The following is a 57,671-nucleotide window of genomic DNA, read 5'->3' on the forward strand; positions in this document are numbered from 1 at the left end:
CAGGATGTCCTGCAGCGCTCCACCGAGGTCCCGGTCGTCATCGACTTCTGGGCCGAGTGGTGCGAGCCGTGCAAGCAGCTCTCCCCGGTGCTGGAGAAGCTGGCCGCGGAGTACGCGGGCCGATTCGTTCTGGCCAAGATCGACGTCGATACCAACCAGGCGCTGTTCCAGCAGTTCGGCGTGCAGGGCATTCCGGCGGTCTTCGCGGTGGTCGCCGGACAGGCGCTGCCGCTCTTCCAGGGCGCGGCCCCGGAGTCGCAGATCCGCCAGGTGCTCGACCAGTTGATCCAGGCCGCCGAGCAGCGCTTCGGCATCGTCGGTGCCCCGATCGAGCCCGGCGCGGAGGGTGAGGCCGAGGCCGAGGTCCCCGAGCGCCCCGCCGGTCCGCACGACAGCGCGCTCGCCGCGGCCCACGAGGCGCTGGACGCCGGTGATCTGGGCGGAGCGGTCCAGGCGTACCGGAATGTCCTCTCGGACGACCCGGCCAACACCGAGGCGAAGCTCGGACTCGCCCAGGCGGAACTGCTGGAGCGGGTGCAGGGTCTGGACCTGCAGGCGGTGCGCAAGGCGGCGGCCGACCGCCCGGACGACGTCGACGCCCAGGTGGCCGCGGCCGACCTGGACCTGGTGGGCGGTCATGTCGAGGACGCCTTCGGCCGGCTGGTGGAGACGGTGAAGCGCTCGGCCGGTGACGAACGCGAGAAGGCCCGGCTGCGGTTGCTGGAGCTCTTCGAGGTGATCGGCGGCGACGATCCGCGCGTGACCACTGCCCGGGGGGCGCTGGCTCGCGTACTCTTCTGACCGGTCGTCACCAGTGGTGACGCCGTGATCACAGCGGTCGCGCTTTACCAAAACTTGGTAATCGCGGCCGCTGTTACTTGCAGTAAGGGAACCGCGGGCGCTTGTCCGTGTATGTAGCTATTCCTCCTCCGGTATCGGACGCATACCCCGCGACGCTATGTGGCTGGCCGAGACCCATCGGCCATGCTTCGGTTATCTCGCCGTTACTCACTAGTAACGAGCCCCTTGTGTCGCGGCTTGTAATGCACCACGATCGGCCACGCTCGGTCCATTCCCGTCACCCGGCAACCAGCCGGTGTCATGGGGTTCCTGGGTCCCCACCGAGCGGCCGGCGGCAGATGGCGCCGGCCTTGGACAGGGGGGTCTCTGCCACCGGCAGGGCCTGTCCAGCAGGTTGCGCGGGAGCGTGGCCAGTGGTTGTCGCTCGGGGGTGATCGCCGGTGTTTTCGGACGCAGTTCGCGCCCGGAGGGCGGCGCTCTCCTTCCCGAGGACGTAGCACTTCTCCCATCCCAGACGGGGCCGGCCCACTGGCCCCGGCCGGAGATGTACGTCCGAGAAGGAGGAAACTCATGGAGTCCCAGGCTCGTGGCGGGACCAGATGGAAGCGGTTCGCCGTTGTCATGGTCCCGAGCGTCGCTGCCACCGCAGCGATCGGCGTGGCCCTGTCGCAGGGTGCGCTCGCGGCGTCGTTCCAGGTGTCCGGCCAGCAGTTCAAGGTGTCTGCTGAGCGGCTCGAAGGCAAAGGCTTCATCCAGTACGGGGCCTACGACGAGCAGGTCGGCGGGAAGAACCAGCCCGTCGCGGTCTCCGCGTTCAAGCACGCAGAGATCAACAAGATGTGCCAGTCCGTGGTCACCCCGGACATCCCGCTCGTCGGTACGGTCACGCTGCAGCTGAACGCCGGTGCCAAGGATCCGGTCACGGCCGAGAACCTGTACATCGACGTTGCTCAGCTGGACGCGGACGCGACCTTCCGGGACATCAACATCGGTGTCGCGGCGGGGGCCAGCAACAAGGGCCCGGGCATCAACAAGGATGACCACGCCAGCCGCGGTGGCTTCGCTCAGGAGGCCGACTCGGCGACCCTGACCGACGTCAAGCAGACCGCGTGGGCCACCAGCGCCGGAACCTTCAAGCTGAGCGGGCTCAGCATGAAGATCCACAAGGGTGTCAAGGAGTGCTACTAAGCACTCGCCGGGCGGGCGGGGGCGGTTTCGTCCCCCGCCCGCCCCCCACCACTCATTTCGTACAACGCCGGTCCCAGGGAGCTGTTTTCCATGAGCGCCGAGTCACCAGGGCAGCGTGACCGAATCAAATACTGGCGGCTTCGCTTTCGTGGTTGGCGCGGCAGCCGGCCGTTCTGGGCGGGCCTGCTGACGATGCTGGGCGGAGTGCCGATCGCCTATCTCCCGTACGCACACCTCAAGGTGGGCCAGCTGACCGTGCGGATGGCCACCACCGCCGGCGCGGGCTCGCTGATCATCGGCGTCCTGCTGATCACCCTCGGACTCACCATGTGGTACCACCACATCGTCCGGGTGTTCGCGGGCGTCGCCACCATCCTGTTGGCCCTGGTCTCGATTCCGGTGTCCAACCTCGGCGGCTTCATGATCGGCTTCCTGCTGTCGCTGGTCGGCGGTGGCTTGTCCCTCGCCTGGGCGCCGGGCGCCCCCGCCGTGGAGGCGGACAAGTCCGGTGCCACGTCCGACGGTCCCTTCACGGTCCCGAGCGGAAACACCGTCGAGGTCGCCGACGGGAGGCACCGTGCGTAGCGACGAGGTCCCCTTCGGCGAGGCCGGAGGCGATGCGGCTCGTGTGAGAACGGGGCCGCGCCACGCGGCCCCCAGGAAGTCGCTGCTCACCAAGCTGCAGATTCCTGCGAGCAAGGCCCTGGCCCTGGCGGCGATGCCCACGGCGGTGTTCGTCGGCATGGGGCTCACCCCGAAGCTCGCCCAGGCCGACGAGATGCCCAGCAATCCTTTCGCGTCCGGTCCCTGTGTGACCCGTTCCGACGAGGCACAGGACGAGAAGAAGGACGAGAAGGAGAAGGAGCCGTCGGACAAGGAGTCGGCGAAGCCGGGTGCCGGGCCGTCGGCCGGGCCGAGCGCGAAGCCGTCGACCGAACCCTCCCCGGCGCCGTCCTCCGGTGGCGACTCCGCGGAGGAGCCGTCCACCGGTACGGACGAGCCGGCCGGCGAGGAGCAGGAGCCCTCGGCCGAGCCGACGCCGGAGGAGACCAAGAACCCGCTGGACCCGCTGGGTGTCGGCGACAAGATCAAGGACCTCTTCGACGGGGACGACGACGAGGAGGAGCCCTCGCCGACCGCGAGCAGCTCCGCGTCGGACGAGCCGGACGCCACCGGCACGGCCGCCCCCGAGGAGTCCGAGAAGCCCGCGGAGAAGCCGGCCGCGGACGCCGTCGAGGACACGACGGACAAGACCGAGAGCGCGATCCGCGAGGCCGCCGGCGAGGCCGGGGCCAAGGTCGAGGACGTCTCCGAGAAGGCCAAGGAGTCCGCCGAGGGCGTCAAGGAGTCCGTCAAGGGCGAGGAGTCCGGCACGGAGGACGGCACGGAGGACGGCAAGAAGCCGTTCCCCTGCCCGACTCACGACGCCAAGGCGCTGGCCGACGCCGATCTGGAGGAGGGCGCCCCGCTCCTGCCGGACGAGCCGTGGCAGCTGGAGAGCTCCAAGCTCACCCTGCGGGGCCTGGACTACAAGGGCATCGTCGAGGTCAAGACCTACAGCGGCAAGGTCAAGAAGGTCCTGAAGTTCACCGCTGAGGAGACCGACATCGACGACCTGCACCAGCTCGTGGAAGGGCCTCAGGGCACCACGAGTCACGTCCAGGCGCGCAAGGGCTCCAAGTCGACCATCCGCGACGGAACGGTCACCATGTACACCGAGGAGTTGAAGGGCAAGCTGTTCGGGCTGATCCCCGTCACCTTCAGCCCGGACACTCCGCCTCCGCTGAACGTCCCCCTCGCCGTCTTCACCGATGTGCATGTGCGGCAGGCGGGCCAGTTCGGCGGCACGCTCACCGTGCCGGGTATGCACCTGTTCAATTCGGCGGGCTGAGACCGCCGGGACGGACCGGAACCGCCGGGACGGACCGGAACCTCCGGGACGGGCTGAGCTTCCGGGAGCCGCAACAACAGTGGGGCACCCCTTCGGCGAAGGGGTGCCCCACTGCGTTGTCCTGCCGACGTGCCCGTCCGCGGCCCGGGGCGGCTCGCGTCCGTGCCGTGTGCCGTGCGCTGTACGTCGGCGTACCGCTCCGTGCGCTGTCCCCCGGAACACCGCCCCGTGTGCCGTGTGCCGGCGAACCGCTCCGTTCGCTGCCGGTGTTCGCCCTCGTGAGCCGCAACCCGGCTCCGTTACCGCCTCCCCGTCGGCGCCCGGACGGGCTCCGTACCGGTGCCGACGGGCTGCGGATCCGCGCGGCCGCCCGCGAACACGCCGGTGGGCGGCACCCCCCGGATGCCGCCCACCGCCGGTCCGTGCCGGGTCAGGCCTTCTGGCCGCCCAGGTGGTGCACCCGCACCATGTTGGTGGTGCCGGGGACGCCGGGCGGGGAGCCCGCCGTGATGATCATGGTGTCGCCCTCGGCGTAGCGGCCCAGCTTCAGCAGCTCGGCGTCGACCAGGTCGACCATGGAGTCGGTGTTCTCCACATACGGCACCACGAACGACTCCACGCCCCAGCTCAGGGTGAGCTGGTTGCGGGTCGAGGCGTCGGTGGTGAAGGCGAGGATCGGCTGCTGGGCGCGGTAGCGGCTCAGCCGGCGCGCGGTGTCACCGGACTGGGTGAAGGCGACCAGCGACTTGGCGCCCAGGAAGTCGGCGATCTCGCAGGCCGCACGGGCCACCGAACCGCCCTGGGTCCGCGGCTTCTTGCCCGGCACCAGCGGCTGGAGACCGCGGGAGAGCAGCTCCTCCTCGGCCGCCGCCACGATCCGGGACATCGTCTTGACCGTCTCGATCGGGTACTTGCCGACCGACGACTCCGCCGACAGCATCACCGCGTCCGCGCCGTCCAGGATCGCGTTCGCCACGTCGGAGGCCTCGGCGCGGGTCGGGCGCGAGGAGTTGATCATCGACTCCATCATCTGGGTCGCGACGATCACCGGCTTGGCGTTCCGGCGTCCCAGCTCGATGAGCCGCTTCTGCACCATGGGCACCCGCTCCAGCGGGTACTCGACGGCGAGGTCACCGCGGGCGACCATGACGCCGTCGAAGGCCATCACGATCTCCTGCATGTTGTCGACCGCCTGCGGCTTCTCCACCTTGGCGATGACCGGGACGCGGCGGCCCACCTCGTCCATGATCCGGTGCACGTCGCGCACGTCGGAGGCGTCGCGGACGAAGGACAGCGCCACCATGTCGCAGCCGAGGGCCAGGGCGAAGCGCAGGTCCTCGACGTCCTTCTCGGACAGCGCGGGGACGTTCACCGCCACGCCGGGGAGGTTGATGCCCTTGTGGTCGGAGACCACACCGCCCTCGATGACGATGGTGCGCACCTGCGGGCCGTCGACCTCGACGACCTGGAGCGCGACCGCGCCGTCGTTGATGAGGATCGTCTCGCCCTTCGAGACGTCCCCGGGCAGCCCCTTGTAGGTGGTGCCGCAGATGCTCTTGTCGCCCGGCACGTCCTCGGTGGTGATGACGAACTCGTCACCGCGCACCAGCTCGACCGGGCCCTCGGCGAAGGTCTCCAGCCGGATCTTCGGGCCCTGGAGGTCGACGAGCACGCCCACCGCGCGGCCGGTCTCCTCGGAGGCCTTGCGGACGCGGTGGTACCGCTCCTCGTGCTCCGGGTGGCTTCCGTGGCTCATGTTGAAGCGGGCCACGTTCATACCGGCCTCGATCAGCGCCTTCAACTGATCGAAGGAGTCGACGGCGGGGCCCAGAGTGCAGACGATTTTGGAACGGCGCATGGGGCGATCCTATCGGTTTGTTTCGGAGCGGAATATAGGTGCTGGGCGAAGATCCGAGGATCAAGCCTGGACCAGGGCGTATGCCTGAGAGGCGATCTCCATCTCCTCGTCGGTGGGCACCACGGCGACCGCGACGCGGCTCTCGGCGGCCGAGATCAGCCGGGCCGACGGGCTGCGGACGGCGTTGCGCACCGCGTCCACCTCGACACCCAGCGCCGTCAGACCCCGCAGCGCCGCCTCGCGCACCGCCGCGGAGTTCTCACCCACGCCCGCGGTGAACGCGATGGCGTCCACCCGGCCGAGTACCGCGGTGTACGCGCCGACATACTTGCGCAGCCGGTGCACATAGACGTCGAAGGCGAGCTGCGCCGTGACGTCGCCCTCGCCCATCCTGCGGCCGATCTCCCGCATGTCGTTGTCGCCGCAGAGGCCGAGCAGGCCGCTCCGCTTGTTCAGCAGGTCGTCGATCTCGTCCGTGGACAGGCCGCCCACCCGCGACAGGTGGAAGATCACCGCCGGGTCGATGTCGCCCGAGCGGGTGCCCATGACCAGGCCCTCCAGCGGGGTGAGGCCCATGGAGGTGTCCACGCAGGTGCCGCCGCGGACCGCGGAGGCGCTGGCGCCGTTGCCCAGGTGCAGCACGATGACGTTCACCTCGGAGGGGTCCTTGCCCAGCAGCTCGGCCGTGGCCCGCGAGACGTAGGCGTGCGAGGTGCCGTGGAAGCCGTAGCGGCGGACGCCGTGCTCGTCGGCGGTGGCGGTGTCGATCGCGTAGCGGGCCGCGTACTCCGGGAGCGTGGAGTGGAAGGCCGTGTCGAAGACGGCGACCTGCGGCAGGTCCGGCCGGAGCTCGCGGGCCACCTTGATGCCGGTGATGTTGGCCGGGTTGTGCAGCGGGGCGAGCGGGACGAGCTCCTCGATCGCCGTCACCACCTCGTCGGTGATCAGGGTCGGCTCGGTGAACCGGATGCCGCCGTGCACCACCCGGTGCCCCACCGCCGCCAGCTCGGGGGAGTCCAGCCCGAGCCCCTGGGCGGCCAGCTCGTCGGCGACCTGCTTGAGCGCCGCGGCGTGGTCGGCCACCGGGCCGTCGCCGATCCGCTCCACGAGGCCGGACGCCAGCCGGGTGCCGCCGGCCATGTCGAGCAGCTGGTACTTGACCGACGAGGAGCCGGAGTTGAGGACGAGGACACGGGTGCCTGGGGTGCGGTTCACGCGGTCTGAGCCTTCTGTGTACGGGCCTTCTGGTTCTGGGCCTGGATGGACGTGATGGCAACGGTGTTGACGATGTCCGAGACCAAGGCGCCGCGGGAGAGGTCGTTGACCGGCTTGCGCAGGCCCTGGAGGACCGGGCCGACCGCGACGGCGCCCGCCGAGCGCTGGACCGCCTTGTAGGTGTTGTTGCCGGTGTTCAGGTCGGGGAAGACCAGCACGGTGGCCTGGCCCGCGACCTGGGAGCCGGGCAGCTTGGTCGCGGCGACGGCGGCGTCGACCGCGGCGTCGTACTGGATCGGGCCCTCGACCGGCAGGTCGGGGCGGCGCTCCCGGACGATCTCGGTGGCCTTGCGCACCTTGTCGACGTCGGCGCCGCTGCCGGAGCTGCCGGTGGAGTAGGAGAGCATCGCGATCCGCGGCTCGACCCCGAACTGGGCGGCCGTGGCCGCCGACTGGATGGCGATGTCGGCGAGCTGCTCGGCGTCGGGGTCGGGGTTGACCGCGCAGTCGCCGTAGACGAGCACCCGGTCCGCCAGGCACATGAAGAAGACCGAGGAGACGATCGCCGCGTCCGGGGCGGTCTTGATGATCTCGAAGGCCGGGCGGATGGTGGCGGCCGTGGAGTGCGCCGCGCCGGAGACCATGCCGTCGGCCAGGCCCTCCTGGACCATCAGGGTGCCGAAGTAGGAGACGTCGGCGACGATGTCGTGCGCCAGCTCGTAGCCGACGCCCTTGTGCGCGCGGGCCGTCGCGTACAGCTCGGCGAACCGTTCCCGCAGCGGGGAGGTCTGCGGGTCGATGAGCTGTGCGTCGGCCAGGTCGATGCCCAGCTCGGCCGCCCGCTTGCGGATCGCCTCCTCGTCGCCGAGCAGGGTCAGGTCGCAGACGTCGCGCCGCAGCAGGACGTCGGCCGCCCGCAGCACCCGCTCCTCGGTGCCCTCGGGCAGGACGACCCGGCGCCGGTCGGCGCGGGACCGCTCGATCAGGTCGTGCTCGAACATCATCGGCGTGACCCGGGCCGAGCGGGCCACGGAGATACGGTTCGTCAGCGCCACCGTGTCCACATGGCGCTCGAAGAGGCCCAGCGCGGTCTCGGCCTTGCGCGGCGAGGCGGCGTTGAGCTTGCTCTGCACCGCGAACAGCTCACCGGCGGTGGGGAAGCTGCCGCCCGGCACCGAGACCACCGGGGTGCCGGGGGCCAGTCGGGAGGCGAGCGCCATGATGTCCGGCCCGGGCCGCTCGTCGAGGGTGAGCAGCACACCCGCGATCGACGGGGCGTTGGCGGAGTGGGCCGCGAGCGAGCCGATGATCAGGTCCGTGCGGTCCCCGGGGGTGACCACCAGGCAGCCCTCGGTCAGGGCGTTGAGGAAGTTCGGCAGCATCGCGCCGCCGAAGACGAAGTCCCGGGCGTCCCGGGCGAGTCCGGCCGCGTCGCCGAGCAGCACCTCGGCGTCGAGGGCGTGGACGATCTGCTGCACGGTGGGCGCGGACAGCGAGGCGTCCTCGGGGAGCGCGTAGCAGGGGACCGGCAGCCGCGCGGTCAGCCGTTCCGCGACGGCCGTGCGGTCCGCGGGGGCGACCCGGTTGACGATCATGGCCGAGATCTCGCAGCCGAGCGCGTGGTAGGCGGCGTACGCGTTGCGCACCTCCGCCCGCACCGACTCGGCGGGCTGGTTCTGGCCGCCGACCACCGGTATCACCGAGGCCCCGAACTCGTTCGCCAGCCGCGCGTTGAGGTTGAGCTCGGCGGGCAGGCTGGTGGCCGCGAAGTCGGTGCCCAGGACCAGGACGAACTCGTACTCGCGGGCCACACGGTGGAAGCGCTCCACGAGTTGGGAGACCAGCTCGTCGGTGCCCTTCTCGGCCTGGAGCGCCCCGGCCTCGCCGTACCGCATGCCGTACACGGTGTCCGCGGGCTGGCTCAGCCGGTAGCGGGCGCGGAGCAGGTCGAAGAGCCGGTCGGGGCCGTCGTCGTGCAGCAGCGGGCGGAACACCCCCACGCGGTCGACATGGCGGGTCAGGAGTTCCATGACCCCCAGCTCGACGACCTGGCGGCCGTCTCCCCGGTCGATCCCGGTCACGTACACGCTGCGCGTCACGTGTGCTCTCCGATCTGATTCTCGTGTCCGGCCCGCAGAGTGCGGGTCTGCGGGGCCGCGGAACGCCTGATCTGCGAACCACAGGGTGCCTGGCCTGCGAAAATGACAAACGGAATGGGCCTGTCCTCTTGACAATACCTGTCGCGATGGGTAAGGCGCTCGTCCGGGTCCGGGGGGCGCGGGCACCGTGTGTGGCGTGGAACAATCGAACTGGCCCAGATCTATCACTCCGGCCCCGGCAGAGGGACCCCACCAGCCAGGAGACACAGCACGATGCGCATCGGAGTTCTCACCGCAGGCGGCGACTGTCCCGGGCTGAACGCCGTGATCCGGTCGGTCGTGCACCGGGCCGTGGCGGAGCACGAGGACGAGGTCATCGGCTTCGAGGACGGATTCAAGGGCCTGCTCGAACGGCGCTACCGCAAGCTGGATCTCGACGCGGTCAGCGGCATCCTCGCCCGCGGCGGCACCATCCTGGGCTCGGCCCGGCTGGAGCGCGCCCGGCTCAGCGAGGCCACGGACAACGCCGAGGAGCTCTGCCGGGAGCTCGGGCTGGACGCGCTGATCCCGATCGGCGGCGAGGGCACCCTCACCGCCGCGCGGATGCTCGCCGACGCCGGGATGCCGGTGGTCGGCGTGCCGAAGACCATCGACAACGACATCTCCTCCACCGACCGCACCTTCGGGTTCGACACCGCGGTCGGGGTCGCCACCGAGGCCATCGACCGGCTGAAGACCACCGCCGAGTCGCACCAGCGCGTGATGGTCGTCGAGGTCATGGGCCGGCACGCGGGCTGGATCGCGCTGGAGTCCGGCATGGCGGGCGGCGCGCACGGAATCTGCCTGCCGGAGCGCCGGTTCGCGGTCGACGACCTCTGCGGGATGGTGGAGGAGCGCTTCGCGCGCGGCAAGAAGTTCGCGGTCATCTGCGTCGCCGAGGGCGCGCACCCGGCCGAGGGCTCGATGCCGTACGAGAAGGGCGCCATCGACCAGTACGGGCACGAGCGCTTCGCCGGGATCGGCAACCGGCTCGCCGCCGAACTGGAGCGCCGCCTCGGCACGGAGGCGAAGCCGGTCATCCTCGGCCACGTCCAGCGCGGCGGCACCCCCACCGCCTACGACCGGGTCCTCGCCACCCGGTTCGGCTGGCACGCCGTCGAGGCCGCCCACCGCGGCGAGTTCGGCATGATGACCGCGCTGCGCGGCACCGACATCGGCCTGGTGCCGCTGGCGCAGGCGGTCACCGAGCTGAAGACCGTCCCGGCGGACCGGATGGCGGAGGCCGAGTCGGTCTTCTGAGCGGGGCGCTCTGCCGCGCGGGGGCTTCTTCTGAGCCGGGCCTTCCGGGGCCGGGCCGCTTCCAGACGTTCGGCGTAGTCGGCGGCGAAGATTCCAGGGAGCGCCTTGTCCAGTGTTCCCGCGATCTTGTGGATCGGGGCCCAGGTGGCCGGATCGTCGACCAGGCGGCTGAGATCTGTCATCTGTACTCGCTCCAGCCAGTCCGAGAGGACCAGGGCCTCGTCGGGGGTGAGCTTGATCGTGATGTCGCTCTTCTCCATGACCGGAATCTGATTAGTCGTGCTTGGGCCAGATCGGGCCCTGGTCGGTCCAGATGACGCCCTTGTTGCGGCACAGGCAGAAGGGGTGGCCGATCGGGTCGGTGTAGACCTGCCAGCCGTAGCCGTTGGGGCCGATGAAGTCCTGCCTTAGCGTCGCGCCGAGGTCGAGGACGCGGCGCTGCTCGGACTTGATCTCGTCCACTTCGAAGTCGAGGTGGAACTGCTTGGGGTGCTCGCTGTCGGGCCACTGCGGAGCGCGATAGTCGTCCACCCGGATGAATGCCAGCTCGATCTCGCCGAACTGGATGCCAGCCCAGTCCTCGGAGCTGCCTTCCTTGATCGGACGGCCCGTCACCTCGGAGTAGAAGGCCGCCAGCTTCATCGTGTCCGGGCAGTCGATAATGAAATCGGTGAGTCGCAGCATCCCGCGATCTTGTCACGAGCTCACACCCGACTTCGAGACAGGCCCGTCGCGATCTCGATAGAGGCAGAACCTCTGATAGAGGGGGTCCTGGGTTCCGAGGGTGGTGTAGATCCGCGCGAATCGTCGGCTCAGCTCGGCGGTTGTTGCCAGGTAGAGCTCTTTGGGGTCGAGGGCGGTTGTGGGCGGGTCGAGGATCAGGTGCGTCAGCATCACGATCTCGGGGAACGCCGCGAGGTGGCTGCGGTCCCCAGCCGAGATCTTCTTGCTGACGGCGAGAGCTTCGACTCGGTCGAGGTGATCGGTCCACTCCTTCCCAAGGTCGATCGGCATTCCGGAGGCGGACCAGTCCTCGATGATCTTCCGCGCCATGTCGAGGGCTCGTCTGGTCTGCCGGTGACGGCGGGCGAGCTGGTCGAGTCGACGCTGGGCCTCGAAGTCCTGGGCCGGGCGAGCTGCAAGGAGATCCCCAGCAGCGAGCAGGCGGAGGAGAACGTGTCGGAGACGAACACCTTGCCGTGGTCGATCACGATGGTGTCCGGGACGATGACCGGCTTGGCCGCGGCCTTCTCCAACCGCGCGTCCACCGCCATGAGCCGCTGGTGCGGCAGGATCGAGTCCGACATCGCCAGGATCTGGCTCCAGCCCGGCCGCATCGGCTCGGGAACCAGCATCCTCGCCAGCAGCACCGCGCATCCACGCCTTTCGTGCCCGTGGGCCTGAGCAGGGCCGCGCAGATCGTGCGCGTCGTGACATCGACCGCGATCGTCAGTTCCGGGCGGGCCACGACTCCGTCGTCCAGCACCGCCATCACGTCCAGCCGCGTGGAGTCGATCTGCACGATCTCCCCGGGGCGGGCGGCCATGGACGGGGTGAACGGCCCCACGGGCCGAAGAGCCCGCTGACGGCGGACTGTGGCCGACCCGAAGGACTCGTTGTTCTTGGCGAGGCTGTTCACCAGCCGGTAGAAGGTCGCCCTGGTGGGCAGGAGCTTCACCGCTTCCTCGCCGTGCTTCGCGGCGAGGATCTGCTCGGCCTGCAGCATGAGCCGCTTGCGGTCGCCCGTCGAAAGGTCCGTCTGCCCGGCCAGTGCCTCGGTGACCGCCTCGACAACGCGCTCGTCGGTCCTTCCGGTGCCGGGGACCGGGGCCGGTGGCTTCCCGGACCGGCCGTCCACCAGTCCCCACAACCCCTCGGCCTCGTAGCGCTGCCGCATCCGCAGACCGACGCGCCTTGGTCCGTGACAGCGTCAGGGAGCGGCTCCGTGCGCGCCGTGCGGGCGCTGTCCGGCGTGCACAGGTTCAGCCGGCTCGCACGGTGCGCCCGTGCGCCCTGCCGTGCTCCTCGATCCAGCGCCACGATGGACGCCCGCACACGACCGAAGGGGCTGTTTTGGGGAAGCACGAGAAGCCGCCGCCGGACCCGGGCCAGGGCAATCCGCCGCCGGGCAACAGCGATGGGCAGGTGCCACCGCCCCCGCCTGGAGACGGAAAGCACAAGAAGTGACCATGGGGCATGAGCTGCGCGCCGCGCTGGATGCCGTCATGGACCAGCGCGGCGCCTGGCCCGACCGGTCCCCGTGGATTCGGCACGCTGTCGCCGCAGTACCCCGGGAGCAGTTCGCGCCGGGTCGGCTCTGGCGCTGGGACGGCCAGGCCTACATCCCCATCGACCGCACCGCTGACCCCGACGCGTGGGAGGCCGAGGTGTACGGCTCGCCCGACACGGCGGCCGTCACTCAGGTCGCCGGGGGCGTGCCGTCCTCCAGCCTGTCCTGTCAGTCCGTGGTCGTCGACATGCTGGACTCCTTGCTGCTGGAGCCCGGTCACCGGGTGCTGGAGCTGGGTGCCGGCACCGGCTGGAACGCAGCGCTCCTGAGCCGACGGGCCGGGCGGGGGCGGGTGGTCAGTGTCGAGGTGGACCCGGAGTTGGCGACGGCCGCGGCCGAGCGGCTGAAGCTCTCCGGCGCCGAGGTGGAGGTGCAGGTCGGCGACGGCACGGCGGGCTGGCTGCCGGGAGCCCCGTACGACCGGGTGATGGCCACCTACGGGGTCGACCGCGTTCCCTGGCCGTGGGTGGAGCAGACCCGGCGCGGCGGGCGGCTCGTCGTCCCGTGGGGGCGGCTGGGGCACGTCGCGCTCACCCGCGCTGCCGACGGCCGGTCCGCGAGCGGATGGGTGCAGGGGCTGGCTACGTTCATGCTCGCCCGCGGCTCAGACCTCGGCCGGAATTTCAGGCAGATACGCGCGGCAGCCCCGGATGAGCAGGAGCGGCCTTTCACGCGCGATCTGGCGCCGCTCCAGGCCGACTGGCACCTGCGGTTCGCCCTCCGAGTCACCCTGCCGGACATCCGGATCACCATCGGGGAGGACGACGACGGGCTGAACGCGTGGATTCACGACGGCTCCACCTCGTGGGCGATGCTCGCCGCTGTCGGCGGCGGCACGATCGCCTACCAGGGCGGTCCCCGACGCCTGGCGGACGAGCTGGAGCGGGCGTGGGACGAGTGGCACGCGCTCGGCGAGCCGGATCTGTACGACTTCGGCCTGACGGTCGAGCCCGACCGGCAGTACGCGTGGTGCGGGGACGCGATCACGGGGCCGCGCTGGTCGGCCGCGTAGTCTCGGACGCAACAGGCGCCTGGCGCACTGCATGACCGACACCAGCGCCGGCCTGCTTCGGCGACCACGTCACCCTCAGCCCTTCACTGCTCAGCCCTTCAGCCGCTCACCCCTTCACCGCACCGCCGAAGGCGAAGCCGCCGCCGAGCCGGCCGGCGATCAGTGCGTAGAGCAGCACCACCGGGGTCGAGTACAGGATCGAGAACGCCGCCAGCTGCCCGTACGCCACGGCCCCGTGGTTGCCGAAGAAGGTGAAGATGCTCACCGAGGCGGGCAGCTGCTCCGGGGTGAGCAGCAGCATGAAGGGGACGAAGAAGTTGCCCCACATCATGATGAAGCTGTAGATCGCCACCACCGCCAGGCCCGGCCCCATGAGCGGCAGGACGATGCGGATCAGGGTCTGCCGGCCGGAGGCGCCGTCGGTCCGGGCGGCCTCCTCCAGCACCGTGGGCACGCCGTCCATGAAGTTCTTCATCAGCCAGATCGCGAACGGGAGTTGCGCGGCGGCGAGGAACAGCGCCGTGCCGTGCAGGGTGTCGATCAGCTCCACCTGTACGAAGATCCCGTAGACCGGAACCATGATCGCGGTGACCGGCAGACAGGTGGTGAACAGGACGGTCAGCAGGTAGGGGCGGTTCAGCCGGGAGGGGAACCGGGACAGCGGGTACGCCGCCAGGGCGGCGCAGCCGAGGGTGAGCGCGGTCGCCCCGCCGCACAGCAGCAGGCTGTTGAGCATCGGCCGGTAGGTGATCTCCGGATCCAGGACGGCCGCGAAGTTGTCCGCCGTGGGCCGGGACGGCACGGCGACGCGCAGCCCGGCGTCCGCGTCCAGGGAGGCCAGCACCAGCCACGCCAGCGGGACGGCGAACGCGGCGGCCAGCACGAGCAGCGCCGCGTCGGCCGCCAGCCGGTGCCGGGTACGGCGGTTGACCGGCGGGCGCCGGGACCGGCGGGGCACGTCCTCCTGCCCGGCCTTCCTCCCTGCCCGGTGGGGCGCGTCTCCCCGCTCTGCCTCCTTCCCTGCCCGGTGGGGCGCGTCCCCCCGCCCGGCCCCTTTCCCGGCCCGGCGGGGCTCGGCAGGGTCACGGGTGCGGCGGGGCTCCGGCCGGTGCCGGGGGCGGCGGGCCACGTCACACCTCCGTCCGCAGCAGACGCAGCCAGGCCACCGAGAACACCGCTCCGACCAGCAGAAGCAGCAGCGCCACCGCCGTGCCGTAACCGATCAGGGCCTTGCCGAACGCCTGGTCGTACATGAACACCGGCAGGGTCTGGCTGCGGCCGGCCGGTCCGCCCCGGGTCATGGCCCAGATCAGCCCGAACACCGAGAGCGTCTGCAGGGTGTTGAGCATCAGGTTGGTGCCCAGGGAACGGCGGATCAGCGGCAGCGTGATGTGCCACAGCCGCCGGAACCCCCGGGCCCCGTCGACCTCCGCCGCCTCGGTGATCTCCTGCGGTATCCCGGAGAGCGCGGCGGAGTAGACCAGCATGGAGAACGCGGTGCCGCGCCAGACGTTGGCCAGCGCCACCGCGAGGATGGGCAGCGTGAACAGCCAGTTCTGGGACGGGAGATGAGCCGCGTCCAGGATGGCGTTGAGGGTGCCCTCGCGCCGGAAGAAGGCGTAGAGGAGGAAGCCCGCGACGATCTCGGGCAGCACCCAGGCCGCGATGACGAGCGAGCCCGTCACCGTGCGGACCGGTCGCGAGGCCCGCCGCATCAGTCCGGCGAGCGCCAGGCCCAGGGTGTTCTGCCCGAGCACCGACGAGATCAGGGTGAAGACGAGGGTGAGGACGACGGCGTTGCGGAAGCCGTCGTCGGCGAAGGCCCGCCGGAAGTTGTCCAGGCCGACGAACTCGGTCGTCGACGCGCCGGTCAGCCGCATGTCGGTGAAGGCGATCCCGACGCAGTAGGCGATCGGCCCGCCCAGGAACAGCAGCAGCAGAAGCGTGGCCGGGACCAGCGGTAATCGGCGCAGGGCGCGCTGCCGTCGGCGGGATCGGGGCCGGTGCCGGTGCCGGGAGCGCGGGCCGGGGGCCACCCCCGCCGCCGGACTTCCCGCCGCCGGCCGGGCTGCCGCGGTGCTCATCCGGACCCGCCGGTCACCGCGCCGTCGGTGATCGACGCCAGCTGCTCGTCGTAGGCCCGGGCGGCCCGGGCGGGCGAGGCGTCGCCGGTGGTCACCGACTCCATCGCGGTGCCGATCGCCGTGGAGACCTGTGGGTAGACGGGCAGCGCGGGGCGGTAGTGGGTGTGCCGCACCAGGCCGGTGAAGAAGTCGATCCCCGGCATCGACCGCCGGTACTCCCGGTCGGCGGCGACATCCTCGCGAACGGCGATCTGGGCGTCCAGGACGGCCCAGTCCACGGCGTTCCGCCGCGTCTGGAGGGTCCTCAGGAACGAGAACGCGAGGCCCGGATTGCGGGACTTGGCCGGGACCGCCCAGACCCAGCCGCCCGACATGCTGACGACGCCCGGCGGCCGGCCGTCCCGGGTGGGCATCGGTGCCCGGCCCAGCACCGAGGACCACTCCGGCCACGGCTTGCCGCCGCTCCTCCGCCACTGCTGGCCCATCCAGGAGCCGTCGAGGGCGATCGCGAGCCGGCCCTCGGGCAGCAGTTCGGTGGCGACCCGGGTGTTGATGTTGGGGTCGAGGGCGTCGGAGGGGTCGGGGCCGAGCTTCTCGCCGTACACGGTCCGGATGAAGCCCAGCGCGTCCCGGAAGCCCTTGCCGCCGGTGACCCACTTCTTCGCGCGCGGGTCGTAGAGCGGGTCTTCGCCCGTGCCGTACAGCAGCATCTCGAAGCCCTGCATGACGGCCGCCTCGCCGGGACCCTTGCCGGTGTAGACGTTCAGCGGGATGACCCCGGGCACCTTCTTCTTGACCGTCCGCGCGGCGTCGAGGATGTCGCCCCAGTCAGAAGGACGCCAGTCGCGGGGCAGTCCGGCCCGGGCGAAGATCTTCCGGTTGAACCACAGGCCGCGGGTGTCGGTGCCGGTGGGCACCCCGTACGTCCTGCCGTCCCCGCCCCGGGCCGCTTGGCGCGCGGTCGCGGCGAACCGGTCCCACTCGGGCCACCGCGTCAGGTAACGGTCGAGCGGGCGGAGATGCCCCGCCTCGATGTCGGACCGGACGCGGAAGGTGTCCTCGTAGACCAGGTCCGGCGCCGTCCGGGAGGAGCGCATCATCTGCTGGATCTTGGCGGCGTAGTCGTCGTCCTGGGCCTGGACCGGGACGAGCTTCGCCGTCTTGCCCGGGTGGGCCGCCTCGAACTGCTTCTTCACGGACGTCAGATATGCGTCCTTGTACCGGATCGCGTTGTCGGTGCTGCGGTTGTAGGCGACCCGGACGGTGTCCGGATCGCTCCCCGAACCGCCACCGCAGGCGGTGAGCGCGGTGGCGGCCAGGACGGCGGCGACGATCAGCGGGGCGGTGGAGCGCACGGGCACGACCTCCTCCTGGCCTGGCCTCGGTGAGGCTGCCTGGCGACCGTACGAGGCCCTCACCGGCCGGTCAATGGCTGTGGATGACTACCCGTCAGGGCGGTGGTGAGTCGTCATGAAAGCGTCAATCCTCGGTGTCGGGGGCGCACTTCGGCGACCCGCACCGCACCCGGTGGAGCCCGGCGCGCCACGGGGGCTTGGCCGGGGGAGGAGTGGTGGGGGGACAGCGGACGGGGCGGGAGCAGGTGGGCCCTCGCTGGTGGTGGTCCCGCCCGGGTCCCGCCCGGGAGTGGTCCCGCCCGGGCTGGGACGAGGCGGCACGGCGCGCGGGGCCGGTTCAGCTCGGCGGTCGGTTCGGCTCGGCGGTCGGTCCGGAGGGTGGGCCCCGTGAGGTCCGGACCGGCGTCGGCGCCCGGTTCAGTGGGGTCCGGACCGGGGCCGCCGGCACCCGGTTCAGCGCGGGGCGAGCCAGCGGTAGCAGAGCTCCGGGCGCCCGATCTGCCCGTACTGCGGGGTGCGTTCGGCACGGCCCGCACCGACCAGGTGCTCCAGATAGCGCCGCGAGGTGATGCGGGAGATCCCCACCGCTTCGCCGGCGGCGCTCGCGGTGACCCCCCGGGGGCCGGACTCCCGCAGCACCCGGGTCACCGCCTCCAGCGTGGGGCCGCTCAGCCCCTTCGGCAGGTCCGCCGGCTGCGGCGCCCGCAGCGACGCGATGGCCCGGTCGACCTCGTCCTGGCCGCTGGCCTCCCCGGCGGCCCCACGGAACTCGGCGTACCGGACGAGCCGGTCCCGCAGCGTGGCGAAGGTGAACGGCTTCAGGACGTGCTGCACCACGCCGAGCGAGACCCCCTCCCGGACGACCGCCAGATCCCGCGCCGAGGTCACCGCGATCACGTCCGCGGTGTGCCCGGCCGCCCGCAGCGACCGGACGAGCTGCAGCCCGTGCCCGTCGGGCAGGTACAGGTCGAGCAGCAGCAGGTCCACCGGCTGCCGGTCCAGCGCCCGCCGTGCCGCGCCGCCGGAGTGCACGGTCCCGGCGACGGTGAAACCCGGGACCCGGCCCACGTAGAGCGCGTGCGCGTCGGCCGCGACCGGGTCGTCCTCCACGACGAGGACGCGGATCGGGCCGTCGCCCTGCTGTGGCTCGGTCATCCGGCTGCTCCGGCGGTTCTTCGGGGGGCGGTGGCTGCGGAGCCGGTGCGGACCGGGAGCCGTACGGTGAACTCCGCGCCGCCTTCCGGCGCCCGCCCCAGTTCGATCGTCCCACCGTTGCGGCGGACCGCCTGACGGACGAGGGCGAGGCCCAGGCCCCGGCCCGGCCCGGTGGCCGGCCGCGGGACGCCGTTGTATGTCCCGCCGTCGGGTGCCCCGCCGTTCGATGCCCCGCCGTCGGGTGCGGCCGGCAGCTTGGTGCTCCAGCCGCGCCGGAAGACCGCGTCGGCCGCGGCGGGGTCCACACCCGGACCGGTGTCCGCGACCCGCAGGGTCAGCTCCCCGTCCGCGACGCGGGCGGTGACGACGACCCGGGGGCGCGGCCCTGCCGCCGCCCGGCCCGTTCCGTCCCCGTCGTCCCCGCCGGGCCGGGCCCCGCAGTCCCCGTCGGATACGTCCGGGCCGACGGCGTCCCCGCCGGATCCGTCCGGGCCCGAGCCGTCCGCGCCGACGGCGTCCCCGCTCGGTCCCTCCCGGTACGCGCCCTCCGCCGCCGCGTCCAGGGCGTTGTCCACCAGATTGCCGAGGACCGTCACCAGGTCGCGGGCGGCCGGCGAGTCCGGCAGCAGCCCGTCGTCGATCCGGCTGTCCGGCGCCAGCACCAGCTCGACCCCGCGCTCGTTGGCCTGCGCCGCCTTGCCCAGCAGCAGCGCCGCCAGCACCGGTTCGCCGACCGCGGCGACCACCTGGTCGGTGAGCGCCTGCGCCAGTTCCAGCTCGGCCGTGGCGAACTCCACCGCCTCCTTCGCCCGCCCCAGTTCGATCAGCGAGACGACGGCGTGCAGCCGGTTCGCCGCCTCGTGCGCCTGCGAGCGCAGCGCCTCGGTGAAGCCGCGCACCGAGTCCAGTTCGCCGGAGAGCGCCTGGAGCTCGGTGTGGTCCCGGAGGGTCACCACCGTGCCGCGCTGCTCCCCGCTGGAGACGGGTGAGGTGTTCACGACCACGATCCGGTCGGCGGTCAGATGCACCTCGTCCACCCGCGGCTCGGCGGCCAGCAGCGCCCCCGTGAGCGGTGCGGGCAGCCCCAGATCGGCCACCGACCGGCCCACCGCGTCCTCGTCCACCCCCAGCAGCTCGCGCCCGCCGTCGTTGATCAGCGCGATCCGCCGCTGCCCGTCCAGCATCACCAGCCCCTCGCGCACCGCGTGCAGCGCCGCCTGGTGGTAGTCGTGCATCCGGCTGAGCTCGGTGGCGTTCATCCCGTGGGTGTGGCGGCGCAGCCGGGCGTTGATCACGTACGTCCCGATGCCGCCGAGCGCCAGCGCGCCCGCCGCGACGCCGAGCAGCCCGGTCATCTGCCGCCGCACCTGGTCGCTGATCCGCTCGACGGTGATGCCCGCGCTGACCAGCCCGACGATGCGCCGGCCGTCCCGGACCGGGGTCACCACCCGGACCGAGGGGCCGAGCGTGCCGGTGTAGGTCTCGGTGAACGTCCGGCCCGCCAGCGCCGGACCGGTGTGGCCCAGGAACTCGCCGCCGATCCGCCCGGGGTCCGGGTGGGTCCAGCGGATGCCCTCCCGGTTCATGATCGTCACAAAGGCGACCCCGCTGTCCCGGCGGACCTGCTCGGCGTACGGCTGGAGCGCGGCCGAGGGATTACCGCCCCGGATCGCGGCGCGTACGGACGGTGCGTCCGCGACGGCCCGGGCCGCGGCCGTCGTCTGGTGGCGCGCCGCCTCCTCGGCCTGGCGCCGGGCGGTGACGTACGCGAACACCGCGCACCCGGCGACCGCCGCCGCGACCAGCACGACCTGCATCGCGAAGAGCTGGCCCGCCAGGCTGCGGGGTCGGGGTATGCGCATGGGGCCAGTCTGCCGGGTCCGTGGCTGACCGCCGGAAACGGTCTGTGAACGATATGAACGCAAGGGTGACCGCCGTCACACGGCAGTGGATATTCAGCGGAACGTCCAGGACGTGAGCCGCACGTACTGCGCCAGGACAAGGAGACGACGTGGCTGCGCAGACCTTGCCACCGGAGCCGGCACCGGACCGGCCGGGAAAGACCGGGAAGCGGGACCGGACCCACTTCCTGTACCTCGCCGTGATCGGCGCGGTGCTCCTCGGTATCGCGGTGGGCTTCGCCGCTCCGGGGGTGGCGGTCGAGCTCAAGCCGCTCGGCGCCGGATTCGTGAAGCTGATCAAGATGATGATCTCGCCGGTCATCTTCTGCACGATCGTGCTGGGCGTCGGCTCGGTGCGGAAGGCCGCCAAGGTCGGAGCGGTGGGCGGGCTCGCGCTCGGCTACTTCATGGTGATGTCCACCGTGGCGCTGGGCATCGGCCTGCTGGTGGGGAATCTGCTGGACCCGGGCTCCGGGCTGCACCTCACCGAGGCCACCCGGAGCGCCGGTGAGGCGCAGGCCGAGGGCGGCAGCAAGTCCACCGCGGACTTCCTGCTCAGCATGATCCCGACCACGATGGTCTCCGCCTTCACCAACGAACTGGTGCTCCAGACGCTGCTGGTCGCGCTGCTCGTGGGCTTCGCCCTGCAGGCGATGGGGCCCGCCGGCGAGCCGGTCCTCCGCGGGGTCGGCCACCTCCAGAAGCTGGTCTTCCGGGTGCTGGCCATGATCATGTGGGCGGCCCCGGTCGGCGCCTTCGGCGCGATGGCCGCGGTGGTCGGGGAGACGGGCATCGACGCCCTGAAGTCCCTCGCCGTCATCATGGTCGGCTTCTACCTCACCTGTGCGCTCTTCGTGGTCGTCGTGCTGGGGACGCTGCTGCGGCTGGTCGCCGGGGTGAACCTGTTCCTGCTGCTGAAGTACCTGGCCCGGGAGTTCCTGCTGATCCTGTCGACCTCGTCCTCGGAGTCGGCGCTGCCGCGGCTCATCGCGAAGATGGAGCACCTGGGCGTCAGCAAGCCGGTGGTCGGCATCACCGTGCCCACCGGCTACTCCTTCAACCTCGACGGCACCGCGATCTATCTGACGATGGCCTCGCTGTTCGTCGCCGAGGCGATGGGCGACCCGCTCGCCCTCGGCGAGCAGATCTCCCTGCTCGTCTTCATGATCGTCGCGTCCAAGGGGGCCGCGGGCGTCACCGGCGCGGGCCTGGCGACCCTGGCCGGCGGACTCCAGTCGCACCGGCCGGAACTGCTGGACGGCGTCGGGCTGATCGTCGGCATCGACCGCTTCATGAGCGAGGCGCGGGCGCTGACGAACTTCGCGGGCAACGCCGTGGCGACCGTCCTCGTCGGCACCTGGACCAAGGAGATCGACAAGGAGCGGGTGGCCGAAGTGCTCGCCGGACGGGTGCCGTTCGACGAGACGACGCTGGTGGACGACGCCTCCGCCGTACCCCACGCGGACGTCCCCGAGCCGCGGGAGCCGGCGGGCAAGGAGCCCGTCGCGGGGTGACCGCCGGCTGAGGGGACGGCGCGGCCCCCGCCCTCGTACGCGGGCCGCCCCGGCCCGGCGCGCGGTGCCACAGGCAGCGTGCACGGGGCGCGTGACCAGGGCGCGTGACCAGGGCGCGTGACCAGGTCGCGTGAACAGGTCGCGTGAACAGGCCAGGTGAACGGGGCACGTGAACAGGGCACGTGAACAGGGCGCCGGGGCCGCGGAGATGATCCGCGGCCCCGGCGCCCTGTGTGCTCCGACCCGGCCCCGTTTCGCACGGACCGGACCCGGACCGCCCCGCTACACCGGCCGGAACCAGACCGTCGCCAGCGGCGGCAGCACCGGTGTGATGCTCGCCGGCCGCCCGTGCCACGGTGTCGCCTCGGCCTTCAGCAGATCCGGGTTGGTGACGTCGCTGCCGCCGTAGAGCGCCGCGTCCGTGTTGAGGACCTCCTGCCAGCCGCCGTCGTGGGTGGGTACCCCGATCCGGTGGCCGGGGCGCACCACCGGCGAGAAGTTGCTGACGCACAGCAGCGGATTGCCGAACGCGTCCAAGCGGAGGAAGGCGAAGACGTTGTCCTCCGCCGCGTCCCCGTCGACCCAGGCGAACCCGGCGGGGTCGGTGTCGCGCTCCCAGAGCGCGGGCGTCTGCGTATAGGTCCGGTTGAGGTCGCGGACCAGGTCCCGGACGCCGCGGTGGTCGCCCGCCGAGTGGTAGGTGTCGTCCAGCAGCCACCACTCCGGGCCGTGCTCCTCCGACCACTCCGCCCCCTGCGCGAACTCCTGCCCCATGAACAGCAGTTGCTTCCCGGGGTGGGCCCACATGAAGCCGAGGTACGCCCGGTGGTTGGCGCGCCGCTGCCACCAGTCGCCCGGCATCTTCGTCACCAGCGACTGCTTGCCGTGCACCACCTCGTCGTGGGAGATGGGCAGCACGTAGTTCTCGCTGTAGGCGTACACCATCGAGAACGTCATCTCGTGGTGGTGGTACCTGCGGTGCACCGGCTCGTGCTGCACATAGCCCAGCGAGTCGTGCATCCAGCCCATGTTCCACTTCAGCCCGAACCCGAGCCCGCCGAAGCCGCCGGGGCCGGGGTGGTGGGTGGCCCGGGTGACGCCGTCCCACGCCGTAGACTCCTCGGCGATCGTCACCACACCGGGGCAGCGCCGGTAGACGGTGGCGTTCATCTCCTGGAGGAAGGCCACCGCGTCCAGGTTCTCCCGGCCGCCGTGCGCGTTGGGCGACCACTGGCCGTACTCGCGGGAGTAGTCCAGGTAGAGCATCGAGGCCACCGCGTCCACCCGCAGCCCGTCGATGTGGAACTCCTCGCACCAGTAGACCGCGTTGGCCACCAGGAAGTTGCGGACCTCGCGGCGGCCGTAGTCGAACTCCAGGGTGCCCCAGTCCGGGTGCTCGGCCCGGGCCGGGTCGGCGGGCTCGTACAGCGGGGTCCCGTCGAACCGGGCCAGCGCCCAGTCGTCCTTCGGGAAGTGCGCCGGGACCCAGTCGACGATGACCCCGATCCCCGCCCGGTGCAGCGCGTCCACCAGATGCTTGAAGTCGTCCGGGGTGCCCAGCCGCGCGGTCGGCGCGTAGTACGAGGTGACCTGGTAGCCCCAGGAACCGCCGAACGGGTGCTCGGCCACCGGCATCAGCTCGACATGGGTGAAGCCGAGGTCCTTGACATAGGCGGGCAGCTGCTCGGCGAGCTCCCGGTAGCTCAGCCCCGGCCGCCAGGAGGCCAGGTGGACCTCGTAGACGGAGAACGGCGCCTCGTGCACCCGCCGGTCGGCGCGGTGCCGCAGCCACTCCTCGTCCTCCCAGGTGTGGTGGGAGGCGGCGACGACCGAGGCGGTGCGCGGCGGGCACTCGGTGCGCCGGGCCATCGGGTCGGCGCGGAGGCTGCGGGACCCGTCGGGCCGGGTGATCTCGAACTTGTACAGGGTGCCCTCGCCGATCCCCGGCAGGAACAGCTCCCAGACACCGGAGGACCCCAGCGAGCGCATCGGGAAGCCGGTGCCGTCCCAGGCGGTGAAGTCACCGGTGACCCGCACGCCGCGGGCGTTGGGCGCCCAGACGGTGAACCGGGTGCCCGCCACCCCCTGGTGGGCCATCGGCCGGGCGCCCAGCGCGTGCCACAGCTGCTCGTGACGCCCCTCGCCGATCAGATGCAGATCGAGATCGCCGAGCGCCGGGAGGAAGCGGTACGGGTCGTGCACGGGCTCGCCGTCACCGCCGTTGTCCGCGCCGTCGTCGTCCTCGCCGTAGGACACCAGCAGCCGGTAGCCGGGGATCTCGCTGAGCGGCAGGAAACCGGAGAAGAGGCCGTCGCCCTCGGAGACCAGCTCGGCGCGCAGCCCCTCGGCGACGACGGCCACGGACCGGGCGAACGGCCGCAGGGCGCGGAACACCACCCCGCCGGGCGCCGGGTGGGCGCCGAGCAGCGCGTGCGGATCGTGGTGCGCGCCGCCGAGCAGCCGGTCCCGGTCCCCGGGCTCCAGCGGGGGCGCGGGTCGCACGCCCGCGCGCCGGGAGGCGGTCACCGATGCGCCCGCCGAACCGCCGGTCGCCGGGCCGCTCGTGCCCGTGGCACCCGGCGGGGCCTTCGCGCCACCGGACGTACCACCGGCCGCGCCGCCCGCCGCCGTCGACGTCCCGGACGCGGGCGGGCGGGGCTTGCGGGGCGCGGCGGCCGAGCCGCCCGAACCGCGCGTGCCGGCACGGGACGCGGCGGCCGGTGCGCCGTCGTCCTGCTCCCGCCCGGTGGGCCCGGTGCGCCCGGTCGACGGGGCGGCGGACGTCTGCCGCCCCCCGGACGGGCCGGGCGCCGCGGCCGGCGGCGGTGACGGACGGGGGTCGGACGAGCTGCGACGGGGGGTCACGGTGGGTCCTCCTCAAGAGGATCGAGCCGGGGCGGGGACGCCCTGCGGCGGCGGGGGCGCTCCTCGGCACGGGAGCCGGAGCGCCGGACGGAGCTCCGGACCGCCACCCCGCCGGGGACGGGCGACCCGGACTCCTCGGGGTCATGCGGGCGATGTCGGCGGAACTCCCGGTGTCTGGGGAACTCCCGGTGCCGGCGGAACTCCCGGCGCGGGCCGGTCCTCCGTGCGGCCCGCATCGGCCGGGGCCGCACCGCCCGTGCGGCCCGCGTCCCCCGTGCGGTCCGCACCGGCCGGGCGCGCACCGAGGGGCTCCGGCGCGGTCCACGCGTCCGGGGTGTGCGGCACCCCGGGCGGCGGCCCCCCGTTCCCGAACCCCGCGAGCCGGTGGATCGCGGCCATCGGGACCGGCAGCCAGTCCGGCCGGTGCCGGGCCTCGTACAGCACCTCGTACACGGCCTTGTCGGTCTCGTAGGCGCGCATCAGTTCGGGCTCGTCGCGCGGATCGGCCCCGGCCGCCTCCGCATAGCCCTCGCAGTAGGCGGCACGATTCTGCACCGCCCACTCCTGTGACCAGGCGGAGGAGCCGGGCGCCGGGCGGTGCGTGCGGGCGGCGTAGTCGAAGGACCGCAGCATCCCGGCGATGTCGCGGGCCACCGGCTGCGGGCGGCGCCGCTCGGCGATGGGCCGGGCGGGCTCGCCCTCGAAGTCGATGAGCGCCCAGCGGCCGTCGTGCGCGGTGCGCAGCGTCTGGCCCAGGTGCAGATCTCCGTGGATCCGCTGCGCGGGCCAGGTGCGTCCGCGCCGGCCGAGGGCGGCGAACGCGTCGAACGCCGCGCGCAGCGGCTCGCGGTACGGACGCAGCGCGGGAACGGCCGCCACGGCCGCCTCCAGCCGCTCCGTCATCCCCGCGGCGAGCAGGTCGATCTGCTGCCGCCGCAGCACCGCGGTGGGCAGCGCCGAGGCCAGTGCGGTGTGCACTTCGGCGGTGGCCCGGCCCAGGGCCCGCGCCGCCCCGGTGAAGTCGGCCCGTACGGACAGGGAGTTCAGCGCGAGCTGCCAGCCGTCCGCGGACCCGGGCAGGAACGGCTGCAGAATGCCCAGCGTCATCGGCTCCGCTTCGGGCGCGGCGGCGGCCTCCCGGACCACGCCCTCTCGGACCACGCCCTCCCGGATCACGCCCTCCCGGATCACGCCCTCCCGGGTCACGCCCGGCCCGGAGTTCCCGACCGGCCCGGAGTTCCCGACCGAGCCGGGGGCGGTGACTTCGGCGGGCACCTCGTACCGGCCGCCGGACGCGCGGCCGGACCCGGCCGGGCCGCCCGCCGGGCGGGCGTCCGTCTCGAACCAGGCCGTCGGGTGCGGCACCCGCCCGCAGCCGGCCCGGGCCAGCGTCAGCGGCAGCTCCAGATCGGGGTTGGTGCCCAGGCCCACCCGCCGGAAGACCTTGAGGATGTACGCATCTCCGTACACCACCGAGGAGTTGGACTGCTCGGTGGTGACGGGCCGGGGGAGCAGCCCGGACGGGATGTCGGTGGACGGGGCGCGGGTGAACCGCAGCGCGCCGAGCCGCCCGGGCGCCCGCAGCCGTTCCAGCAGCAGCCCGGCCAACCGGGGGTCCTGCAGGGCGTCGTAGACGGTGCGGCCGTGCAGCGGTCCGCCGCCGGGCCGCCCGATCACCGCGTGGGCGAGCTGCGGCGGCGGGTCGGAGCGGACGCCGAGGAGCAGTTGGTAGCAGTCCGGCGGTACGGGCCGGTCCGGCGGGGCGCCGCCGGTCTGCTCGGCGCGGACCAGCAGATGGAGCAGGCCCGGCGCCGGTCCGCCGGGCACGGACGGCAGCAGCTCGGTCGCGGAGACGAGCGAGAAGCCCGTGATGGGCCGGCCCTTGCCCGCGAACCACCGCTGCCGGGGCAGCCATTCGCGCAGCAGCGGGACGAGGGAGGGGAGTACCCCACGGGCCGGTTCGACAGCGGGAGGGGGGCCGACGGCGGGAGCCACAGGCGCAGGGGTGGCCGCACGGGTCGGGTTGGCGCGGGTCGAGCCTTCCGACATGGCGTCGCGTCCTTTCCCCGGGTACACCACGATGCGCTCAGTGCCCCGGTTTGCTTGGGGGCACCCCCATGCTGGAAGCAATGGGGGAGGCTGTCCGGCGGTGCGGGACGTGTCGGGTGAGGATCGTCCGTACAGGTCAGGCGATCGGCCTAGGACCTGTCCGACAAATCCCGCCCGCCCCGCGGGCGACGGCGCTCTTTGCCGGACGGGCCCTGGTCGCTGTGCGGTGACGAGGAGCGCGGTACGGGTTACCGAGTGCCCCCGGCGGGACGGCGGAAACCGCTGCCCCCGGCGGGACGGCGGGAACCGGCTGCGGGCCGGGGCGGACCGGCGGCGACCGGTCGGCGACGGCGGGCCGCCGCCGGCTGCGCCGCCCCGCCCCGGGCACGCCGTCAGCTCCCCGCGCCCTCGCCGGCCGGGGCGCCGTCCGGCCGGCGCAGCCGGAACCAGTAGAAGCCGTGGCCGGCCAGGGTGAGCAGATAGGGCAGTTCGCCGATGGCGGGGAAGCGCACCCCGCCGATGAGCTCCACCGGGTGCCGGCCGTTGAAGGTCTGCAGATCGAGCTCGGTCGGCTGCGGGAAGCGGGAGAAGTTGTTGACGCAGAGCACCACGTCGTCGCCCCCGCCCGGCAGCCGGATCTCCCGCAGGAAGGCGAGCACGGCCGGGTTGCTGGAGGGCAGCTCGGTGTAGGAGCCGAGGCCGAACGCCGGGTTCTGCTTCCGGATCTCGATCATCCGCCGAGTCCAGTGCAGCAGCGAGGACGGGCTGCTCATGGCCGCTTCCACATTGGTGACCTGGTAGCCGTAGACCGGGTCCATGATGGTCGGCAGGAACAGCCGCCCCGGATCGCAGGAGGAGAAGCCCGCGTTGCGGTCCGGCGTCCACTGCATCGGGGTGCGCACCGCGTCCCGGTCGCCCAGCCAGATGTTGTCGCCCATGCCGATCTCGTCGCCGTAGTAGAGGATCGGCGAGCCGGGCAGCGAGAGCAGCAGGGCGGTGAAGAGCTCGATCTGGTTGCGGTCGTTGTCCAGCAGCGAGGCCAGCCGCCGCCGGATGCCGATGTTGGCGCGCATCCGCGGGTCCTTGGCGTACTCCGCGTACATGTAGTCGCGCTCTTCGTCCGTGACCATTTCGAGGGTCAGCTCGTCGTGGTTGCGGAGGAAGATGCCCCACTGGCAGCCGGAGGGAATGGCCGGGGTCTTGGCCAGGATCTCCGAGACGGGGTAGCGGGACTCCCGCCGCACCGCCATGAAGATGCGCGGCATGACGGGGAAGTGGAACGCCATGTGGCACTCGTCGCCGCCCTTGTCGTAGTCGCCGAAGTAGTCGACGACGTCCTCGGGCCACTGGTTGGCCTCGGCGAGCAGCACGGTGTCCGGGTAGTGCGCGTCGATCTCGGCCCGGACCCGCTTCAGCAGGTCGTGGGTGCGGGGCAGGTTCTCGCAGTTGGTGCCCTCCTCGGCGTAGAGGTAGGGCACGGCGTCCAGCCGGAAGCCGTCGATGCCCAGGTCCAGCCAGAACCGCAGCGCCGAGACGATCTCCTCCTGCACGGCCGGGTTCTCGAAGTTGAGGTCCGGCTGGTGGGAGAAGAAGCGGTGCCAGTAGTACTGCTTGCGCACCGGGTCGAAGGTCCAGTTGGACGCCTCGGTGTCGACGAAGATGATCCGGGCGTCCTGGTACTGCTTGTCGTCGTCGGCCCAGACGTAGTAGTCGCCGTACGGCCCGTCCGGGTCGGTCCGCGACTGCTGGAACCACTCGTGCTGGTCGCTGGTGTGGTTCATGACGAAGTCGATGATGACCCGCATGCCCCGCTGGTGGGCGGCGTCGACGAACTCCACGAAGTCCGCGAGGTCGCCGAAGTCGGGGAGGACGGCGGTGTAGTCCGACACGTCGTAGCCGCCGTCGCGCAGCGGCGACTTGAAGAACGGCGGCAGCCAGAGACAGTCGACCCCGAGCCACTGCAGATAGTCCAGCTTGGCGGTGATGCCCTTGAGGTCGCCGATGCCGTCGCCGTTGCTGTCCTGGAAGGACCGCACCAGGACTTCGTAGAAGACGGCGCGTTTGAACCAGTCGGGGTCCCGGTCCTTGGCCGGGGTGTCCTCGAAGGTGTCCTGGACGGGCTCATTGACGATCATGGTGTGGGTGACCCTCCGATCGGTGAGGACGGTCGCAGGGCGAACACGTGCGCGGGCCTGACGCCCGGCTCGAGGCGCACATAGTTGTCCCTGCCCCAGTGGTAGGTCTCACCGGTGAGCTCGTCGCGCACCGGGACGGACTCGTGCCACCCCAGGCCGAGTTCCGGCATGTTCAACGAGACCGTGGCCTCCTGGGTGTGGTGGGGGTCGAGGTTGACCACGGTGAGCACGGTGTCGTTCCCCGCGCGCTTGGAATAGGCGATGACCGTGTCGTTGTCGACCGGGTGGAAGTGCAGACTGCGCAGCTGTTGCAGGGCCGGGTGGCGGCGCCGGATCCGGTTGAGCGCGGTGAGCAGCGGGGCGATCGTCCGGTTCTCCCGCTCGGCCGCCTCCCAGTCGCGCGGCCGGAGCTGGTACTTCTCGGAGCCCAGGTACTCCTCGCTGCCCGGCCGCAGCGGCCGGTTCTCGCACAGTTCGTAACCGGCGTAGACGCCCCATGTGGGGGAGAGGGTGGCGGCCAGCACGGCGCGCGCCTCGAAGGCGGGCCGCCCGCCGTGCTGCAGGTGGGCGTGGAGGATGTCCGGGGTGTTCACGAACAGGTTGGGCCGCATCCAGGCCGCCGCGTCACCGGACAGCTCGGTGAGGTACTCGGTGAGCTCCTGCTTGCTGTTCCGCCAGGTGAAGTAGGTGTACGACTGCTGGAAGCCGATGGCGGCCAGGGTGTGCATCATCGCGGGCCGGGTGAACGCCTCGGCGAGGAAGACGACGTCCGGATCGGTCCCGTTGATCTCCGCGATGACCCGCTCCCAGAAGACCACCGGCTTGGTGTGCGGATTGTCGACCCGGAAGATCCGCACCCCGTGGTCCATCCAGAAGCGCAGCACCCGCAGCGTCTCCCGGACGATCCCGTCCATGTCGGTGTCGAACGCGACCGGATAGATGTCCTGGTACTTCTTCGGCGGGTTCTCGGCGTACGCGATGGTGCCGTCGGCCCGGTGGTGGAACCACTCCGGGTGCTCGCTCACCCAGGGGTGGTCCGGCGAGCACTGGAGCGCGAAGTCGAGGGCGATCTCCAGCCGCAGCCCGGCCGCCTTCCGCACGAAGTGGTCGAAGTCCCGCAGCGTGCCGAGGCCGGGGTGGACGGCGTCGTGCCCGCCGTCGGGGGAGCCGATCGCCCAGGGCGAGCCCACGTCGTGCGGCCCGGCCGACAGGCTGTTGTCCGGCCCCTTGCGGAACGCGGTGCCGATGGGGTGGACCGGCGGGAGGTAGACCACGTCGAAGCCCATGGCGGCGATGGCGGGGAGCCGTTCGGCGGCGGTGCGGAACGTGCCGCCGACCGGCGGTTCGCCCTCCCTCACCACGGCCCCCTCGGACCGGGGGAAGAACTCGTACCACGACCCGTACAGCGCGCGGCGGCGCTCCACCAGGAGCGGCATCGGCGGGGAGGCGGTCAGCAGTTCGCGCAGCGGGTGCCGGTCCAGCGCGGCGACCACCTCGGGGGCCAGCGCCGCGGCGAGCCGGGCCGCGGCCGGCCGGGCGGTGTCCCGCAGCGCGTCGGCGGCGGCGAGCACGCCCTCCCGGCCCTCGCTCTTGGGCACCCCCGCCGCGGCCTCCTCGTGCAGCGCGGCCCCTTCGCCGAGCACCAGCTCGGTGTCGATCCCGGCCGGGACCTTGATCCCGGCGTGCCGGCGCCAGGTGGCGACCGGGTCGCTCCAGGCCTCGACGGTGAACGTCCACCGGCCCTCGGCGTCGGGCGTGACCTCGGCGCCCCACCGGTCGGTGCCGGGGGCGAGCTCGCGCAGCGGGGTCCACGGCCCCGCGCGGCCGGCCGGGTCCCGCAGCACCACATTGGCGGCGACCGCGTCGTGGCCTTCCCGGAACACGGTGGCGCTGACCGGGAAGGTCTCGCCGACGACCGCCTTGGCCGGGCGGCGCCCGCAGTCGACGAGCGGGCGGATGTCCAGAACGGGGATGCGTCCGATCACGGGATCACCTGGAGGCGTTGCGGTTTCAGCCACGGTGTGGGCCTTTGTCCTTACTATCTGCTCCGTTGACGGTGTGCCGGCTGCGGGCATGGCCGCTCCTGTCCGCGCGTTCACTCAAGTGGGCGACTGCGTCCTGCGGGCTGTGCCGGGGGTGTTCCGCGGTGCGTGGCGGTCGTGCGCGAGGGCGGTGCGGAGAGGTTCGGGTGGTGCCGCCGGCGGCTACCGGTGGAGCCTGCCCAGGGGGTACCCGCGGGCAATCCGGCCGGGACCGGGCTACCGGCGCGTAACGGTAAAAACGCGGACCGGTCCCGCGCCGAGGGCGTCGGGACCGGTCCGGGAGACATCGGGCTCCTGTGTCAGTCGGTCAGTCGTGCACCTGCAACAGACGGTTGGGCGAGGTGAGACCGGGGCCGGTGACCTTGCCGGAGGCCGACCGGCCGACCAGTGCCGCGGAGACCTCCGCCGGGCTCGCCGACGGGTGGTCACCGAGGTGGAGCGCCGCGGCGCCGGCCGCGTGCGGAGCGGCCATCGAGGTGCCGGAGAGGGTCTTCGACGCCGTGTCGGACGTGTTCCACGCCGAGGTGATGTCCACACCCGGGGCGAACAGATCCAGCCGCCCGCCCCAGTTGGAGAACGAGGCCCGGGCGTCGGTGCGGTCGGTCGCCCCGACGGTCACGGCCTCCCGCACCCGGGCGGGCGAGGCGAGGTCCGCGGGCAGGCCGTCGTTCCCGGCGGCGACGGTGAAGGTCACCCCGGCGGCGATCGCGTTCCGGACGGCCGCGTCTAGCTGCGGGCTGACCGTCCCGCCCAGGCTCATATTGGCCACCGCGGGCTTCTTCGCATGGCGGGTCACCCAGTCGATCCCGGCGATCACCTGGGAGGTCGTGCCGGACCCCTCGTCGTCGAGCACCCGTACGGCGACGACGCCGGCCTTCTTCGCCACCCCGTGGGAGCGCCCGGCGATCGTCGCCGCGACATGCGTGCCGTGCCCGTTGCCGTCCTGGGCCGTGGCATCGTCGTCGACGAAGTCCCAGCCGCTCCGCGCCCGCCCGCCGAAGTCCTCGTGCGAGGTGCGCACCCCGGTGTCGATGACATACGCGGTCGCCCCCGCGCCGCCGCCGGCCGGCGGGGTGTAGGAGTCGTCCAGGGGGAGGGAGGGCTGGTCGATGCGGTCCAGGCCCCAGGACGGCGGGGCGGACCGGCTGCGGTCGATGCTCACCCGGGTGTCCTGCGCGACGGTGGCCACCCGGGGGTCGGCCGCGAGCCGCCGGGCCTGCGCCGCGTCCGCCCGCACGGTGTAACCGTTGAGGGCGGTGCCGTACGTGTGACGTACCCGGGCCCCGTACGTCCGGAGGAGGTCGAGGCCCGCCGTGGAGGGAGCGGTGATCCCCCCTGCGCCGGACTTCAGCGTGACGATGTAGCTGCTGCCCACCGCGCCGGGCGCGCCGGCACCGAGTACGCGCCCCTCCGCGGGGGCCGCGTGCGCGGGCAGGGTGATGGCTGAAAGAACCGCTGCCGTGATCAGTGATGTCACGGCACCGAACCGCCTCCGACGGCGGTGGTGCGCCATGGCCATGTACGAAGTCCCCTCCTCGACCGCTCCTTGACAGAGAAAAGCGTCTCGTCCACTACCGGTCGGTACAACGGTGCGGACCAGGGGGAATCCGCGACTTCCGAGGGGAGCCGGTGAAGGTTGCGGCGGTTTTCGGCCGCGTCGATGCACGGCCGCCGTTCGAGCGCCGGGCGGCGGCGCCACGCGTGCGCCGTGTTCCGCCGCGACAGGCCGCGGCTACCGTCGAAGAGTGAAGGCTCCGTGCACTGTGGTGAGCGTCCGTCAGGTCCGGCCGGAGCCCTGCGAAGGTGGAGAACTGTGAAGGCCATTCGTCGATTCAGTGTGCGTCCCGTCCTTCCGGAACCCCTACGACCGCTCAGCGAACTGGCGCGAAACCTGCGCTGGTCCTGGCACCCCGAAACCCGTGAACTGTTCCAGGCCGTCGACCCCGACGGCTGGTCCGCCGCAGGCGGCGACCCGGTGCGCCTCCTCGGCTCCGTGTCCGCCGCCCGCCTCACCGCGCTCGCCGCGGACCGCCGCTTCCTCCGGCGGCTCACCGTGGCGGCCGACGATCTGGAGGACTACCTCTCCGGTCCCCGCTGGTACCAGTCCGCCGACCCCGGCCTCCCCGCCGCCGTCGCCTACTTCTCCCCGGAGTTCGGCATCACCGCCGCCCTCCCGCAGTACTCCGGCGGGCTCGGCATCCTCGCCGGCGACCACCTCAAGGCCGCCAGCGACCTCGGCGCCCCCCTCATCGGCGTCGGACTGCTCTACCGGCACGGCTACTTCCGGCAGTCCCTCTCCCGGGACGGCTGGCAGCAGGAGCAGTACCCCGTCCTCGACCCCCACGAGCTGCCGCTGGCCCTGCTCCGCGAACCCGACGGCCGGCCGAGCCAGGTCGTCCTCGGCCTGCCCGGCGGCCGGTGCCTGCACGCCGCCGTCTGGCAGGCCCGGGTGGGCCGGGTGCCGCTGCTGCTGCTCGACTCGGACGTGGAGGAGAACGGGCCGGGCGAGCGCGACGTCACCGACCGGCTCTACGGTGGCGGCAGCGAGCACCGGCTGCTCCAGGAGATGCTGCTCGGCATCGGCGGCGTCCGGGCCGTCCGGGCCTACTGCCGGCTCTCCGGGCACCCCGCACCCGAGGTCTTCCACACCAACGAGGGGCACGCGGGCTTCCTCGGCCTGGAGCGGATCCGCGAACTGGGCGAGGCGGGCCTCGGCTTCGACGCTGCCCTGGAAGCGGTCCGGGCGGGCACCGTGTTCACCACCCACACCCCCGTCCCCGCCGGCATCGACCGCTTCGACCGCGAGCTGGTCGCCCGGCACTTCGGCGAGGGCGGCGCCCTGCCCGGCGTCGACCCGGGCCGGATCCTCGAACTCGGCCGGGAGACCTACCCGGGCGGCGATCCCGATCTGTTCAACATGGCCGTGATGGGGCTGCGCCTGGCCCAGCGCGCCAACGGGGTCTCCACGCTGCACGGCAGGGTCAGCCGGGAGATGTTCGCCGGCCTGTGGCCCGGCTTCGACCCCGGGGAGGTGCCGATCACCTCCGTCACCAACGGGGTGCACGCACCCACCTGGGTCGCTCCCGAGGTCCTCCGGCTGGGCGCCCGCCGGGCCGGCGCCGACCGGGCCGAGGACGTCCTGGTCACCGGCGGCGCGCCGCGCTGGGACGCCTTCGCCCGGATCCCCGGCGCCGATCTCTGGGAGCTCCGCCGGACCCTGCGCGAGCAGCTGGTGGCGGAGGTCCGCGAACGGCTCCGCGCCTCCTGGCGGCAGCGCGGCGCCGGAAGCGCCGAACTCGGCTGGATCGACGGGGTCCTCGACCCCGAGGTGCTCACCATCGGCTTCGCCCGGCGCGTCCCCTCGTACAAGCGGCTCACCCTGATGCTGCGCGACCGCGACCGGCTGACCCGGCTGCTGCTCCACCCCGAGCGGCCGGTGCAGATCGTCGTCGCGGGCAAGGCGCACCCGGCGGACGACGGCGGCAAGCGGCTGGTGCAGGAGCTGGTGAAGTTCTCCGACGACCCCCGGGTGCGGCACCGGCTGGTCTTCCTGCCCGACTACGGCATGGCCATGGCCCAGAAGCTCTACCCGGGCTGCGACGTCTGGCTGAACAATCCGCTGCGCCCGCTGGAGGCCTGCGGCACCTCGGGCATGAAGTCCGCGCTCAACGGCGGGCTCAACCTGTCGGTGCTGGACGGCTGGTGGGACGAGTGGTCCGGGCCCGACTTCGGCTGGGCGATCCCCACCGCCGACGGCGCCGCCACCACCGACGAACGGCGGGACGACCTGGAGGCCGACGCCCTGTACGGGCTGGTGGAGGACCGGGTGGCGCCGTGCTTCTACGAGCGCGGGCGCGGCGGGCTGCCCGACCGCTGGATCGAGATGGTCCGGCAGACCCTCGTCTCGCTCGGCCCCAGGCTGCCGGCCGGCCGGATGGTCCGGGAGTACGTGGAGCGGCTGTACGACCCCGCCGCCCGCGCCCACCGTGCCCTCGTCCCGGAAAGTGCGGTGGCCCTGGCCGACTGGAAGGCGCAGGTCCGGCGCTGCTGGCCGCGGGTGGCCGTCGATCATGTGGAGACGGGGACGGCCCCCGGCACGGGCGGCGTCGCCGAACTGGGCTCCACGCTCTCGCTCCGGGTCCGGGTCGCGCTGGACGAACTCACCCCCGAGGACGTCGAGGTGCAGGCCGTGGCCGGACGGGTCGACGGGGAGGACCGGATCACCGACGGGGCGGCGGTGGCGCTCAAACCGGCGGGCGGCCGGGACACCGAGGGCCGCTGGCTGTACGAGGGGCCGCTCGCGCTGAACCGCACCGGGCCGTTCGGCTACACCGTGCGGATCCTGCCCGCCCATCCGCTGCTGGCGAGCGGGGCGGAACTCGGCCTGGTCGCCGTGCCGCCGGAGAACGGCGGCGAGGCGGCGGGCTTGCTGCTGCGCTGACCCCCGGCCGGGGAAGGCGGCCTCTGCGGAGGAGCGGACATGTGGAAGGGCGGTGCCCGGGGACGAGGAAGGACGCCCCCGGGCACCGCCCGGTTCGTTTCGTCACCGCCGGCCCGGGATCACCGGGCCCCGCGGGGACGGAAGGAGGTCACTTGACGTTGACGCCCTTCCAGGCGGCCTCGACACCCTTGACCTCGGCGCTGTCGGCCTTGTACAGGTCGGTCGCGGCCTTCACGGTCGCCTCGCGAGCACCCTTGTAGTCGGTGTTCGTGGTCATGTAGCTGGTGAGGGCCTTGAACCAGATCTTCTCGGCCTTCTCCCGGCCGATGCCCTCGACCTTGGAGTCGTCGGCGGTCGGGCTGTCGTACTTGACGCCGTTGATCTCCTTCGCGCCGCTGCCCTCGGACAGCAGGTAGAAGAAGTGGTTGGCGACGCCCGAGGAGTGGTGCACGTCCTCGTTGCCGACATCCTTGGACCAGTTGTCCGCGGACGAGCCGTCCTTGCTCGGCTTGTCCATGTAGCGCAGCGGCTTGCCGTCGCCCGCGATGTCGATCTCCTCGCCGACGAGGTAGTCGCCGACGTCCTCCTTGTTCTTGGCGCTGAACTCGACGGCAGCACCGAAGATGTCGGAGGTGGCCTCGTTCAGGCCGCCGGACTCACCGCTGTACTCCAGACCGGCGGTGGCGGAGGTGACGCCGTGCGTCATCTCGTGCGCCGCCACGTCGATCGAGGTGAGCGGCTTCTTGTCGCCCTCCCCGTCGCCGTAGGTCATGCAGAAGCAGCTGTCCTCCCAGAAGGCGTTGACGTACGCCTTGCCGTAGTGGACCCGGGAGGTGGCACCCTTGCCGTCGCCCTTGATGCCGTTCCGGTTGTGCACCTTCTTGTAGTAGTCCCAGGTCAGCTGGGCGCCGTAGTGGGCGTCGACGGCGGCGGTCTGCTTGTCGTCCGCCTTGCCGTTGCCCCACTTGTCGTCCTCGTCCGTGAGGGTCTTGCCCTCGCCGGACTCGCTGTTGCCGAGGTCCTTGGTGGTGTGGTCGCCCCGGTCGCCGTCCTTGAGGGCGAAGCCCGAGCCGTCCTTGGTGGTGGTCAGGTCGACCTTGCCGCTGTACTGGCTCTCGCCGGCACCGGTGTGGACGGCCTGGTACTCGTAGAGCTTCTTGCCGGTCTTCGCGTCGGAGACGACGTGCAGCTCGCTCGGCGTGCCGTCCTTCTGGAAGCCGCGGGTGACGGTCTCCCAGGCGAGGACGGGCTTGCCGGAGGCGGCCCAGATCACCTTGCGGGGCTCGGCGCCCTTGGCGGCCTTGGCGCCCTCGGCGCGGACGGCGCTCTTCAGCGCGCTCTTCTCGGCGGTGGCCGGCGCGACGGTCGCCTTGGTGCCGGCGACGGCGATGGTGGCCTTCGTGGACTTGGTGACGCCCTCGGACTTACCGCTCTTCGCCTTGTGGACGATCATGTCGCCACCGAGGACCGGAAGGCCCTCGTAGGTGCGCTCGTAGCGCGTGTGGGTCGTGCCGTCGGCGTCCTTCACGACGTCCCGGACGACCAGCTTCTCCTTGGCCCCGAGGCCGAGCGCCTTCGCGTCCGCGGCCTTGGTGGCGTTGGCCTCCTGCAGCAGCGTGACGCGCTGCGAGGCGGAGAGCTTCATGGGCTGCGCCTTGGAAGCGGTGTCCCCGGCGGGAACGGCGTCGGCCGAACCCGCGATCCCGGCGGCGAGCAGTCCGCCCGCGGCGACGGAGGCCGCGACGATGCGCACGCGGTTCTTGCGGGATATGTGGGGGGTAGCAGAGCTCACTCGAACTCCTCCTGATGTGTGGGGGGTTAGGAGGTGCGGGTGTTGATGTGGTGCGAGGAGAGACTGCCATTGCGATGCGAACATGTCATCGGGTGAGACCGAGGTTGGCCGGAAATCGTCCGTTACCCAAAGATCGCGGTCCGGAAGACGGACAGGTCCCGGCGGGCGCAGCCGGGTCAATGGCCCCGCAAAGCCCTGGAAAAGCGCAGGCGGCGGCGCCCGGGGAGGGGTGCTCCCCGGGCGCCGCCCGGTGCTGCCAGGAGTTCCCGACTGCCGGAAAGGACCCGTCAGAAGGTCAGCTTCCAGCTGTTGATGCGGCCGGTGTCGACCGAGTACACGTCCTGGACCTTGAGCTTCCAGGTGCCGCTCGCCGCCTCGGAGGAGGCGTTGACGGTGTACGTGGTCTTCACGTCGGCGGCCGAGTCGAACGCGCTGGAGTTCTTCAGCCGGTAGGCCGTCCCGTCCGGCGCGACCAGGTCGATGACGAGGTCACCGCGGTAGCTGTGGATGATGTCCACGTCCACCTTCAGGGCGCTCGGCGCGTTGCCGGCGCGGCTGACATTGATCGGTGAGGTGACCGCGGCACCGGCGTCCGGGATGGCGACGTCGTCGGTGTTCTCGAAGACGCTGCCGCCGCCGCTGGTGCTGACGGTCCAGGTGAACGACGCCGTACCGGTCTTGCCGGCCGAGTCCTTCACTGTGACGGTCACGTTGCTCGTGCCCGCGGTCGTCGGCGTACCGGAGATCAGACCGGTCGAGGCGTTGATGGACAGGCCCGCCGGGAGGCCGGTCGCGGAGTAGGTCAGCGCGCCCGTGGTGCTGCTGGTCGCCTTGATCTGCAGGCTGGCGGGCTGCCCGACGGTGCTGCTCTGGTTGCCCGGGCTGGTGACGGAGACGCCGTCGGTGATCCGGGTGCCGACGTTCACCGCGGCCCAGGTGTTGGCCACCGTGTTGTACGTGGCGCTGCCCTGGCCGAACAGGTCGGCCGCGGCCTGCAGGGTGGCCGTCCGGGCGGCCGCGTAGTTGGTGTTGGCCGTCATCCGCTCGGTGAGCGCCTTGAACCAGATCTTCTCGGCGTTGGCGCGGCCGATGCCCGGGACGGGCTGGTTGTCGTAGGTCGGGCTGTCGTAGGAGACGCCGTTGACGACCTTCTGGCCGCTGCCCTCGGACAGCAGGTAGAAGAAGTGGTTGGCGACGCCCGAGGAGTAGTGGACGTCCACGTTGCCGATACCGGAGTACCAGTTGTCCTTGGACGAGCCGTCCTTGCTCGGCTTGTCCATGTAGCGCAGCGGGGTGCCGTCGCCGTTGATGTCGATCTTCTCGCCGACCAGGTAGTCGCCCGGGTCCGAGGTGTTGTTCGCGTAGAACTCCACCGTGGCGGCGAAGATGTCCGAGGTCGCCTCGTTGAGGCCGCCGGACTCCCCGCTGTAGACGAGCTTGGCGGTGGCCGCGGTCACGCCGTGGCTCATCTCGTGCGCCGCGACGTCCATCGAGGTGAGCGGCTTGGCGTTGCCGGAGCCGTCGCCGTACGTCATGCAGAAGCAGGAGTCCTGCCAGAAGGCGTTGACGTAGTTGTTGCCGTAGTGCACGCGGGAGTACGCGCCGACGCCGTCGCCGCGGATGCCGCTGCGGCCGTGCACGTTCTTGAAGTAGTCCCAGGTCTCCGCGGCGCCGTAGTGGGCGTCCACGCCCGCGGTCTGGGTGTTGGACGGCTTGCCGTCGCCCCAGACGTCGTCGGCGTCGGAGAAGAGCGTGCCGGTGCCCGACGACCCGTGGTTCAGGTCGTAGGTCTTGTGGCTGCCCCGGGTGGTGTCGGTCATCGTGTACGACGGCGCGGTGCCGATGGTCACCTTGCCGCTGTACTGGCTGTTGCCGGTGCCGTTGACCACGGCCTGGTACTGGTACAGGGTCTTCCCGGTCCGCGCGTCGGTGATGACGTGCAGCTCATTGGGGGTTCCGTCGTGCTGGAGGCCGCCGACGACGGTCTCCCAGGCGAGGACGGGCTTGCCGTCGGCCACCCAGACCACCTTGCGCGGGGCCCGGTCGGCGTCGGCCCGCTTCGAGCCCTCCGCCTTCGCGGCCTTCACCGCGGTGCGCTCGGCCGTACCGGCGGACACCCGTGCGGTGGTGCCGGCGACGGCGATCCGGGACTTCACCGCCTTGGTGACGCCCTCGACCGAACCGCCCTTGGTCTCGTGCACGATCAGGTCGCCGCCGAGGACGGGCAGACCCGCGTAGGTGCGCTCGTAGCGGGTGTGCGTGGTGCCGTCGGCGTTCCGCACGACGTCCCGGACGACCAGCTTCTCCTTCGACCCGAGGCCGAGGCTCTTCGCCGTCGCGGCCTTGGTGGCGTTGGCCTCGCGGAGCAGCTCCGCCCGCTGCGCGGGGGAGAGCTTGGCGGGCAGCGCGCCGGGGTCGGGCTTCGCGGACGCGGCGGTGGTCCGGGCGTCACCGTCCGGGCCGGCCGCGGCGGTCCCGGCCTGGACGCCGACGGCGAGCATGGCCGTGACGGCGACGAGCGCTCCGGTCGCGACGGCGCGGCGCCTGGGAATGCGGGGGGTTCGTCTCACGCGGAACTCCTTCTGCTGCGGTCGCGCCAGGGTGTGCGCGGCCAGGGGGACCGGACGGCCTGGGGTGCCGCCGGGCAGAACAAGCAGTTCGCAGAACAGGTGGAACCTGGAAGAACAGGTAGGACCTGGAAGAACAGGTGGAACCTGGAGCTACAGGTGACCTGGCGGTGCAGGTGGACCTGGAAGTACAGGTGGACCTGGGATGACGTGCCGAGGTGCGGACCGCGGGGCACGGCACTGGGGCTGTGGGGGAGCCGTGCGGCGGTCGAGGGAAGAGTCCCACCCCGCACCCGTGAATGTCAGGAGCGTGTCAACAAGTTGGCCGGAAAACGTTCGTTGGGCAAGGAACGGCGCCCGCATAGCGAACGGTGGGCAAACCGGCGACAGGGCATGCCGGGGGCGACTCGTGAGGTAATTCCGCTCGCCCTTTCGCGTCCTTCGCCGCGCGGGTCGCTCGGTCGGGTCATCGTTGCGGAAGGCCCGGCAGCTGTCCTGGGCGCGACGGGGGCTTTGCGCCCCTGCGCGCGGTTCGCTGGGGCAGGGTCACACCAGGCTGTCCCGCCACGCCCGGTGGAGCGAGGCGAAGCCGCCCCGGGCGGTGATGAGGTCGGCCGGGCTGCCGTCCTCCACGATCCGGCCGTCCGCCATCACCAGCACCCGGTCGGCGATCTCGACCGTCGACAGCCGGTGCGCGATGACCACCGCCGTGCGTCCGCGCAGCACGGTGCCCATCGCCCGCTGCACCGCGCGCTCGCCCGGGATGTCCAGCGAGGAGGTCGCCTCGTCGAGGATCAGTACGCCCGGGTCGGCCAGCAGCGCGCGGGCGAACGCGACCAGTTGCCGCTGGCCCGCGGAGATCCGCCCGCCCCGCTTGCGGACGTCCGTGTCGTAGCCGTCGGGCAGCGCGGCGATGAAGTCGTGTGCGCCGATCGCCCCGGCGGCCCGGACGATCTCCTCGCGTGTGGCGTCGGGGCGGCCGATCGCGATGTTCTCGGCGACCGTGCCGGAGAAGAGGAAGGCCTCCTGGGCCACCATCACGATGCCGCGCCGCAGTTCCGGCGACGCCAGTTCGCGCAGGTCGACGCCGTCGAGCAGGATCCGTCCCGCGGTGGGATCGTAGAGCCGGGCGAGCAGTTTGGCGAGCGTGGACTTGCCCGCTCCGGTGGCGCCGACGACCGCCACGGTCTGCCCCGCGGGGAGCGTGAGATCGCATCGCGGCAGCACCTCGCCGCCCGTACGGTACGCGAACCGCACCCCCTCGAAGACCACCCGTCGGCCGGGTTCGGCGGTCGGCCGCGGCGGCAGCGGGCGCGGAGCGACCGGCTCCGGCACGGAGGGCCGCTGATCGAGCAGGCCCGCGATCTTCTCCAGCGAGGCGGCCGCCGACTGGTAGGAGTTGAGGAACATCCCCAGCCGGTCGATGGGGTCGTACAGCCGGCGCAGATAGAGCACCGAGGCGGCGAGCACCCCCAGCGGCAGCCCGGCGGTCGCCACCCGGTGAGCGCCCCAGAGCACGATCGCGGCGACCGCGGTGTTGGCGACGAGCCGCGAGGAGACCACATAGCGGGCCATCTCCAGGATCGCGTCGCCGTTGGCCCGCCGGTGCCGGTGGTTCAGCGCGCCGAACTCCGCGTCATTGGCGCGTTCCCGCCGGAACGCCTGCACCGGCCGGATGCCGTTCATCGTCTCGGCGAACTTCACGACGACCGCGGCGAAGGCCGTGGACCGCCTCCGGTAGACCGCCATCGACCGCCGCTGGAAGGACCGGACGAGCAGATACAGCGGCCCGAACGACAGCACCGCCGCGGCGCCCAGCCCCCAGTCGAGGTAGAGGAGCAGCCCGGAGATGTAGACCACCGACACCCCGACGCCGAGCAGTTCCTCCAGCCCCTCGCCCAGAAGCTCGCGCAGTGCCTCCACGTCCGTGGTGGCCCGGGAGATGAGCCGGCCGGAGGTGTACCGCTCGTGGAAGTCGACGCTCAGGGCCTGCGCATGGCGGAAGATCCGGCTCCGGAGGTCGAGCAGCACGTCCTGACTCACCCGGGCCGAGGCGCGGATGAAGGTGTACTGGAGCGCCCCGGAGGCCAGCGCGCTCAGTACGTACGCTGCTCCGATCAGCGCCAGGGGCCCGAAGTCGTCCCGGCGGAGGGCCGGTACGGCCCGGTCGATCGCGACGGCCACCAGCAGCGGCCCGGCCTGGACCGCGGCCTGCTGGAGCAGCAGGAGCACGGCCGCCACCCGCACCCTGGACCGGTGCGGGCGCAGCAGTGAGACCAGCAGGCGCCGGGAGGCCCCCCGGGGCGTGGGCAGCACATCGTGGTCGAACGAATCGCCGTCGGGGACGCCGTCGTCCGGTGGGCCGGCGCCGTCCGGGACGTCCGCGTCCGGCCGGTGGCCGGCGCGCCACCGGCGTCCGCGTGACCGTCGGCGGCCGTCGCCCTCCCGGCCGTCCGCCTTCCCCCGGCCCTCCCGGCTTCCCTGGCCTTCCTGGCCTCCCCGGTCCTCCCGGCCCTCCTCGTCCTCCGGCGGCAGGCCGGACGCCGTGGTCGTCATCGTGGGGTGCCCCCTTCCGCGGCGTCCCGGCCGTCACCGGTGCGCCAATCCGTGCCCGGGTCCGGAGCCCCCGGGGCCGCACTGCCCGGCCCGTCCCCGTCCGGTCCGCCCGTGCCCGGCGCGCCGTCGGCCGGTGCCGGTGCCGGTGCCGGTGCCGGTGCCGGGTCCGGGTCCGGGTCCGGTCCGCCGGCGCGGGAGACCGCCGCACTCCTGCCCGCAGTCCCCGCCTCCGCTCCCGCGCCCCCGTCGGCGGGCTCCTCGCCGGACATCAAGGTCCGGTACTCCGGGTTCCGGTGCAGCAGTTCCTGATGGGTGCCGACCGCGGTGACGCGGCCGCCGGACAGCAGCGCCACGCGGTCCGCGAGCAGCACCGTGGACGGGCGGTGCGCGACGACGAGCGCGGTCGTGGCCGCGAGCACCTGGCGCAGCGCCGCCTCCACCCGCGCCTCGGTGTGCACGTCCAGCGCGGACAGCGGGTCGTCGAGGATGAGGAACCGCGGGCGTCCCACCACCGCGCGGGCCAGCGCCAGTCGCTGCCGCTGGCCGCCGGAGAGGCTCAGGCCCTGTTCCCCGACCTGGGTGTGCACGCCCTGCGGAAGGTCGTGCACGAACGCCGCCTGGGAGATCTCCAAAGCCCGCAGCAGCTCCTGCTCGTCCACGGCCGCCGCGCCCATGGCCACGTTCTCGCCCGCGGTCGCGGAGAAGAGGGTGGGTTCCTCGAAGGCGACCGACACCAGCTCGCGCAGCCGGGCCCGCGGCATCCCGGAGATGTCCTCCCCGTCGAGGGTGATCCGCCCGGCCGTCGGCTCGTGGAGGCGCGGCACCAGGGCGGTGAGCGTCGTCTTTCCGGATCCGGTGCCGCCGACCAGGGCCATCGTCTCGCCGTGCCGGATGTGCAGGTCGACCCCGTCGAGCGTGGGCGGTCCGTCGGAGGGGGCGTCGGGATAGCGGAACACCACGCCCCGGAAACGCAGTCCGTCCTCCGGGCCGCCGGGCGCGCCCACCGGGGCGGGCGCGGGCCCGGGGGAGGGGGACGGAGTAGCGGCCGGGGCCCGGTCCGCCTGCTCCGGGGCGTCCATGATCTCGAAGTACCGCTGGGTGGCCGTCGCCGCCTCCTGGCTCATCGCGATCAGGAACCCCGTCGACTCCACCGGCCAGCGCAGGGCGAGCGCCGTGGACAGAAAGGCCACCAGGGTGCCGGCCGACAGGGCGCCGTCCGCCACCCGCACCGTCCCCAGGACGAGCGTGGCGGCGATCGCGATCTCGGGCAGCGTCAGGATCAGCGCCCACAGCGACGCGAGCAGCCGGGCCTTGTGCAGCTCCGTCCCCCGCAGCCGCCCGGACAGCGACCGGAAGGCCCGGGCCTGGCTCCGGTGCCGGCCGAATCCCTTGATCACCCGGATGCCGAGCACACCCTCCTCGACGACGGTCGTCAGGTCCCCGACCTGGTCCTGGGCGGTGCGCGCCGCCACCGAGTAGCGCGCCTCGAACCAGGAGCACAGGATCAGCAGCGGCAGGACCGGGGCGAGCAGCACCAGTCCGAGCGTCCACTCCTGACCGAGCAGAATCGCGAACCCCACCAGGATCGTGCTGGCGTTGACCAGCAGAAAGGTCAGCGGGAAGGCCAGGAACATCCGCAGCAGCTGCAGATCCGTGGTGGCGCGGGAGAGCAGCTGGCCCGAGGCCCAGCGGTCGTGGAAGGACACCGGCAGCCGCTGGAGATGCCGGTACAGGGCCTCCCGCATCGACGCCTCGACCCCGGCGAGCGGGCGCGCCACCAGCCACCGCCGCAGCCCGAAGAGCCCGGCCTCCGCCACCCCGAGCAGCAGCAGGTACGCGCCGCCGAGCCACACCCCGCCCGGGTCCCGGCCGGCCACCGGGCCGTCCACGATCCACTTCAGCACCAGCGGGATGACCAGCCCGGTGCAGGAGGCCAGCACGGCCACGAGGGCCGCCGTGCACAGCCGTACCCGCACCGGCCGCACGAAGGGCCACAGCCGTAACAGCGACCGCACGGCGGAGCGCTGGCCGCCGGCGGAGGCGGAATCGGGAGTGGAATCGACAGCGGAATCACCGGCGTTGCCGGACGGGGCGTCCGGCGCGGAGCCGTCGGCGCGGTTGGCAGTCATCACCGGCGAGACTACGGCCGGCCACTGACACCCCTCATCCGGTTTTCGGCCGGTCCGGGCGAGTCTCCACCGGGTGGCCGACCGCCCGGAACAGCACCGCCGCGCGGGCCGGCAGCAGGAACGGTGAGCCGGCGGCGTGCCGGGTGCCCGGCGCCCGGCTCTGGTCCTCCCGCGCGGTGTCCACCAGCAGTTCGTACCCCGAGGCCCAGGGTCCGCCCGGCAGCACGAAACGGCCGGGCTCGGGGTCGGCGTGCAGCACGGCCAGGAAGCTGTCGTCGGTCAGCGGCCGGCCCTGCTCGTCGCGCTGCGGCAGGTCCCGCCCCGAGAGGTACATCCCGAGCGTCGCGGTCGGGGCGTACCAGTCGGCCTCGGTCATCTCCCGCCCCTCCGCGGTGAACCAGGCCAGGTCCCGCAGCCCGCCCGGCCCCTGCGCGCGGCCGGAGAAGAACGCCCCGCGGCGCAGCACCGGATGGGCGTGGCGCAGGGCGATCAGCCGCGAGGTCAGCTGGGTCAGGGCCCGCCAGCCGGGATCGTCCAGCAGCGACCAGTCGACCCAGCCGGTCTCGTTGTCCTGGCAGTACGCGTTGTTGTTGCCGCCCTGGGTGCGGCCGAGTTCGTCGCCCGCGACCAGCATCGGCACCCCGGTGGACAGCAGCAGGGTGGTGAGCAGGCTGCGCAGCTGGCGGCGGCGGAGCGCCAGGACCGCCGGGTCGTCCGTGGGGCCCTCGGCGCCGCAGTTCCAGGACCGGTTGTCGTCGGTGCCGTCGCGGTTGCCCTCGCCGTTCGCCTCGTTGTGCTTGCGCTCGTAGGACACCAGGTCGCGCAGGGTGAAGCCGTCGTGGGCGGTGACGAAGTTGACGGAGGCCTGCGGGCGCCGGCCGCCCCAGGCGTAGAGGTCGCTGGAGCCGGAGAGCCGGTAGCCGAGGTCCCGGACGTCCGGCAGCGCGCCGCGCCAGAAGTCGCGCACCGCGTCCCGGTACCGGTCGTTCCACTCGGTCCACAGCGGAGGGAAGGCCCCGACCTGGTACCCGCCGGAACCGACGTCCCACGGCTCCGCGATCAGCTTCACCCGGCGCAGCACCGGGTCCTGGGCGATCACCGCGAGAAAGGGGGAGAGCATGTCGACGTCGTGCATGGCGCGGGCGAGGGCCGAGGCCAGGTCGAAGCGGAAGCCGTCGACGCCCATCTCCGTCACCCAGTAGCGCAGCGAGTCGGTGATCAGCCGCAGCACGGGGGGCTGGACGACCTGGAGGGTGTTGCCGCACCCGGTGTAGTCGGCGTAGCGCCGGGGGTCCTGCTGCAACCGGTAGTAGCCGCGGTTGTCGATGCCGCGCAGCGAGAACATCGGCCCCAGTTCGCCCGCCTCGGCCGTGTGGTTGTAGACCACGTCGAGGATCACCTCGATGCCGGCGGCGTGCAGCGCCCGCACCATCCTCTTGAACTCGCCCACCTGCTGGCCGCGGGTCCCGGACGCGGAGTACGCGCCGTGCGGCGCGAAGTAGCCGACGGAGTTGTAGCCCCAGTAGTTGCGCAGGCCCCGCCGCAGCAGGTGGTCCTCGTGCGCGAACTGATGCACCGGCAGGAGCTCCACGGCCGTCACCCCGAGCCGGGTGAGATGCCCGACGGCCGCCGGGTGCCCCAGCCCCGCGTAGGTGCCGCGCAGCCGCTCCGGCACCCCCGGGTGGCGCATGGTGAAGCCGCGCACATGCAGCTCGTAGATGACCGAGTCGGCCCACGGCGTCTTGGGCCGGCGGTCGTCGGACCAGTCGTCGTCGTCATGGACCACGACGGACTTGGGGACGAACGGCGCCGAGTCCCGGTCGTCCCGGACGGTGTCCGCGACGTGCTGCTGCGGCCAGTCCCGCACGTGCCCGTAGACCTCCGGGGGCAGCGGCCCGCCGCCCCCGGGGCCGGTGAACTCCCCGTCCACGGCGCGGGCGTACGGGTCCAGCAGCAGCTTGGCGGGGTTCCACCGGGCGCCGGTCCACGGGTCCCAGCGGCCGTGCACCCGGAAGCCGTACCGCTGCCCGGGGCGCACGCCGGGTACGAAGCCGTGCCAGATCTCGTGGGTCAGCTCGCCCAGCGGGCGGCGGGTCTCGGTGCCGTCGGCGTCGAACAGGCAGACCTCCACCGCCTCCGCGCCGCGCGCCCACAGGGCGAAGTTGGTCCCGGCCGTCCCGTCGGCGGCGACCCGGAACCGGGCGCCGAGCGGCTGCGGGCTGCCCGGCCGGACGGCCGGCGGCGCCGTGGCCGTTCCGGGCGGCGCGGAGGCCTCGGCCTGCGCCGATGGTGAGCCCGGGGACGGTCCGTCCGCCGCCGCGGGAACCCCGTCCCGCACGTCCGCCTGTTCGGGTGCGCTCGACACGTGGCAGCCTCCCGCGGCTCATGACCGGGCCGGGCCCGCGGCGTCCCGGCCGCGGCCCGACCCTGCTGGTCCTTCCCCCTGTTCTGCCCGCTCGGGCGCCCGCCCTCACACCGGCGTCCGGCCTCGCGTTCGTTTCCCTCACGGGGGTGCGATCGTTGGGCTCCGCGTGAAAAAGGTTGCGAGGCGCCTACGGCGCGCGGCTGTGGGGCTCGCCACGGCCGCCCTGCTGGTGGCGGCGGCCGCGTGCGGCCAGTCGGGCACCGCCCTGCGGGAACGGCCGCCGGCCGCGGACCGCCCCGTCATCGCCGTCACGCCGCTGGACGGCGCCCGGGGAGTCCGGCCCCGGTCGCCGGTGCGGGTCACGGTGTCCGGCGGCCGGCTGGAGCGGGTCCGGGTGGTCCGGACGGGGGACGCCCGGGACCGGCCCGTCGCCGGACGCATCAGCGGGGACGGCCGCCGCTGGCACCCGTTGGCCGGCCCGTTCCGGCTGCGCGGCCGGTACACCGTGGACGCGGTGGCGGTCGACCGGCACGGCCGCCGCACCGCCCGGCACACCACCTTCACCACGTTCGTGCCCCGGCACCGGTTCATCGGCTACTTCCGGCCGGAGCACCGTTCCCTCGTCGGCACCGGCATGATCGTCTCGTTCGAGTTCAACCGGCCCGTCACCCGCCGCGCGGCGGTCGAACGCGGGATCCGGGTGACCGCGCGGCCCCCGGTCGCCGTCGCGGCGCACTGGTTCGGCGGCCGGCGGCTGGACTTCCGGCCGCGCGCGTACTGGAGGCCCGGCACCGAGGTCTCCGTCCGGCTGCGGCTGCGGGATGTGCAGGGCGCGCCGGGGGTGTTCGGCGTGCAGCACAAGACGGTGCGGTTCACCGTGGCCCGCAGTCAGGTCAGCCGACTGGACGCGGCGGCGCACACGCTCACCGTGTGGCGCGACGGCCGGCGGGCCGCGACGCTGCCGGCCACCGCCGGCGAACCGGCCAGCCCGACCTACAACGGGAGGATGGTGATCATGGAACGGCGCGAGGTGACCCGGATGAACGGGGACACGGTCGGCTTCGGCGGCGAGTACGACATCGAGGACGTGCCGCACGCCATGCGGCTGACCGCCTCGGGGACCTTCCTGCACGGCAACTACTGGGCCCCGCCCAGCACGTTCGGCGTCGCCAACACCAGCCACGGCTGCATCTCGCTGCGCGATGTGCGGGGCGGCGGCGCCCCGACGCCCGCCCGCTGGTTCTACGAGAGCTCACTGACCGGCGACGTCGTGGAAGTGGTGCGCAGCGCCGACCGCACGGTCGCCCCGGACAACGGGCTCGGCGGCTGGAACATGCCCTGGCAGCAGTGGCGGGCGGGCTCGGCCCTGCGCTGAGACGTCCTGTGCTGAGGCGTCCTGTGCTGAGACGTTCTGTACGGAGGAGCCCTGCGCTGAGGGTGCCAGGCGCTGAGAGGGCCGGGCGCTGAGGGGGCCGGGCACTGAGACGTCCGGCGCTGAGGCGTCCGGCGCTGAGACGCCGCGCGCTCAGACGTCCGGCGCTGAGATTTCCGCGCCGGAACAACCGCCCGTACCGCTATCCACTGCCGAAACCGCCCCGCACGGAACGGAGTCCGCCTTCCCGCCGTCTCTCCCTGCGAAGCCCCGCACCGCCGCACACGGGTACCCCCGCGCATCCGCCGGACGCCCGGCCGACTTGGGACTGATCCGTGACCTTCACGGGGATTTCTCTTCCACGGCGGTGTGGTTATCTAGCAGCGTGCGCGCCGTTTTGCGCGTGCGGGGGAAGCGTGGCGGGCCGTACCGGGGCCCGTGCGAGGGGAGAACAAGTGAACGTGCAGCCGATATCGGGGGCGCCGGGCGTTCGGCGGAGTCGGCAGGGGGCCAGGGCCCTGCTCGCGGTGGTGAGCGGGGCCTTTCTGCTGGCCGTGACCGGGTGCGGCCCGGACGCCGGGGCGGACGAGGGCAAGGGCGGTGGCGACGGCTCGAAGCGGTCCGAGGCCGTGGTCGGCATCGCCCCCAAGGACGGCGCCAAGGACGTGGAGACCAGCGACGGTCTCGAGGTCACCGCCGAGAAGGGCCGGCTCAGCTCGGTCAAGGTCCGGGACTCCAAGGGGAATCGGATCGCCGGGAAGGTCACCGAGGGCGGGAAGCTCTGGAAGCCCAGCGGGCACCTGGCCGCGTCGACCGAGTACACCGTGGACGCGGTCGCCGAGGACTCCGAGGGACGGCAGTCCGCCGAGCACTCCAGCTTCACCACGCTGGTGCCGAAGAACACTTTCGTCGGCCACTTCACGCCGGAGGACGGCGCCGAGGTCGGCGTGGGCATGCCGGTCTCCATCCGGTTCAGCCGGGGCATCACCGATCCGGCCGCCGTCGAGCGGGCCGTCGAGGTGAAGACCTCGCCGGCGGTGCCCGTCGAGGGCCACTGGTTCGGCAACGACCGGCTGGACCTCCGTCCGGAGAAGTACTGGAAGCCCGGCACCGAGGTGACGCTGAGCCTGAACCTCGACGGGGTCGAGGGCCGGCCGGGGGTCTACGGCAAGCAGGTGAAGAAGGTGAAGTTCACCATCGGCCGCAGCCAGGTGAGCACCGTCGACGCCGAGAAGAAGACGATGACCGTCGAGCGCGACGGCAAGGTGATCAAGACGATCCCGATCACCGCGGGCGCCCCGGCGACCACCACGTACAACGGCGCGATGGTGATCAGTGAGAAGCACGAGGTGACCCGGATGAACGGGGACACGGTCGGCTTCGGCGGTGAGTACGACATCAAGGACGTGCCGCACGCGATGCGGCTCAGCAACTCCGGAACCTTCCTCCACGGCAACTACTGGGCCGGGTCGTCGGTGTTCGGCAGCGTCAACGCGAGCCACGGCTGCGTCGGTCTCTCCGACATCCGGGGCGGTGGCGACAACGGGACCCCGGCCGCCTGGTTCTTCAACAAGTCGATCCTCGGCGACGTGGTGGTCGTGAAGAACTCGAACGACAAGAAGATCGCCCCGGACAACGGCCTCAACGGCTGGAACATGGACTGGGACGAGTGGAAGGCGCCGCAGTAAGGGGTCCTTGCGCGACGAGCGTCCGATGAGGTCGCCTGGTCCGGTGCCGTGCGAGGCGCGGTGCCGGGCCACGTGACCCTGGCGGGCACCGTGCGAGAACCCCTGGGCGCCCGAACTCCCCTGACGGGCCCGGTGCCGCCGGTCGACGGCGGCACCGGGCCCGTCGGCGTCCGCCCCCTTCCGGGGGGAGACCCCTCGGCGCCCGGCCGTTAACCTGCGGGCATGACTGTGCATCTTGAGGTCGCCGACGGCGTCGGCACCATCCGGCTCGACCGCCCGCCGATGAACGCACTGGACATCGCCACCCAGGACCGGCTCAAGGAGCTCGCCGAGGAGGCGACCCGGCGGGACGACGTCCGCGCGGTGATCCTCTGGGGCGGGGAGAAGGTGTTCGCGGCCGGCGCGGACATCAAGGAGATGCAGGCCATGGACCACCCGGCCATGGTGGCCCGGTCCCGCGCCCTGCAGGACTCCTTCACGGCCGTCGCCCGGATCCCCAAGCCGGTGGTCGCCGCCGTCACCGGGTACGCGCTCGGCGGCGGCTGCGAACTGGCGCTCTGCGCCGACATCCGCATCGCCGGGGAGAACGCCAAGCTCGGCCAGCCGGAGATCCTGCTCGGGCTGATCCCGGGCGCGGGCGGCACCCAGCGGCTGTCCCGGCTCGTCGGCCCGTCCCGCGCCAAGGACCTGATCTTCACGGGCCGTCAGGTGAAGGCGGACGAGGCGCTGGCCATCGGACTGGTCGACCGGGTCGTCCCGGCCGGTGAGGTGTACGAGCAGGCGCACGCCTGGGCCGCGAAGCTCGCCCAGGGCCCGGCCATCGCGCTGCGGGCCGCGAAGGAGTCGGTCGACGTCGGGCTGGAGACGGACATCGACTCCGGTCTCGCCGTCGAACGGAACTGGTTCGCGGGCCTGTTCGCCACCGAGGACCGGGAGACCGGTATGCGCAGCTTCGTGGAAGAGGGTCCGGGCAAGGCCAAGTTCCGCTGATGTCCGGTGTGTTGGTCCCCCGCGGCGGTAGCGCCACCCCGTGGCGCCTCCGGCTCGGAACCCGTCCGGGGGACCGGCCGCGTCTTAAATCAGCCTTAAGGCATATCCGGCCCGGAACGCACAGCGATCGACTGCGTGCAGGGTGTCAGCGCAGGTCGAGCCGGATCCAAGGGGTCGTTCCTGCCGCTGGCACATGCCCCGGGCGGTGTGCGCGGGCACGTGATCCACTCAAAGTAATCCCCTGGTTCCGCCCCGTGATCCCTTCCGGGCGGCCATGATGGAGGGCATGGCGGGCCTCGAGGGAGTGGAACAGCCGCGGCGGCGCACCGGCACCACCGCGGCGCGGTGGGTGCCGTCCGTGGCGGACGAGCGGGCGATGCAGGCCCTCGAAACGGTCGGCGATCCGACGGTCGACGAGGTGCGGCTGCCGTCCCTCCCCGAATCCGCGGCCACCGCGCGCCGGCTGACCCAGGCGGTCGTGCTGCGGCACTGGGCACTCTCCGCCCAGCTCGCCGAGCACGCCGTGCTGCTGGTCTCCGAACTCGTCGGCAACGCCGTACGGCACACCGGCGCCCGCACCTTCGGGCTGCGGATGCTGCGCCGCCGCGGCTGGATCCGGATCGAGGTGCGCGACCCCTCGCGGGGGCTGCCCTGCCTGATGCCGGTGCGCGAGATGGACACCAGTGGCCGCGGGCTGTTCCTGGTGGACAAGCTCTCCGACCGGTGGGGCGTCGACCTGCTGCCCCGGGGCAAGACGACCTGGTTCGAGATGCGGGTCACCGACCGCTGAGCTGCGACCGCTGAGCCCGGCCGCTCGAGTCCGGCCGCCGGGCTCCCGTCCCCGGGCTTCTCGCGCCTCGCACGCCGGGGCGCTGCCGGGCCCGCCGGTTCCGCCCCGGCCGCGCCGCGCCGGAGCCGCCCGGTTCGGGGCCGCCCGGTTCGGAATCGCCGTCCATCGCCGCTCCGCCCCGAAAGGCGAAGAGGCCCCCGGTGCGTCGTCGTGCGACAGCGGCGGGAGCCTCTTCGTTCTCCGCCGGGAGCGAGGGGGTGTGATCCACGGCGGAGCAGGACGACCGTGCCCGGGTCAATGGGGTGGCGCGTCGCTGATGACTATGGCAGACGGGGTGCCGCCAGCCAAAGGTTCATATCCCGGTATTGACCCATATGAGCGATAGAAACTTCAACGATCAAAGGTCACTCGCGCCGTCAGCCTCGCAAACGTCGGAGAATGGTGTAACAGCCATACGATTCCTTGATCGTGGCTACTCTGTGTGACGATGACACGCATGGCCTCTCATTCCGGTCAATAGCGGTCATGGTGCACCGGCTGGCCTTCAATGGGCCGCGTGAGATCCCGCTTCGTCCGTGCCACCCTGCTGCTCGCCGCCGCGGCTCTCGCCGCCGCCGGCTGCTCGACCGGCTCCGCCGGCAGCCGCACCGCCGTCGACGGCACCCGCTCCCCGTCCCCCGGCGGTTCCGCCCGGGCCGCCCGTGCCGCGGCGACCGGGCTGCCCGGCATGCCGCCGCTGCTCGACCCGCGGGACGTCTACGCCGCCGACCGGCCCGGCCGGCTCTCCCCGGTGGTGAAGGACTTCCCGTCCCGGGTCTACGTGCCGAACACCAACTCCGGCACCGTGTCGGTCATCGACCCCAAGACCTACAAGGTGGTCGACACCCTGAAGGTCGGGGTCCAGCCGCAGCACGTGGTGCCGTCCTGGGATCTGAAGACGCTCTGGGTGAACAACAACCGCGGCCACACCCTGACCCCGATCGACCCGGCCACCGGCAGGGCGGGCAAGCCCGTCGACGTGCACGACCCGTACAACCTCTACTTCACGCCCAACGGCCGGTACGCGGTGGTGATGGCCTCCCTCGACCGGGAGCTGGTCTTCCGCGACCCGCACACCATGGCCGTCAAAAAGAAGGTGCCGGTCTCCTGCTACGGCGTGAACCACGCCGACTTCTCCGCCGACGGCCGGTACTTCGTCGTCTCCTGCGAGTTCTCCGGGGAACTCCTCAAGGTCGACACCGAGCGGATGAAGGTGATCGGACAGCAGCGGCTGCCCTTCCGGGGCGCGATGCCCCAGGACGTCAAGATCTCCCCCGACGGGCGGACCTGGTTCATCGCGGACATGATGGCGCACGGCGTCTGGATCCTCGACGGTGACCGGTTCACCACCCCGAAGCTGCTGCCCACCGGCAAGGGCGCGCACGGGCTGTACGTCAGCCGGGACTCCCGGACGATGTACATCTCCAACCGCGGCGAGGGCACCGTCTCGCTCTACGACTTCCCCTCCCGCAGGCTGACGAAGAAGTGGCGGCTGCCGGACGGCGGCAGCCCCGACATGGGCGGCGTCTCGGCCGACGGCAAGGTGCTGTGGCTGTCCGGCCGGTACGACTCCGAGGTGTACGCGATCGACACCCGCACCGGGAAGCAGCGGGCGCGCATCCCGGTCGGCGGCGGCCCGCACGGCCTGGCTGTCTATCCCCAGCCGGGCAGGTACTCGCTCGGGCACACGGGCATCTTCCGCTGACGTCCCGGCCCTTCGTCGGCTGCCGTCAGGCGGGGGCCAGCAGTGCCTCGGCACCGACCGGCCGGTACCCGGCCGCCTGGAACGCCCGGACGCTCGTGGCGTTGCCGGGTGCCTGCTGGGCCCAGAGCGGGCCGCCCTCCGGCACCAGATGACGGGCGGCCAGGGCGAGAGCCCGGCCCAGGCCCCTGCCGCGGGCGGCGGGATCCACCTCGATCGCCGCCTCCCACCGTCCGGCGACTCCCCGGCCCAGCACCAGCATGCCGCCTTCGGCCGACCAGACGCGTACGTCGTCCCGGAAGGCCAGGGCGCGGACCACCCGGGGGTGTTCCCGGTCCTCGATCCGGGTGAGCGGCAGGGGCGGTTCGCCGGACAGCGGGCCGGCGACGGTGAGCAGATCGGTGTTGCCGGCCAGGCGGCCGGTGCGGGTGGTGAGCGCGGTGAGGAAGAACGGACTCAGTGCGGCGGCCAGGGGGTCGCCCGGTGCCGCTGCGAGCGTCTCGCGGATCCACTCCGGCTCCTCGTCCGTGAAGATCACGGCGTGCGCGCTGAGGGAGAGGACGCCCGCGTCCCGTTCGTTCGGCTGCGGCAGGACCGTCGCCGAACCGTCGGACGGCGGGAACTCGCCGCGGGCGGCGGCGGCCAGTAACTCCCCGAAGGTCTCGGTCATCGTGGCAACTCCCGGAAGGTCTCGGACATCGTGGTGGCTCCCGGAAGGTCGGTGATCCGGCGGCCGCCCCCCGGGAACCGGAACGGGGAGCGGATAATCTGTGCGCGTCAGCAAGAAGACACCGAAGGGGTGGACCAGTGGCGGACATCGACGAGGCGCGGCGCGCGTTCGACCGGTACGACGTGAACAAGGACGGCCTGATCTCGGCCACCGAGTACAAGAGCGTGATGGCTCAGCTCGGCGACCCCTTCGTCACCGAGACCGTGGCCCAGGCCGTGATCAACAGCGCCGACGGCGACGGTGACGGCCTGCTCTCGTTCGACGAGTTCTGGTCGACCCAGCAGCACTGACCTCGGACGGGGCGGCGCCGGCGAGTGCCGCGCCGCCCCTCGTCCTCAGAGGTCCTCAAGGGCGGCCGTGCCGCTGGGTGCCGGCCCGCCGTCGGCGGTCGTTGCACAGCAGGCACTTGCCGTAGCCGGGCGGCAGCGGGTCCTCCGGGTCCCCGTACAGCGGGTCCACCGCGCCGCGGGGGTGCTGGGAGCAGCCCGTGGCGCCGTGTTCGCCGGACAGCGCGCCGGCCGCGGCGAGCGCCCGGCGCAGTGCGTCGACGAGGGCGGCCGCCTGGTCCCCGGACGGGTCGGCCTCCAGGGCGAACGCGATGTCGCCGGCCGAACTCAGCGCGGTCCGCAGTTCGCGCAGTTCTGCGTAGTTCATGCTGCGGAGCCTAGGCGCCCGCACCGACACCGCCCCGCTCTCCGGTTGCCCGGTGGTGCCCCGCCCGCAGGTTTCCGCTGCGCCGCGAAGCCGGATCCGTTCCGCCGGGGCCGGGTCGGAAGCTGCCGACAGGCCGGACCCGCCCGTCCCGGGAACCGCCCCGCTCAGGCCTCGGGCCCAGGCGCGGTCCCTGTCTCGGGCTCCGGCTCGGGCCGCTCCACCGACGCGGCGACCTCCGCGAGGTCCTTCTCGATCGACTGGCTCACCGACTTGGCGCCGAGCCCGCCGAAGAGCTTGGTCAGTACCCCGGCGAAGCCGCCCGGCGGACGGGCCGTGAAGGTCATGCGCACCGTCGTGGCGTCCGCGCCCTCCCGGCTCAGCTCGAACGCGGACGTGTAGTGGGCGCCGCGCGAGTCGGCCTCGACGACGAAGCTCCCCGGCTTCTCGCACGCCGTGACGTACATCTCCTCGGTGGCTTCCCTGCCGAGCATCCGCCGGGTCTCGCGCCACCGGGTGCCCTCGGCGAACGGCCCCGGGGTGAGCACCTCGACCCGTTCCACACCGCTGAGGATGCGCGGGGCCGACTCCAGGTCGGTCAGCGCGTCCCAGACCCGGTCGACGGGCGCCGCGATCCGCCGCTCGACGACGACCTCCGTATCAGTCATGGACCTCTCCTGACGCCGATCACCCAGCATCACCACCCTGGCACCCGGCCGGAGGGCCCGCTACCGGAGCGGGCGGGGCGCTGCCCGGGACGGGGTCCCGTGGCCGGTCACGGCGTTGCCGTCGCCGGTCCGCGGCCGCACGGCGGCAAACTCTTTCCATTTGACAACTGTGTCCATGAGGCAACAATCTTGCTCCGGCGGGACCGCGTCGCTCCGACGTGCCCGCACCCCGCGCCGGGGGAGGGTGCGGGCCGAGAGACGAAGGGGAGGTGCAGGCGGTGGCGGGCAGCGCGGACCGGTGGGCGGACCGAGGCACCGGACGCGGCGGTCAGGCCGACTGCGCGTCCCTGCCCGGTGCGCCGGCGCCGTGTCCGGGTGCCGCGTCCTCGACCGCCGCGCGGAAGCCGGTCAGCCCCTCGACCAGGCCCTTCCGGGCGGTGGGGGACATGTCACCGATGACGGCGAGCAGTGCCTCCTCGCGCCGGGCCCGGAGGTCACGCAGGTACGACTTGCCGCGGCCGGTCAGCCACAGCTCCAGCTCCCGCCGGCTCACCGGGCTGGGGGCGCGCTCGACGAACCCGAGCGCCTGGAGGCGGTCGCACAGCCGGCTGACCGAGGACGGGGCCGAACCCAGGACTTCTCCGAGCGTGCGGAGGTTGATGCCCTCGTCGCGGTCCAGGATGTACAGCACCCGGAGCTGCGAGGGGGAGACGGGGGTGGACGACACCGCGTCCCGGCCGCGTTCCCACAGGACCTCGAGCAACTCGATCACCTCACGGGCGGCGTGAGCGGCATCGCGAGCTCGTCGGGGGGATGGTGCGGGATTCACATGCTCAACTTTGACACCCCGGATCGGGCTTGTCAGCCCCAGGGGCCGTTACGCGCTTTGCCTCCCCTTTGCAGACCTCTCGGACAGCAGCTCACGCAGAAAGCGATCGTCGAACGGTGGACAGCTTTGCGGCTGTGGAGCGCGCCCTGCGCGGTGCCGCCCCCCACGAACTTCCGGACGTGGTCCGGGCCACGCTGGTGAAGCACTACGCGGCCACCGCCGTCAGCCTGCTCATGGCCGACTACGGGGCGACCACCCTCCGGCCGGTCGACGTCCTCCCGTCCGCCGCGGAACCGATGTTCGTGCATGCCAGTACCCCCGGCCGGGCCTTCGGCGCCCAGCGGCCCCAGGTCTCGTCCGGCGGCACCCCGCCCGTCGTCACCGCCCATCTGCCGGTGACGGTCCGCGGCGACCGGCTGGGCATTCTGTCGGTCACCCTGCCCGGGGCCCGGTACTCGCCGGAGGTGCTGAGCGAACTCGGCGACATCTCCGAGATCCTCGGCCGGGAGATCGTCGTGGCCGCGCGCGACACCGATCTGTATCTGCGGGCCCGCCGCGCCGACCGGCTCACCCTCGCCGCCGAGATGCACTGGCAGCTGCTGCCGGGTCAGGCGTGCTCACGGCCGGAGTTCGACCTCGGGGCGCAGCTCGAACCCGCGTACGCCGTCTTCGGTGACACCTTCGACTGGTCGACCTCCGCCGACCACCTCACGCTGACCGTGGCCAACGGCACCGGGGAGGGCATCGAGGCGGCCCTGCTGACCTCTCTCGCCGTCAACGCGCTGCGCAATGCCCGCCGGGCCGGGCTCGGCCTCGTCGACCAGGCGTGCCTGGCGGACCAGGCGGTCTACGGGCAGCACCGCGGCGCGGCCCATCTGTCGGTGCTGCTGCTCCGGTTCGAGCTGGCCACCGGGCGGATCGAGGTCGTCGACGCCGGATCGCCCCGCGTCTGGCGGCTGCGCGACGGCGCGCTGGAACCGCTGGAGTTCGAGGCGCAGCTGCCGCTGGGGATGTTCGAGGACACCATCTACCAGGCGCAGTACGCCCGGGTGCTGCCCGGCGACCGGCTGCTGTGCGTCAGCGAAGGGGTGTGCGACGCGACGTCGCCCGCGGGCGAGCGCTACAGCGAGCGGGCGCTCGCGCGGGCCGTGACGAGCACCCGGCTGCTGCCCGCGTCCCAGGTCCCCCGGGCCCTGCTCCAGGAACTCGCGGGCCACTGCGCACGGCCGCCCCGCCCCGAGGACGACGCCCTCGTCCTCTGCCTCGACTGGCATGGCAGACCGTGAGGCGGGAACCAAGGCTCTCGCGCTCGGCGGCCTCCCGGATATCGTTGCGCCCGGACAACGGACTGCCCCTCGGTCGGCCTCGCCGCAGAACACTGCGCGCACGCCCTGTCGGGGACGGAGAACGGTGGTCGACGGGCTCCGGCGGAAGGAGACCCCGCGACGGAGTGTGGGGGTGGAGATGGACATGGCGGAGCTGACCGTCCGCCTGCCGGGCGAGGAGCCCGGCGCGGATCCGGACGCGGATCCCGGCGAGCTGGTGGTGCTGCTGGTCGAGGACGACCCGGGCGACGCGCTGCTGGTGGAGGAGCTGCTGGCGGACAGCC

General features: G+C 72.4%; 41 protein-coding genes and 1 pseudogene (1 of these 42 running past the window's edge). 17 read left to right on the forward strand and 25 right to left on the reverse strand.

Annotated elements, in window-relative coordinates; all coding sequences use genetic code 11:
- The 4 genes from AC3EQ1_RS17970 to AC3EQ1_RS17985 form a co-directional block, all read left to right on the forward strand.
- Positions 1–801, forward strand: an 801-nt coding sequence (locus AC3EQ1_RS17970) for a tetratricopeptide repeat protein (RefSeq protein ID WP_432095323.1), incomplete at its 5' end; no start/stop codon positions are given.
- Between the two features lie 570 nt (positions 802–1,371).
- Positions 1,372–1,989, forward strand: coding sequence for a DUF6230 family protein (locus tag AC3EQ1_RS17975; protein ID WP_432095324.1), 618 nt, complete (start codon positions 1,372–1,374; stop codon positions 1,987–1,989).
- 90 nt (positions 1,990–2,079) lie between these two features.
- A complete protein-coding gene (locus AC3EQ1_RS17980) occupies positions 2,080–2,574 on the forward strand; it encodes a DUF6114 domain-containing protein (protein WP_432095325.1) in 495 nt (164 codons plus the stop codon).
- The gene (locus AC3EQ1_RS17985; protein WP_432095326.1) at positions 2,567–3,880 is read left to right on the forward strand and encodes a hypothetical protein; all 1,314 of its coding nucleotides are present in this window, start codon (positions 2,567–2,569) and stop codon (positions 3,878–3,880) included. Before AC3EQ1_RS17980 ends, AC3EQ1_RS17985 begins: the two co-directional genes overlap by 8 nt.
- A 430-nt stretch (positions 3,881–4,310) precedes the next feature.
- Here AC3EQ1_RS17985 and pyk read toward each other — a convergent pair whose 3' ends face one another.
- From pyk to pta, 3 genes are read right to left on the reverse strand one after another with little or no spacing between them, the layout of a single operon-like run.
- On the reverse strand, positions 4,311–5,738 hold the full coding sequence (gene pyk / locus AC3EQ1_RS17990; protein ID WP_432095327.1) for a pyruvate kinase: 1,428 nt from the start codon (positions 5,736–5,738) through the stop codon (positions 4,311–4,313).
- A 60-nt stretch (positions 5,739–5,798) separates the two neighbouring features.
- Positions 5,799–6,953 (reverse strand): acetate kinase, encoded by a 1,155-nt coding sequence (locus AC3EQ1_RS17995; protein ID WP_432095328.1) that lies wholly within the window; start codon positions 6,951–6,953, stop codon positions 5,799–5,801.
- A complete protein-coding gene (gene pta, locus AC3EQ1_RS18000; protein WP_432095329.1) occupies positions 6,950–9,052 on the reverse strand; it encodes a phosphate acetyltransferase in 2,103 nt (700 codons plus the stop codon). The genes AC3EQ1_RS17995 and pta overlap by 4 nt, the downstream gene beginning before the upstream one ends.
- Positions 9,053–9,325: 273 nt before the next feature.
- Between pta and AC3EQ1_RS18005 the strand changes: the two genes are divergently transcribed.
- On the forward strand, positions 9,326–10,351 hold the full coding sequence (locus AC3EQ1_RS18005) for an ATP-dependent 6-phosphofructokinase (RefSeq protein ID WP_432095330.1): 1,026 nt from the start codon (positions 9,326–9,328) through the stop codon (positions 10,349–10,351).
- A 44-nt stretch (positions 10,352–10,395) separates the two neighbouring features.
- Here AC3EQ1_RS18005 and AC3EQ1_RS18010 read toward each other — a convergent pair.
- The 3 genes and pseudogenes from AC3EQ1_RS18010 to AC3EQ1_RS18020 form a co-directional block, all read right to left on the reverse strand.
- Positions 10,396–10,611, reverse strand: a pseudogene (locus AC3EQ1_RS18010) (hypothetical protein); the annotation flags it as partial.
- A gap of 13 nt (positions 10,612–10,624) precedes the next feature.
- On the reverse strand, positions 10,625–11,035 hold the full coding sequence (locus AC3EQ1_RS18015) for a VOC family protein (RefSeq protein WP_059085129.1): 411 nt from the start codon (positions 11,033–11,035) through the stop codon (positions 10,625–10,627).
- Between the two features lie 12 nt (positions 11,036–11,047).
- The gene (locus AC3EQ1_RS18020; RefSeq protein ID WP_432095331.1) at positions 11,048–11,404 is read right to left on the reverse strand and encodes a hypothetical protein; all 357 of its coding nucleotides are present in this window, start codon (positions 11,402–11,404) and stop codon (positions 11,048–11,050) included.
- A 24-nt stretch (positions 11,405–11,428) separates the two neighbouring features.
- Here AC3EQ1_RS18020 and AC3EQ1_RS18025 point away from each other — a divergent pair, with 24 nt between their 5' ends.
- Entirely contained in the window at positions 11,429–11,755 is a 327-nt protein-coding gene (locus AC3EQ1_RS18025; protein ID WP_432095332.1) for a hypothetical protein, read from the forward strand.
- 785 nt (positions 11,756–12,540) lie between these two features.
- A complete protein-coding gene (locus tag AC3EQ1_RS18030; RefSeq protein ID WP_432095333.1) occupies positions 12,541–13,653 on the forward strand; it encodes a methyltransferase domain-containing protein in 1,113 nt (370 codons plus the stop codon).
- Between the two features lie 106 nt (positions 13,654–13,759).
- On the opposite strand, the gene AC3EQ1_RS18035 is transcribed toward AC3EQ1_RS18030, so the two are convergent.
- From AC3EQ1_RS18035 to AC3EQ1_RS18055, 5 genes are all read right to left on the reverse strand, one after another.
- On the reverse strand, positions 13,760–14,611 hold the full coding sequence (locus AC3EQ1_RS18035) for a carbohydrate ABC transporter permease (RefSeq protein WP_432095334.1): 852 nt from the start codon (positions 14,609–14,611) through the stop codon (positions 13,760–13,762).
- Positions 14,612–14,783: 172 nt separating this feature from the next.
- Positions 14,784–15,737 (reverse strand): carbohydrate ABC transporter permease, encoded by a 954-nt coding sequence (locus tag AC3EQ1_RS18040; RefSeq protein WP_432095335.1) that lies wholly within the window; start codon positions 15,735–15,737, stop codon positions 14,784–14,786.
- Positions 15,734–17,092 (reverse strand): extracellular solute-binding protein, encoded by a 1,359-nt coding sequence (locus AC3EQ1_RS18045; protein WP_432095392.1) that lies wholly within the window; start codon positions 17,090–17,092, stop codon positions 15,734–15,736. Before AC3EQ1_RS18045 ends, AC3EQ1_RS18040 begins: the two co-directional genes overlap by 4 nt.
- Before the next feature lie 453 nt (positions 17,093–17,545).
- A complete protein-coding gene (locus tag AC3EQ1_RS18050) occupies positions 17,546–18,247 on the reverse strand; it encodes a response regulator (RefSeq protein WP_432095336.1) in 702 nt (233 codons plus the stop codon).
- Complete coding sequence (locus AC3EQ1_RS18055) at positions 18,244–20,109, reverse strand: sensor histidine kinase (protein WP_432095337.1); 1,866 nt, start codon at positions 20,107–20,109, stop codon at positions 18,244–18,246. Before AC3EQ1_RS18055 ends, AC3EQ1_RS18050 begins: the two co-directional genes overlap by 4 nt.
- A gap of 149 nt (positions 20,110–20,258) precedes the next feature.
- Between AC3EQ1_RS18055 and AC3EQ1_RS18060 the strand changes: the two genes are divergently transcribed.
- Positions 20,259–21,662 carry a cation:dicarboxylate symporter family transporter gene (locus tag AC3EQ1_RS18060; protein WP_432095338.1) on the forward strand — a complete coding sequence of 468 codons (1,404 nt, stop codon included), beginning with the start codon at positions 20,259–20,261 and terminating at the stop codon, positions 21,660–21,662.
- 282 nt (positions 21,663–21,944) lie between these two features.
- Here the strand turns inward: AC3EQ1_RS18060 and glgB are convergent, their stop codons facing one another.
- The 5 genes from glgB to AC3EQ1_RS18085 form a co-directional block, all read right to left on the reverse strand.
- Positions 21,945–24,527, reverse strand: coding sequence for a 1,4-alpha-glucan branching enzyme (glgB, locus tag AC3EQ1_RS18065; RefSeq protein ID WP_432095339.1), 2,583 nt, complete (start codon positions 24,525–24,527; stop codon positions 21,945–21,947).
- A gap of 141 nt (positions 24,528–24,668) precedes the next feature.
- Positions 24,669–26,576, reverse strand: coding sequence for a maltokinase N-terminal cap-like domain-containing protein (locus AC3EQ1_RS18070; protein ID WP_432095340.1), 1,908 nt, complete (start codon positions 26,574–26,576; stop codon positions 24,669–24,671).
- Positions 26,577–26,968: 392 nt separating this feature from the next.
- Positions 26,969–28,711, reverse strand: coding sequence for a maltose alpha-D-glucosyltransferase (treS, locus tag AC3EQ1_RS18075; RefSeq protein ID WP_432095341.1), 1,743 nt, complete (start codon positions 28,709–28,711; stop codon positions 26,969–26,971).
- Complete coding sequence (locus AC3EQ1_RS18080) at positions 28,708–30,696, reverse strand: alpha-1,4-glucan--maltose-1-phosphate maltosyltransferase (RefSeq protein WP_432095342.1); 1,989 nt, start codon at positions 30,694–30,696, stop codon at positions 28,708–28,710. The genes treS and AC3EQ1_RS18080 overlap by 4 nt, the downstream gene beginning before the upstream one ends.
- A 364-nt stretch (positions 30,697–31,060) precedes the next feature.
- Positions 31,061–32,272, reverse strand: a complete 1,212-nt coding sequence (locus AC3EQ1_RS18085; RefSeq protein ID WP_432095343.1) for a S8 family peptidase — start codon at positions 32,270–32,272, stop codon at positions 31,061–31,063.
- Positions 32,273–32,566: 294 nt separating this feature from the next.
- Between AC3EQ1_RS18085 and glgP the strand changes: the two genes are divergently transcribed.
- Complete coding sequence (gene glgP / locus AC3EQ1_RS18090) at positions 32,567–35,194, forward strand: alpha-glucan family phosphorylase (protein ID WP_432095344.1); 2,628 nt, start codon at positions 32,567–32,569, stop codon at positions 35,192–35,194.
- A 148-nt stretch (positions 35,195–35,342) separates the two neighbouring features.
- On the opposite strand, the gene AC3EQ1_RS18095 is transcribed toward glgP, so the two are convergent.
- The 5 genes from AC3EQ1_RS18095 to glgX form a co-directional block, all read right to left on the reverse strand.
- Entirely contained in the window at positions 35,343–36,986 is a 1,644-nt protein-coding gene (locus AC3EQ1_RS18095; RefSeq protein ID WP_432095345.1) for a M4 family metallopeptidase, read from the reverse strand.
- Positions 36,987–37,273: 287 nt separating this feature from the next.
- Positions 37,274–39,487, reverse strand: a complete 2,214-nt coding sequence (locus AC3EQ1_RS18100) for a M4 family metallopeptidase (RefSeq protein WP_432095393.1) — start codon at positions 39,485–39,487, stop codon at positions 37,274–37,276.
- Positions 39,488–40,099: 612 nt separating this feature from the next.
- Positions 40,100–42,109, reverse strand: a complete 2,010-nt coding sequence (locus tag AC3EQ1_RS18105; protein WP_432095346.1) for an ABC transporter ATP-binding protein — start codon at positions 42,107–42,109, stop codon at positions 40,100–40,102.
- Positions 42,106–44,238, reverse strand: coding sequence for an ABC transporter ATP-binding protein (locus AC3EQ1_RS18110; protein ID WP_432095347.1), 2,133 nt, complete (start codon positions 44,236–44,238; stop codon positions 42,106–42,108). Before AC3EQ1_RS18110 ends, AC3EQ1_RS18105 begins: the two co-directional genes overlap by 4 nt.
- 34 nt (positions 44,239–44,272) lie before the next feature.
- A complete protein-coding gene (gene glgX / locus AC3EQ1_RS18115) occupies positions 44,273–46,603 on the reverse strand; it encodes a glycogen debranching protein GlgX (protein ID WP_432095348.1) in 2,331 nt (776 codons plus the stop codon).
- A 166-nt stretch (positions 46,604–46,769) separates the two neighbouring features.
- Between glgX and AC3EQ1_RS18120 the strand changes: the two genes are divergently transcribed.
- The 5 genes from AC3EQ1_RS18120 (at position 46,770) to AC3EQ1_RS18140 (ending at position 53,187) form a co-directional block, all read left to right on the forward strand.
- Complete coding sequence (locus tag AC3EQ1_RS18120; RefSeq protein WP_432095349.1) at positions 46,770–47,978, forward strand: L,D-transpeptidase; 1,209 nt, start codon at positions 46,770–46,772, stop codon at positions 47,976–47,978.
- Between the two features lie 452 nt (positions 47,979–48,430).
- The gene (locus tag AC3EQ1_RS18125) at positions 48,431–49,663 is read left to right on the forward strand and encodes a L,D-transpeptidase (RefSeq protein ID WP_432095350.1); all 1,233 of its coding nucleotides are present in this window, start codon (positions 48,431–48,433) and stop codon (positions 49,661–49,663) included.
- A 222-nt stretch (positions 49,664–49,885) separates the two neighbouring features.
- Entirely contained in the window at positions 49,886–50,653 is a 768-nt protein-coding gene (locus AC3EQ1_RS18130; protein ID WP_432095351.1) for an enoyl-CoA hydratase/isomerase family protein, read from the forward strand.
- A 286-nt stretch (positions 50,654–50,939) separates the two neighbouring features.
- Positions 50,940–51,443, forward strand: a complete 504-nt coding sequence (locus AC3EQ1_RS18135) for an ATP-binding protein (protein ID WP_432095352.1) — start codon at positions 50,940–50,942, stop codon at positions 51,441–51,443.
- A gap of 556 nt (positions 51,444–51,999) precedes the next feature.
- A complete protein-coding gene (locus AC3EQ1_RS18140) occupies positions 52,000–53,187 on the forward strand; it encodes a YVTN family beta-propeller repeat protein (protein WP_432095353.1) in 1,188 nt (395 codons plus the stop codon).
- A gap of 25 nt (positions 53,188–53,212) precedes the next feature.
- On the opposite strand, the gene AC3EQ1_RS18145 is transcribed toward AC3EQ1_RS18140, so the two are convergent.
- Positions 53,213–53,854, reverse strand: a complete 642-nt coding sequence (locus AC3EQ1_RS18145) for a GNAT family N-acetyltransferase (RefSeq protein ID WP_432095354.1) — start codon at positions 53,852–53,854, stop codon at positions 53,213–53,215.
- Positions 53,855–53,991: 137 nt separating this feature from the next.
- Between AC3EQ1_RS18145 and AC3EQ1_RS18150 the strand changes: the two genes are divergently transcribed.
- Positions 53,992–54,204 (forward strand): EF-hand domain-containing protein, encoded by a 213-nt coding sequence (locus tag AC3EQ1_RS18150; RefSeq protein ID WP_388850964.1) that lies wholly within the window; start codon positions 53,992–53,994, stop codon positions 54,202–54,204.
- 55 nt (positions 54,205–54,259) lie between these two features.
- On the opposite strand, the gene AC3EQ1_RS18155 is transcribed toward AC3EQ1_RS18150, so the two are convergent.
- The 3 genes from AC3EQ1_RS18155 to AC3EQ1_RS18165 all read right to left on the reverse strand — a co-directional run bounded on the left by AC3EQ1_RS18155 (position 54,260) and on the right by AC3EQ1_RS18165 (position 56,005).
- Complete coding sequence (locus AC3EQ1_RS18155; protein ID WP_432095355.1) at positions 54,260–54,568, reverse strand: hypothetical protein; 309 nt, start codon at positions 54,566–54,568, stop codon at positions 54,260–54,262.
- Positions 54,569–54,732: 164 nt separating this feature from the next.
- Complete coding sequence (locus tag AC3EQ1_RS18160) at positions 54,733–55,233, reverse strand: SRPBCC family protein (protein ID WP_432095356.1); 501 nt, start codon at positions 55,231–55,233, stop codon at positions 54,733–54,735.
- Positions 55,234–55,561: 328 nt separating this feature from the next.
- Positions 55,562–56,005, reverse strand: coding sequence for a MarR family winged helix-turn-helix transcriptional regulator (locus AC3EQ1_RS18165; protein WP_432095357.1), 444 nt, complete (start codon positions 56,003–56,005; stop codon positions 55,562–55,564).
- Between the two features lie 173 nt (positions 56,006–56,178).
- Between AC3EQ1_RS18165 and AC3EQ1_RS18170 the strand changes: the two genes are divergently transcribed.
- Entirely contained in the window at positions 56,179–57,348 is a 1,170-nt protein-coding gene (locus AC3EQ1_RS18170; protein WP_432095358.1) for a PP2C family protein-serine/threonine phosphatase, read from the forward strand.
- 184 nt (positions 57,349–57,532) lie between these two features.
- A protein-coding gene (locus tag AC3EQ1_RS18175) for a PP2C family protein-serine/threonine phosphatase (RefSeq protein WP_432095359.1) crosses the window boundary here: on the forward strand, positions 57,533–57,671 show its 5' portion. The gene runs 1,103 nt beyond the window's last position; 139 of the gene's 1,242 nt are visible here — the first part of the coding sequence; it begins with the start codon at positions 57,533–57,535; its stop codon lies off the right edge, out of view.

The sequence above is a fragment of the Streptomyces sp. bgisy100 genome, from assembly GCF_057709105.1.

What these genes read in the sequence shown, in the direction of transcription:
- AC3EQ1_RS17975 (WP_432095324.1), top strand. Translation starts at nt 1,372, where the DNA reads ATGGAGTCCCAGGCTCGTGGCGGGACCAGATGGAAGCGGTTCGCCGTT.
- AC3EQ1_RS17980 (WP_432095325.1), top strand. Translation starts at nt 2,080, where the DNA reads ATGAGCGCCGAGTCACCAGGGCAGCGTGACCGAATCAAATACTGGCGG.
- pyk (WP_432095327.1), bottom strand. Translation starts at nt 5,738, where the DNA reads ATGCGCCGTTCCAAAATCGTCTGCACTCTGGGCCCCGCCGTCGACTCC.
- AC3EQ1_RS18005 (WP_432095330.1), top strand. Translation starts at nt 9,326, where the DNA reads ATGCGCATCGGAGTTCTCACCGCAGGCGGCGACTGTCCCGGGCTGAAC.
- AC3EQ1_RS18015 (WP_059085129.1), bottom strand. Translation starts at nt 11,035, where the DNA reads ATGCTGCGACTCACCGATTTCATTATCGACTGCCCGGACACGATGAAG.
- AC3EQ1_RS18020 (WP_432095331.1), bottom strand. Translation starts at nt 11,404, where the DNA reads ATGGCGCGGAAGATCATCGAGGACTGGTCCGCCTCCGGAATGCCGATC.
- AC3EQ1_RS18030 (WP_432095333.1), top strand. Translation starts at nt 12,541, where the DNA reads ATGGGGCATGAGCTGCGCGCCGCGCTGGATGCCGTCATGGACCAGCGC.
- AC3EQ1_RS18040 (WP_432095335.1), bottom strand. Translation starts at nt 15,737, where the DNA reads ATGAGCACCGCGGCAGCCCGGCCGGCGGCGGGAAGTCCGGCGGCGGGG.
- AC3EQ1_RS18050 (WP_432095336.1), bottom strand. Translation starts at nt 18,247, where the DNA reads ATGACCGAGCCACAGCAGGGCGACGGCCCGATCCGCGTCCTCGTCGTG.
- AC3EQ1_RS18055 (WP_432095337.1), bottom strand. Translation starts at nt 20,109, where the DNA reads ATGCGCATACCCCGACCCCGCAGCCTGGCGGGCCAGCTCTTCGCGATG.
- AC3EQ1_RS18070 (WP_432095340.1), bottom strand. Translation starts at nt 26,576, where the DNA reads ATGTCGGAAGGCTCGACCCGCGCCAACCCGACCCGTGCGGCCACCCCT.
- treS (WP_432095341.1), bottom strand. Translation starts at nt 28,711, where the DNA reads ATGATCGTCAATGAGCCCGTCCAGGACACCTTCGAGGACACCCCGGCC.
- AC3EQ1_RS18085 (WP_432095343.1), bottom strand. Translation starts at nt 32,272, where the DNA reads ATGGCCATGGCGCACCACCGCCGTCGGAGGCGGTTCGGTGCCGTGACA.
- AC3EQ1_RS18100 (WP_432095393.1), bottom strand. Translation starts at nt 39,487, where the DNA reads ATGCTCGCCGTCGGCGTCCAGGCCGGGACCGCCGCGGCCGGCCCGGAC.
- AC3EQ1_RS18105 (WP_432095346.1), bottom strand. Translation starts at nt 42,109, where the DNA reads ATGACGACCACGGCGTCCGGCCTGCCGCCGGAGGACGAGGAGGGCCGG.
- AC3EQ1_RS18110 (WP_432095347.1), bottom strand. Translation starts at nt 44,238, where the DNA reads ATGACTGCCAACCGCGCCGACGGCTCCGCGCCGGACGCCCCGTCCGGC.
- AC3EQ1_RS18130 (WP_432095351.1), top strand. Translation starts at nt 49,886, where the DNA reads ATGACTGTGCATCTTGAGGTCGCCGACGGCGTCGGCACCATCCGGCTC.
- AC3EQ1_RS18135 (WP_432095352.1), top strand. Translation starts at nt 50,940, where the DNA reads ATGGCGGGCCTCGAGGGAGTGGAACAGCCGCGGCGGCGCACCGGCACC.
- AC3EQ1_RS18145 (WP_432095354.1), bottom strand. Translation starts at nt 53,854, where the DNA reads ATGACCGAGACCTTCGGGGAGTTACTGGCCGCCGCCGCCCGCGGCGAG.
- AC3EQ1_RS18155 (WP_432095355.1), bottom strand. Translation starts at nt 54,568, where the DNA reads ATGAACTACGCAGAACTGCGCGAACTGCGGACCGCGCTGAGTTCGGCC.
- AC3EQ1_RS18160 (WP_432095356.1), bottom strand. Translation starts at nt 55,233, where the DNA reads ATGACTGATACGGAGGTCGTCGTCGAGCGGCGGATCGCGGCGCCCGTC.